This window comes from Granulicella sibirica, assembly GCF_004115155.1.
Lineage (GTDB): Bacteria > Acidobacteriota > Terriglobia > Terriglobales > Acidobacteriaceae > Edaphobacter > Edaphobacter sibiricus.
Map to the genome: position 1 here is coordinate 346,030 of NZ_RDSM01000001.1, position 55,894 is coordinate 401,923.

General features: G+C 59.6%; 56 protein-coding genes (1 of these 56 cut by a window edge). 22 read left to right on the top strand and 34 right to left on the bottom strand.

Annotated features, from left to right (window positions below; translation table 11 throughout):
- The 6 genes from GRAN_RS01445 to GRAN_RS01470 form a co-directional block, all read right to left on the bottom strand.
- Positions 1–558 carry the 5' portion of a VWA domain-containing protein gene (locus tag GRAN_RS01445; protein WP_128911246.1) on the bottom strand. The gene continues 453 nt to the left of window position 1, outside the view, so 558 of the gene's 1,011 nt are visible here — the first part of the coding sequence; its start codon is at positions 556–558; its stop codon lies beyond the left edge, outside the window.
- A gap of 2 nt (positions 559–560) precedes the next feature.
- Positions 561–1,034 (bottom strand): molybdenum cofactor biosynthesis protein MoaE, encoded by a 474-nt coding sequence (locus GRAN_RS01450; protein ID WP_128911247.1) that lies wholly within the window; start codon positions 1,032–1,034, stop codon positions 561–563.
- Positions 1,031–1,291, bottom strand: a complete 261-nt coding sequence (locus GRAN_RS01455; RefSeq protein ID WP_161570790.1) for a MoaD/ThiS family protein — start codon at positions 1,289–1,291, stop codon at positions 1,031–1,033. The genes GRAN_RS01450 and GRAN_RS01455 overlap by 4 nt, the downstream gene beginning before the upstream one ends.
- Before the next feature lie 42 nt (positions 1,292–1,333).
- On the bottom strand, positions 1,334–1,750 hold the full coding sequence (locus GRAN_RS01460; RefSeq protein ID WP_192897964.1) for a DUF6321 domain-containing protein: 417 nt from the start codon (positions 1,748–1,750) through the stop codon (positions 1,334–1,336).
- A gap of 135 nt (positions 1,751–1,885) precedes the next feature.
- Positions 1,886–4,321 carry an endopeptidase La gene (lon, locus tag GRAN_RS01465; protein WP_128911249.1) on the bottom strand — a complete coding sequence of 812 codons (2,436 nt, stop codon included), beginning with the start codon at positions 4,319–4,321 and terminating at the stop codon, positions 1,886–1,888.
- A 213-nt stretch (positions 4,322–4,534) separates the two neighbouring features.
- Entirely contained in the window at positions 4,535–5,368 is an 834-nt protein-coding gene (locus tag GRAN_RS01470) for a prephenate dehydratase (protein WP_241654271.1), read from the bottom strand.
- Between the two features lie 144 nt (positions 5,369–5,512).
- On the opposite strand from GRAN_RS01470, the gene GRAN_RS01475 reads away from it, so the two are divergent.
- A complete protein-coding gene (locus tag GRAN_RS01475; RefSeq protein ID WP_128911250.1) occupies positions 5,513–5,662 on the top strand; it encodes a lmo0937 family membrane protein in 150 nt (49 codons plus the stop codon).
- Positions 5,663–5,740: 78 nt separating this feature from the next.
- On the top strand, positions 5,741–6,094 hold the full coding sequence (locus GRAN_RS01480; protein ID WP_128911251.1) for a CsbD family protein: 354 nt from the start codon (positions 5,741–5,743) through the stop codon (positions 6,092–6,094).
- A gap of 66 nt (positions 6,095–6,160) precedes the next feature.
- On the opposite strand, the gene GRAN_RS01485 is transcribed toward GRAN_RS01480, so the two are convergent.
- From GRAN_RS01485 to GRAN_RS01505, 5 genes are all read right to left on the bottom strand, one after another.
- The gene (locus GRAN_RS01485; protein WP_128911252.1) at positions 6,161–7,036 is read right to left on the bottom strand and encodes a UbiA-like polyprenyltransferase; all 876 of its coding nucleotides are present in this window, start codon (positions 7,034–7,036) and stop codon (positions 6,161–6,163) included.
- A 76-nt stretch (positions 7,037–7,112) separates the two neighbouring features.
- Positions 7,113–7,886 (bottom strand): BON domain-containing protein, encoded by a 774-nt coding sequence (locus tag GRAN_RS01490; protein WP_128911253.1) that lies wholly within the window; start codon positions 7,884–7,886, stop codon positions 7,113–7,115.
- Between the two features lie 96 nt (positions 7,887–7,982).
- Entirely contained in the window at positions 7,983–12,344 is a 4,362-nt protein-coding gene (locus tag GRAN_RS01495) for a translocation/assembly module TamB domain-containing protein (RefSeq protein WP_241654272.1), read from the bottom strand.
- Positions 12,341–13,177, bottom strand: coding sequence for a SurA N-terminal domain-containing protein (locus GRAN_RS01500; RefSeq protein ID WP_128911254.1), 837 nt, complete (start codon positions 13,175–13,177; stop codon positions 12,341–12,343). Before GRAN_RS01500 ends, GRAN_RS01495 begins: the two co-directional genes overlap by 4 nt.
- 4 nt (positions 13,178–13,181) lie before the next feature.
- The gene (locus GRAN_RS01505; RefSeq protein ID WP_241654273.1) at positions 13,182–16,451 is read right to left on the bottom strand and encodes a POTRA domain-containing protein; all 3,270 of its coding nucleotides are present in this window, start codon (positions 16,449–16,451) and stop codon (positions 13,182–13,184) included.
- A gap of 348 nt (positions 16,452–16,799) precedes the next feature.
- Between GRAN_RS01505 and GRAN_RS01510 the strand changes: the two genes are divergently transcribed.
- The 7 genes from GRAN_RS01510 to GRAN_RS01540 all read left to right on the top strand — a co-directional run bounded on the left by GRAN_RS01510 (position 16,800) and on the right by GRAN_RS01540 (position 22,699).
- A complete protein-coding gene (locus GRAN_RS01510) occupies positions 16,800–17,912 on the top strand; it encodes a ThiF family adenylyltransferase (protein WP_128911255.1) in 1,113 nt (370 codons plus the stop codon).
- 213 nt (positions 17,913–18,125) lie between these two features.
- A complete protein-coding gene (locus GRAN_RS01515) occupies positions 18,126–18,818 on the top strand; it encodes an RNA polymerase sigma factor (RefSeq protein ID WP_128912909.1) in 693 nt (230 codons plus the stop codon).
- Complete coding sequence (locus tag GRAN_RS01520) at positions 18,815–19,210, top strand: hypothetical protein (RefSeq protein WP_128911256.1); 396 nt, start codon at positions 18,815–18,817, stop codon at positions 19,208–19,210. Before GRAN_RS01515 ends, GRAN_RS01520 begins: the two co-directional genes overlap by 4 nt.
- A 245-nt stretch (positions 19,211–19,455) precedes the next feature.
- The gene (locus tag GRAN_RS01525; protein ID WP_128911257.1) at positions 19,456–20,064 is read left to right on the top strand and encodes a shikimate kinase; all 609 of its coding nucleotides are present in this window, start codon (positions 19,456–19,458) and stop codon (positions 20,062–20,064) included.
- A gap of 243 nt (positions 20,065–20,307) precedes the next feature.
- Entirely contained in the window at positions 20,308–21,342 is a 1,035-nt protein-coding gene (locus tag GRAN_RS01530; protein WP_277751205.1) for an AI-2E family transporter, read from the top strand.
- Between the two features lie 28 nt (positions 21,343–21,370).
- Positions 21,371–21,925 carry a DUF4352 domain-containing protein gene (locus GRAN_RS01535; RefSeq protein WP_128911259.1) on the top strand — a complete coding sequence of 185 codons (555 nt, stop codon included), beginning with the start codon at positions 21,371–21,373 and terminating at the stop codon, positions 21,923–21,925.
- Between the two features lie 45 nt (positions 21,926–21,970).
- The gene (locus tag GRAN_RS01540; protein ID WP_128911260.1) at positions 21,971–22,699 is read left to right on the top strand and encodes an RsmE family RNA methyltransferase; all 729 of its coding nucleotides are present in this window, start codon (positions 21,971–21,973) and stop codon (positions 22,697–22,699) included.
- 3 nt (positions 22,700–22,702) lie between these two features.
- Here the strand turns inward: GRAN_RS01540 and GRAN_RS01545 are convergent, their stop codons facing one another.
- The 6 genes from GRAN_RS01545 to GRAN_RS01570 all read right to left on the bottom strand — a co-directional run bounded on the left by GRAN_RS01545 (position 22,703) and on the right by GRAN_RS01570 (position 28,513).
- On the bottom strand, positions 22,703–23,725 hold the full coding sequence (locus GRAN_RS01545) for a VWA domain-containing protein (RefSeq protein WP_128911261.1): 1,023 nt from the start codon (positions 23,723–23,725) through the stop codon (positions 22,703–22,705).
- A gap of 91 nt (positions 23,726–23,816) precedes the next feature.
- Complete coding sequence (dnaJ, locus tag GRAN_RS01550; protein WP_128911262.1) at positions 23,817–24,956, bottom strand: molecular chaperone DnaJ; 1,140 nt, start codon at positions 24,954–24,956, stop codon at positions 23,817–23,819.
- A gap of 136 nt (positions 24,957–25,092) precedes the next feature.
- Entirely contained in the window at positions 25,093–25,758 is a 666-nt protein-coding gene (locus GRAN_RS01555) for a nucleotide exchange factor GrpE (protein WP_241654274.1), read from the bottom strand.
- A gap of 18 nt (positions 25,759–25,776) precedes the next feature.
- Positions 25,777–26,871 (bottom strand): heat-inducible transcriptional repressor HrcA, encoded by a 1,095-nt coding sequence (hrcA, locus tag GRAN_RS01560; protein ID WP_128911263.1) that lies wholly within the window; start codon positions 26,869–26,871, stop codon positions 25,777–25,779.
- Between the two features lie 254 nt (positions 26,872–27,125).
- On the bottom strand, positions 27,126–27,959 hold the full coding sequence (locus GRAN_RS01565) for an Mrp/NBP35 family ATP-binding protein (protein WP_128911264.1): 834 nt from the start codon (positions 27,957–27,959) through the stop codon (positions 27,126–27,128).
- Between the two features lie 32 nt (positions 27,960–27,991).
- Positions 27,992–28,513 (bottom strand): acyl-CoA thioesterase, encoded by a 522-nt coding sequence (locus GRAN_RS01570; RefSeq protein ID WP_128911265.1) that lies wholly within the window; start codon positions 28,511–28,513, stop codon positions 27,992–27,994.
- A gap of 79 nt (positions 28,514–28,592) precedes the next feature.
- On the opposite strand from GRAN_RS01570, the gene GRAN_RS01575 reads away from it, so the two are divergent.
- The 4 genes from GRAN_RS01575 (at position 28,593) to GRAN_RS01590 (ending at position 32,456) form a co-directional block, all read left to right on the top strand.
- The gene (locus tag GRAN_RS01575; RefSeq protein ID WP_241654275.1) at positions 28,593–28,889 is read left to right on the top strand and encodes a tetratricopeptide repeat protein; all 297 of its coding nucleotides are present in this window, start codon (positions 28,593–28,595) and stop codon (positions 28,887–28,889) included.
- Positions 28,890–28,963: 74 nt separating this feature from the next.
- Positions 28,964–30,520 carry a sigma 54-interacting transcriptional regulator gene (locus GRAN_RS01580; protein WP_128911267.1) on the top strand — a complete coding sequence of 519 codons (1,557 nt, stop codon included), beginning with the start codon at positions 28,964–28,966 and terminating at the stop codon, positions 30,518–30,520.
- Between the two features lie 61 nt (positions 30,521–30,581).
- Positions 30,582–31,160 carry a hypothetical protein gene (locus GRAN_RS01585; RefSeq protein WP_128911268.1) on the top strand — a complete coding sequence of 193 codons (579 nt, stop codon included), beginning with the start codon at positions 30,582–30,584 and terminating at the stop codon, positions 31,158–31,160.
- A gap of 51 nt (positions 31,161–31,211) precedes the next feature.
- Positions 31,212–32,456, top strand: coding sequence for a vWA domain-containing protein (locus tag GRAN_RS01590; protein WP_128911269.1), 1,245 nt, complete (start codon positions 31,212–31,214; stop codon positions 32,454–32,456).
- Between the two features lie 169 nt (positions 32,457–32,625).
- Here GRAN_RS01590 and GRAN_RS01595 read toward each other — a convergent pair whose 3' ends face one another.
- The 7 genes from GRAN_RS01595 to GRAN_RS01625 form a co-directional block, all read right to left on the bottom strand.
- Positions 32,626–34,173, bottom strand: coding sequence for an AsmA family protein (locus tag GRAN_RS01595; protein ID WP_241654276.1), 1,548 nt, complete (start codon positions 34,171–34,173; stop codon positions 32,626–32,628).
- A 188-nt stretch (positions 34,174–34,361) separates the two neighbouring features.
- A complete protein-coding gene (locus tag GRAN_RS01600; RefSeq protein WP_128911270.1) occupies positions 34,362–34,910 on the bottom strand; it encodes an NUDIX domain-containing protein in 549 nt (182 codons plus the stop codon).
- A gap of 32 nt (positions 34,911–34,942) precedes the next feature.
- Positions 34,943–37,105, bottom strand: a complete 2,163-nt coding sequence (locus tag GRAN_RS01605; protein ID WP_128911271.1) for a CocE/NonD family hydrolase — start codon at positions 37,103–37,105, stop codon at positions 34,943–34,945.
- Between the two features lie 44 nt (positions 37,106–37,149).
- Positions 37,150–37,440 (bottom strand): CDGSH iron-sulfur domain-containing protein, encoded by a 291-nt coding sequence (locus tag GRAN_RS01610; RefSeq protein ID WP_128911272.1) that lies wholly within the window; start codon positions 37,438–37,440, stop codon positions 37,150–37,152.
- A gap of 75 nt (positions 37,441–37,515) precedes the next feature.
- Complete coding sequence (locus GRAN_RS01615; RefSeq protein WP_128911273.1) at positions 37,516–38,013, bottom strand: hypothetical protein; 498 nt, start codon at positions 38,011–38,013, stop codon at positions 37,516–37,518.
- 61 nt (positions 38,014–38,074) lie between these two features.
- On the bottom strand, positions 38,075–39,652 hold the full coding sequence (locus tag GRAN_RS01620; RefSeq protein WP_128911274.1) for a sigma-54-dependent transcriptional regulator: 1,578 nt from the start codon (positions 39,650–39,652) through the stop codon (positions 38,075–38,077).
- A 34-nt stretch (positions 39,653–39,686) separates the two neighbouring features.
- Complete coding sequence (locus GRAN_RS01625; RefSeq protein ID WP_150133247.1) at positions 39,687–40,067, bottom strand: hypothetical protein; 381 nt, start codon at positions 40,065–40,067, stop codon at positions 39,687–39,689.
- A 532-nt stretch (positions 40,068–40,599) separates the two neighbouring features.
- Here GRAN_RS01625 and rph point away from each other — a divergent pair.
- The gene (gene rph, locus GRAN_RS01630) at positions 40,600–41,343 is read left to right on the top strand and encodes a ribonuclease PH (protein WP_128911276.1); all 744 of its coding nucleotides are present in this window, start codon (positions 40,600–40,602) and stop codon (positions 41,341–41,343) included.
- Between the two features lie 269 nt (positions 41,344–41,612).
- Here rph and trmFO read toward each other — a convergent pair whose 3' ends face one another.
- From trmFO to GRAN_RS01660, 6 genes are all read right to left on the bottom strand, one after another.
- A complete protein-coding gene (gene trmFO / locus GRAN_RS01635) occupies positions 41,613–43,016 on the bottom strand; it encodes a methylenetetrahydrofolate--tRNA-(uracil(54)-C(5))-methyltransferase (FADH(2)-oxidizing) TrmFO (protein ID WP_128911277.1) in 1,404 nt (467 codons plus the stop codon).
- A 95-nt stretch (positions 43,017–43,111) separates the two neighbouring features.
- Positions 43,112–45,193, bottom strand: a complete 2,082-nt coding sequence (locus GRAN_RS01640) for a PP2C family protein-serine/threonine phosphatase (RefSeq protein ID WP_128911278.1) — start codon at positions 45,191–45,193, stop codon at positions 43,112–43,114.
- Positions 45,194–46,136: 943 nt separating this feature from the next.
- Complete coding sequence (locus GRAN_RS01645) at positions 46,137–46,361, bottom strand: FAD-dependent oxidoreductase (protein ID WP_128911279.1); 225 nt, start codon at positions 46,359–46,361, stop codon at positions 46,137–46,139.
- A gap of 249 nt (positions 46,362–46,610) precedes the next feature.
- Complete coding sequence (budC, locus tag GRAN_RS01650; protein ID WP_128911280.1) at positions 46,611–47,384, bottom strand: meso-2,3-butanediol dehydrogenase; 774 nt, start codon at positions 47,382–47,384, stop codon at positions 46,611–46,613.
- Between the two features lie 21 nt (positions 47,385–47,405).
- Positions 47,406–48,137, bottom strand: coding sequence for an SDR family NAD(P)-dependent oxidoreductase (locus tag GRAN_RS01655; protein ID WP_128911281.1), 732 nt, complete (start codon positions 48,135–48,137; stop codon positions 47,406–47,408).
- 1 nt (position 48,138) lies between these two features.
- Entirely contained in the window at positions 48,139–48,552 is a 414-nt protein-coding gene (locus GRAN_RS01660; RefSeq protein WP_128911282.1) for a carboxymuconolactone decarboxylase family protein, read from the bottom strand.
- A gap of 67 nt (positions 48,553–48,619) precedes the next feature.
- Between GRAN_RS01660 and GRAN_RS01665 the strand changes: the two genes are divergently transcribed.
- From GRAN_RS01665 to GRAN_RS01685, 5 genes are all read left to right on the top strand, one after another.
- Entirely contained in the window at positions 48,620–49,297 is a 678-nt protein-coding gene (locus GRAN_RS01665; RefSeq protein WP_128911283.1) for a TetR/AcrR family transcriptional regulator, read from the top strand.
- 158 nt (positions 49,298–49,455) lie between these two features.
- Positions 49,456–50,010: an RNA polymerase sigma factor gene (locus GRAN_RS01670; RefSeq protein ID WP_241654277.1), complete on the top strand. Its 555-nt coding sequence runs from the start codon at positions 49,456–49,458 to the stop codon at positions 50,008–50,010.
- Positions 50,007–50,495, top strand: coding sequence for a zf-HC2 domain-containing protein (locus GRAN_RS01675; protein WP_128911285.1), 489 nt, complete (start codon positions 50,007–50,009; stop codon positions 50,493–50,495). Before GRAN_RS01670 ends, GRAN_RS01675 begins: the two co-directional genes overlap by 4 nt.
- Positions 50,492–51,004: a zinc-ribbon domain-containing protein gene (locus GRAN_RS01680; protein WP_128911286.1), complete on the top strand. Its 513-nt coding sequence runs from the start codon at positions 50,492–50,494 to the stop codon at positions 51,002–51,004. Before GRAN_RS01675 ends, GRAN_RS01680 begins: the two co-directional genes overlap by 4 nt.
- Complete coding sequence (locus tag GRAN_RS01685; protein WP_128911287.1) at positions 50,994–51,413, top strand: DUF6632 domain-containing protein; 420 nt, start codon at positions 50,994–50,996, stop codon at positions 51,411–51,413. The genes GRAN_RS01680 and GRAN_RS01685 overlap by 11 nt, the downstream gene beginning before the upstream one ends.
- A gap of 198 nt (positions 51,414–51,611) precedes the next feature.
- On the opposite strand, the gene GRAN_RS01690 is transcribed toward GRAN_RS01685, so the two are convergent.
- From GRAN_RS01690 to GRAN_RS01700, 3 genes are all read right to left on the bottom strand, one after another.
- On the bottom strand, positions 51,612–51,974 hold the full coding sequence (locus tag GRAN_RS01690) for an energy transducer TonB (protein WP_241654278.1): 363 nt from the start codon (positions 51,972–51,974) through the stop codon (positions 51,612–51,614).
- Between the two features lie 80 nt (positions 51,975–52,054).
- The gene (locus GRAN_RS01695; protein WP_128911289.1) at positions 52,055–52,555 is read right to left on the bottom strand and encodes a GNAT family N-acetyltransferase; all 501 of its coding nucleotides are present in this window, start codon (positions 52,553–52,555) and stop codon (positions 52,055–52,057) included.
- Positions 52,556–52,560: 5 nt separating this feature from the next.
- Positions 52,561–53,202 (bottom strand): TetR/AcrR family transcriptional regulator, encoded by a 642-nt coding sequence (locus GRAN_RS01700; protein WP_128911290.1) that lies wholly within the window; start codon positions 53,200–53,202, stop codon positions 52,561–52,563.
- Positions 53,203–53,364: 162 nt separating this feature from the next.
- On the opposite strand from GRAN_RS01700, the gene GRAN_RS01705 reads away from it, so the two are divergent.
- From GRAN_RS01705 to GRAN_RS01715, 3 genes are all read left to right on the top strand, one after another.
- The gene (locus GRAN_RS01705; protein WP_128911291.1) at positions 53,365–53,796 is read left to right on the top strand and encodes an anthrone oxygenase family protein; all 432 of its coding nucleotides are present in this window, start codon (positions 53,365–53,367) and stop codon (positions 53,794–53,796) included.
- Positions 53,797–53,919: 123 nt separating this feature from the next.
- Positions 53,920–54,330 (top strand): cupin domain-containing protein, encoded by a 411-nt coding sequence (locus GRAN_RS01710; RefSeq protein WP_128911292.1) that lies wholly within the window; start codon positions 53,920–53,922, stop codon positions 54,328–54,330.
- Between the two features lie 12 nt (positions 54,331–54,342).
- Positions 54,343–55,032 (top strand): DUF4386 domain-containing protein, encoded by a 690-nt coding sequence (locus GRAN_RS01715; RefSeq protein ID WP_128911293.1) that lies wholly within the window; start codon positions 54,343–54,345, stop codon positions 55,030–55,032.
- Between the two features lie 162 nt (positions 55,033–55,194).
- Here GRAN_RS01715 and GRAN_RS01720 read toward each other — a convergent pair whose 3' ends face one another.
- On the bottom strand, positions 55,195–55,878 hold the full coding sequence (locus GRAN_RS01720) for a hypothetical protein (RefSeq protein ID WP_128911294.1): 684 nt from the start codon (positions 55,876–55,878) through the stop codon (positions 55,195–55,197).
- Positions 55,879–55,894 lie beyond the last annotated feature (16 nt).

The following is a 55,894-nucleotide window of genomic DNA, read 5'->3' on the forward strand; positions in this document are numbered from 1 at the left end:
GATGGCTTCATAGAGAGCTGTGTCGTCCCCGTTCTGCAAGTCGCCTAAACCGGAATCGATACGTCTCGCATCGTTGGTAAACGGCACGATCTCCCTGACCGAGTCGGCGAACTCCATCAGATCGAGCTCATCCTGCTGCCGGACCAGCGCCTTGACGAACTTCTTGCCCGCCTCGCGCTCCAGCTTGTGAAATCCCGTCAGGCTCTCGCTCGAATCGATCGCAAGCACGATCGAGAGCGGCGTCGTCGACTCGCGCTCGAAGATCGCCAACTTCTGCAGCTTTCCATCCTCGTGGATATCAAACTGGTCCTTCTCCAGCCCGCCGACCGGCGCGCCGGTAGCGTCCACGACATTCAGAGCGACGTTCACCAGTCGCGTCTGTACCCGGAGCGTCTCGACATCACGCCCGGTCGACACCGGTGCCTGAGAAGCCGGCTCATTGAGCGGAGTCTCATTTCCCTGCGGAGCCTGTGGCGGCTTCCGCACCACGGGAGCCTGCGCCATCAGCGGCACCTGCACGGCCAACCAGGCGGCCAGCGCCCTCGTCCCCCATCCCATCACTAGACCTTCTTTTCGTCCGGCGATACCGTCTCTTCTAACCGCAAACCCAGTTCTTCCGGAAAAGCCTCTCCGTCGGCCCAAACCGCGCCGTCGATAAAGTACTCTTTTTTCCAGATCGGCACCGTCTTCTTCAGCGTATCGATCAGCCATCGGCACGCCTCGAAGGTCACCCCTCGATGAGCCGAGGCCACCGCGATCAGCACGCTCGTATCACCCACCTCGAGCTTTCCCAGCCGATGGACAAGAGCGATGTCTCGCACGCCAAACTTCGCGGCAGCTTGCTCGGCAAGAGCGCGCATCTGCTCCAGCGCCATCTCGCGATAGGCCTCGTACACCAGGTACAAAGTCTGTCGCCCACGCGTATTGTTCCGCACAATACCATCGAAGACGCACACCGCCCCATCGGGGCCGGCCTTGATCCCGTCCAGAACCTCAACGGTCGCGATCCTCTCGTCCGTGATCTCGATCCTCAAACTACAACCTCGCAACCGCCACTCACAGGCGGCAGGAGCGCCACCTCATCGCCATCTTTCAGCACAGTATCAACCCCTGCATACTCGCGATTGACGGCGACGGCCAGCGCCATCCATACATCACTCTGCTTAGACGCGTGCTCCTGCGAAAGGCGAAGAAGACCCGCCACGGTCTCGCCATCCGCCAACTCTATCGGCTGCCGCTCATCCGGAAAAAGATCTTTCAACATCCCGAAGTACAAAACCGTCACCTGCATGGCGCAAGCATATCCTGCCATCTCGCCCAAAGCCGAATCCGGCTATTCGGCCTTACTACTCGTCTTCTTCACCGCCTTCTTCGACGCCGCTTTCGTCCCGGTAGTTTCATGAAACTTCTCTAGGAGACCCCGCCCTTTCGCGGCGAGCTTTTTCGCCTCACCTTCCGTCTTGGGCATCGGCTCACCCCAGGCCTGCGCGCTCAGCGCCAGCCGCGTCGGCTCGCCGTCCTTCTCCATCGGCCCACGTGGATGGGTGAAGTGACGCGTCAGGAACGATCCCTTCCGCTTCATCTTCTCCGGAGTATCCGCCGCTCCCTTCACCCCGGGCTTCAAATGCGACCCCTCCCGCTCGTTGAAGAACTTTCTTCCCTCAGCCGTAAGCCCACCCTTCGGGTCCTTTCCAGCCTTCGGCATAGACTTCGCCGCCGTCTTCTTTGCTGCCACCTTCTTCGTAGCCATCGCTCCTCCTGAACCTTCCCCGATAGAGCGCAGCAGTCGTCCTCAGGTTTGCCACCACTTCGGCGAGAAAAAAGAAAAGCGGCCCACCCCAACAAGGGGCAGGCCGCCAATTCGATACCATGCACAAAGGGAGACTTACACGGTCGCGCTAAGAACTTCTTCACGCACTTCCTCGTCCTTCACCGTCTCCTTGCGGGTGTGAGGCAGAGCAACCGCCAGCACATCCTCAATCCGCTTTGCATAGTGGATTGTGATCCCCTCCGTCTGGTCTGGAGTCAGATCCTCATCCACCTGCTGCTTGCAGTCCGCTGGCATCACGACATCGCGAACACCAGCCCGCTTCGCCGCGAGGAACTTCTCCTTGATTCCGCCCACCGGCAGCACATCGCCCGAAAGCGTAATCTCGCCCGTCATCGCAAGCAGAGGATGAACCGGGGTATCCGTCAGCAGGCTCACGAGGGCCGTAGCCATCGTCACGCCAGCCGAAGGGCCGTCTTTGGGAACCGCACCCGCCGGAACATGGATGTGAACGTCGATATCCTTCATCACGTCCTCATCCAGCCCAAGCTTCAACGCGTTCGAACGAACCCACGTCAGCGCGGCCTGCATGCTCTCCTTCATCACGTCGCCGATCTGGCCGGTCATCGAGAAGCCGCCCTTGCCCTTCATCTTGTTTGCCTCGATGAACAGCACGTCGCCTCCCGCCGGAGTCCACGCCAGGCCGACCACAACGCCCGAACGCTTCGTCCGCTCCGCGATCTCCGTATCGACACGCACCTTGATCCCGCCAAGGAACTCGTGCACGATCTCCGGAGTAATCGTCAGCAGCTCAGTCCGGCCCTCGGCGATCTTGCGTGCCAGCTTCCGGCATACGGTACCGATCTGCTGCTCCAGTTTGCGGACGCCCGCCTCCCTTGTATAGTGCCGCGCAATCATCGCGACGCTATCCTTCGGGAAATCGATCGCCTCGGGAGTCAGGCCATTCTCCTTGATCTGCCGCGGAATGAGGTACTTGATGGCAATGTTCACCTTCTCCTCTTCCGTGTAGCCGGTCAGTTCGATGATCTCCATGCGATCAAGCAGAGGCCCGGGAATGGTATCGAGCTGGTTCGCCGTGCAGATAAACAGCACCTTGCTCAGATCGAACGGCTGATCGAGGTAGTTGTCGCGGAACGTGTTGTTCTGCTCCGGATCGAGCGTCTCAAGCAGCGCGCTCGCCGGATCTCCCCGGAAGTCGCGTCCAAGCTTGTCGATCTCGTCCAGCATGAACACTGGATCTTTGACCTCGACTCTCTTCAGGTGCTGAATGATCTGCCCCGGAAGCGCGCCGATGTACGTCCTACGATGCCCGCGAATCTCCGCCTCGTCATGCATGCCGCCGAGCGAGATGCGCGAGAACTTGCGATCCAGGGCACGTGCGATCGACCGCCCAAGCGAGGTCTTGCCTACGCCCGGAGGTCCAACGAAGCAGAGAATCGGCCCCTTCATATCTGGCTTCAGACGACGCACGGAGAGGTAGTCGAGGATGCGATCCTTTACCTTCTTCAACCCGTAGTGATCCTCGTCGAGGAACTCCTTGGCCTTCAGAATGTCGACCTCGCCCGAGCTTGTCTTCGACCACGGCAGAACCGCGAGCCACTCGACATAGTTACGCGTCAGGCTGTAGTCCGCCGCCGCCGGGTTCATCCGGCTCAGCCGTCCAAGCTCCTTCAGCGCATCCTTCTTCACGTCATCGGGCATGCCCGCGGCCTCGATCTTCTCTTTCAACTCCGCCATGTCCTTCTGCGTGTCGTCGAGATCGCCGATCTCCTTCTGGATCGCCTTCAGCTGCTCGCGCAGGTAGTAGTCCCGCTGCGACTGCTGCACCGAATCCTGTACCTCGGTCTGGATCTTATTGCGAAGCTGCTGGACCTCAAGCTCCTTCGCAAGATGCTTGTTAATCCGCTCCAGACGCGCCGTAACATCCGCCGTCTCCAGCAGTTCCTGCTTATCCGCCGTCGTCAGAAACGGCAACGAAGACGCAATGAAATCAGCCAGGCGGCCCGGTTCATCGATGTTGATCGCAATCGTCTGCAGATCGTCCGAGAGCGTCGGCGACGAGGTCACGATCTGCTGAAACTCGCTGACCACGTTGCGCTGGAGAGCTTCCAACTCGGGAGTCTTCTCCGGCTCCGCCTCGGCCAGCACCTCGTACTCCGCCGTGAGGAAGGGCGTGGTCTGCCCGAACTCCCCAAGCTTCACCCTCTCATTGCCTTCCGTGAAGACGAAAAGGCTCTGATTTGGCATCTTGACGACTTTATGCACCGTGGCGCGCGTACCGATCGAATGGAGATCCGTTCCCGCCGGCATATCCTGCCGCGCGTCGCGCTGCGCAACCACCAGGATCGTTTTTTCTTCCCCAAGCGATTGGATGAGCTGAATCGAGCTATCACGCCCGACCGTCAGCGGAAGCACCGCATGGGGGAACAACACCGTATCGCGCACCGGGAGGACAGGAATGGGACGCGACGATCCGGACTTTTCTCCCTTGGCTGCGGTCGGCTTGATGACGCTTACAAAATCATTTGCCATGTGAGTGTTCCTCTATCAGATTTCCTGCTTCCTTTTGATGCAGCGGCACTCAGATAGTTTCAGGCTCCCACCGCAGCCGTCAAATCGAGTCGCAATCCGCGCGGGACAAACCCAAGTTTGATGTCCATTAGACCCCCAAATGTCATCGGCAGCACATCCGGATCCATCATTCTTTCCCGCCGAGTCCCAACGTGCGCCTCTTTGTCCCCAGCTTTAGGCTCCCCGGTAGCGCCCCAGAACCTTCAACCGCCCGCAATGCCGCCGCATGGCTTCGACGGCCGCATCCGCCAGCCCGGCGTTCTCGAACCTCACGTCCACGTGGAAGATGTATTCCCACGGATGAGAGATTACTGGACGCGACTCGATCTTGGTCAGATTCACTCCCGCCGCAGCGAGCAGTTCCAAGGCCGCTACCAGCGTTCCCGGCCGGTGTTCGAGCGAGAACGCCAGGCTCATCTTGTCAGGCACCCCTTCACCCGGAGCTTTTACCCCCAAACCGCCCTCCCGGCCGAGCAGGTAGAAGCGCGTGAAGTTCTCCACGTGGTCCTCGATCCCCCCGACAAGAATCTCAGCACCATACTGACGAGCGGCCAGCTCCGGCGCGATACCAGCCGCGTCTCTGAGTCCGTCAGACATCAGCCGCTTCACACTGCCCGCGGTGTCGTAAAACGGAACCACTTCGATTTCGGGATGAGCATGCAGCCAGCGCCTGCACTGTGACAACGCCACGGGGTGCGACATCACTCGACGAACCTCTTCCAGGCGAACTCCCGGAGTAGCGATCACACAGTGGCGTATCCGCAGCATGCTCTCGGCTCTTACTTCGACCGGTCTCTCGAGCAGAAGATCGTAGTGTTCGGCGACCGAACCATGCAGGCTATTTTCGATCGGCAACACCGCGCCATCGACGTCGCCCGAGACCACACGGTTGAAGACCTCCGCCGAGAGTGCGCACGGCACTATTTCCATCTCACCGAGCATTGCAAGCGCAGCCATATGGCTGTTTGAACCAAGCTCGCCCTGTATTGCAATTCTGTCGTTCTTCAAACAATCCACTCCATTTCAAACTTCGTATGTGTTGGCAACCAGTTAGACGCGAAGGGCAACATAACACATGAAGGCTACGCGGCCAGAAGAAATGCAAGCTCATGGAAGAAAGTATTTCCGGGCGCATCAACAGGAGAACGCAACATGCTTTGGACGATCACCATCATCCTTTTTATCCTCTGGATCCTCGGGTTGGTCAGCAGCTACACCCTGGGCGGCTGGATTCACCTCCTTCTCGTCCTCGCAATTATCGTTCTTATTTTCAACCTTCTTTCCGGCCGCCGAGCTTTATAAGGAACGATCCACTAACAAAGACTGTAGTTGGGAGCCCCTCCTCCGAGGGGCTGCATCATTCAGAAACGGAGATGTGCCATGAACGAAGATACGGTTGCGGGTAAGTTGAAGTCGGCAGGCGGAAAGATCAAACAGGCCACAGGCGAGGCCATTGGCAACCAGGAACTTGCAAACTCCGGGGCGGCCGATCGCGTGAAGGGCGCTGCACAGGAGACCTGGGGTAAGACGAAGGATGCCGCGCACGATGTAAGCACCTCGGCGCGCGTTGATGGCGCAGTTGCCCGCGAAGATGCTCACGAATCGGCCCACAATACTCGTGAAGGAATCGCCGGTGCGGCAGAACATTTGAAGGACTCCATTAGCCGCGGCATCGATAACTTCCGTGCCGACCTGCATCATCACGACGAAGAGAAGCTCAGCCAGGTTCAGTAAGTCTTGAGTACCCTGGACGAATAGAAAGGCCCGCATTAGGCGGGCCTTTTCTCTTGCCGCAAGAACCTAGCGCCGAAGCAGAACATCTCCTGCAAAGGCCAAGAAAAAGACGACAGCAATGACACCATTCAACGTAAAGAAGGCAGTGTTCATCCGTCGCAGATCCTTGGGAGAGACGATGGAGTGTTCATACACGAGAAGCGCCGCGACCGCCGCAAGCCCGCTCCACGCGACCGCGCCAAGCCCGAAGAGCCGGATCAGCGAACCGAGGAGGAGCACGGAAGCAAAGTGCATCGTCCGAGCCAGCAGGAACGCCTTTTCCATCCCGAACGCCTGCGGAATGCTGAACAGGCCAGCCTTGCGGTCATGTTCGAAATCCTGACAGGCGTACAGCACATCGAAGCCCGCCACCCAAAGGAGCACAGCCCCGGTAAGCACGACGATCCGCGCATCCAACCCGCCGCGCACCGCGATCCAGGCAGCCGAGGGAGCAATGCCCAGCGCAAGGCCAAGCACGAGATGCGACCATCGCGTCACCCGCTTCATATAGCTATAGGCGAGCACAACCCCGAGTGCGACGGGCGCCAGTTCAAGCGTCAGCCGGTTCAGCATCGCTGCAGCCACGAGAAAGACCGCCGCCGATACAGCGACAAAGGCCGCGACAAATCCACTTCCAAGCGCCCCGGCGGGAATGGCGCGCATCTTCGTCCGCGGATTCGCGGCATCGAGCTTCGCGTCGACGAGGCGGTTGAACGCCATCGCCGCCGAACGTGCCGATACCATGCACACCACGATCAGCAGAAGAACGCGCGCCGGAGGCCACCCGCCCGCAGCCAGCACTGCTCCCGTCAAAGCAAACGGCAGCGCAAAGATGGAGTGCTCCCACTTGATCATCTCCAGCGTCACCGCCGTACTCTTCCACACACTCGTCAAAGCAGCCATACTTCTATCCTAAAAGAGAATGGGCCGCCAGGTGTACCGGCGGCCCAGCGTCGTTCTCGGTTACGGTCTGCGCGAGTCAGTTCTTTGGGTTCGATCCGGCGACCTGAAGGTTGTTCGTAACCTTGAAGACCCCCGGAACGCCATTCGCCCGAATATTGGCGACATCCTTGTCGCCCTGGCTGTCGACCACACCCGAGAGCGTCACGTTACCGTTGACGACCGTTATGCGAATCGGCTTGGCCGGATCCATCGAGTAGCGGTTCAACTGTGGAGCCCCGTAGATCGCGCGCGCTTCCATGATGCGGATGCGATCATCATTCGGCGAGAGCGGAGCCACCTCGATGTTGTCGACCACGTCTTTCACCCCGGGATAGTTCTCCACAAGGCTCACGGCCGAATCCTTATCCACCGGCCCATACGCAACGCCGCCAAGCGTCACGACGCCATTCTCCACGCCGATGGTGAGGGCATTGAATGCCGTCGTGCCATACCCGACGCGGTCATATGCAAGCTTCTCCGCGAGTTTATTCCGCAGCGTCACGTCCTCCACCGGCGGACCTGCGACGGTGATCTCGTTCTGGACGCCTTTTACATTCTTGCGATGGTGCGCCTTCTTATCCGCATCTTCCTTCGCGCTATAAACGTCGACGGTTCCGGTCAGCACTACGACGCCATTCTGCACGGCAACCTTCACATCGTTGAAACGCTTGTTGTCGAGTGCCTTCTGCACATCACCCTGGATCTGGGCGTCGTTCGATCCACCCTGCGCATGGATCGGAATGCCACCAAGCAAGAGCGCACCACCAAGCAGCAAGGTCCCGGCAAATCGCGTGCTCTTCTCGTAGTCCATTAATTCTCCTTGACGGAAGCAATGACGCGCGGACTGAGAGTATCTGGTCCGGCTTCCAGCAAATTAGACGCGAATCTTCAAAAGAAGATGCTGTGCCTAACGATAGAGATGGCGAATCTTGTAGACGATGCTAAAGACACCGGTTTCGTCTCTCGTCGCAACAATCGACACCTTCGGCGTCACCTGGTATTGCACCTGGATCAACTCCTGCGCGGAGGAGTTGACGTTCGTCGCAAAGGTCAACTGTATCTGCCGCGAAATCTGCTGCTGCACAGTAATGCGTGCGGACGACGTGCCCAGCGTTCCAACGAACGCCGGGTCGATCTTCACGCTGCCCACCCCGAACAGCTTACTCACGCGACTGCTCACCGTCGCGTTGAGCGCCCCGCCAAGCAGCGCGCTCGTCGTCGGATCCGTGCCAGCTTGGACCTGCTGCTCCTGGTAGAGCTGCGCTTCTTCCTGCGTCCGTCCAAGTGCCAGCAGGTTGAAGACGTCAGCCTCGCTCAGCGGTGGCTCCGACCGATACGTCGGCTTGAGGCTCGTGGTCGTCCCGTGCAAACCGATCGTGACGTCGTAATTCTCTACACGCGCCGTCGCGTCAAGATCGATCACCGGATCGATTCGCACCGGATTTGTAAAGTAGATATCTCCGCGCTGTAACTGGTAAGTCGTTCCCGCAAACGTGGCACTTCCGTCCGTGATCTGAATGCGCCCCAGCACTGTGGGAACCGCGACCGTCCCGCGCACCGTCAGATCGACTGTGCCCGCGAGCTTCGCGTACGAGTTCTGGAAATCAAGCTGCGGCGAACTCGTGATGTGAACATCCATTCGAATCTTGTTCGTCGCCGCATCCGGATCAGGTGGAGCGCTGACTCCGCCCGTTCCCGCGAACGCCGCAAAGTCCACATCCGCGCCAATACCAAACCTTGTCAGAAGCACGTTCCCGCTTAGCAGCGCGCTCTGCAGATTCCCTTGCAACCTGAGCTTCGCGTTCGCCGTCGCGCTCAATCCATAGAGCCTGACACGCACCACATCGCCAGTGGCCGTCAGGTCCGCATATACCCCGTTCCGATACGTCAGGAATCCGCCGATCTTGAGCAACCCTCCACCTGTTGTCGCCGAAAGATCCTGCACCTCGAGCCGATCCTCGTTGAAGGCGAGCGTCCCGTTCATGTTCGTCAGGCCGTTGGGAATCCCATCGACTGCAAGGTTGACCTTCTCGAACTTCACCTGTCCTGTAAGCGCAGGGTTTTTCACTTGGCCGCCCGCGCCGATCTCGAAGGTCACCTTTCCACTCGCGATAATGTCGGGATCGAACGTATGCGCCAGCGCGGGACTTACCGACCCGCTCGCCTTAATATTCAACGCGCCGCCCTGCGGGTTTGTAGAGCCGAACACCTGTGCCGTTCCGCTCGCCCGGAGATCGGTATCCTGCCCGGTGATATGCACCTGATCGAGCGTCGCTATACCATTTTTCAAGCTGATCTTGAGCGTCTCCGCCGCCTTGATCTCGTACCCATTGAGCTTCAGGTCGAAGTTCGTGAAATCGGCCGTTCCCGCCATCAACACCGGCGTCTTCGCGGGCCCGCTTACATCGATCGATCCATTGATGTCCGACGTACCCCTCAAGCTCGAGTCACCAAACAGCGCCAGCGGCTTACCTACGTCAAAGCCCGCAATTGTGACATGTGCCTTCGTCTGGTAATCGCCGACCAGCGAGGTTTGCCCTGCAGCCTGCACCTGCGCTCCCACGAGGTTCGACTTCGCCGTATAGAAGACGGTGCTCGCCTCGCTATGGATATCCGCGGTCAAGTCCCCCACAGGCTTGCCCTGCGCTGTCACATTCGTCAGCCCAACATGCGCCTTCAGGTTCGGCTCCGTTACCGTGCCGTTGGCGTCGGCCACAAGACTTAACGTTCCGTCTGCGTTCACCTTGGCATTCTGCACTGTAGTGAACTTCGACAGCACAAGGTTGTCGCCCTCGATATGCGCGTGGAAATGCTTCGAAGCCAGGTTATAACCGCCGCTGCCGCCAATCTTCATTCCATGCAACTGCAACGCGATCTGGCTTGCCTCGATATCCTGTCCCTTGACATCGAGCGTCACAAGCGCGGACTCGTACGGCTCGCCATAGGCCACGCCGTTTCGCAGCGAAATCTGTCCACTGCCATTCAGGCTCTTGAACGTCCCAACGACATGGCCATTCACGCCGATGATGCCGCTGAGATCCACCTTGTCCTGCTGCCCGGCGATCGTCAGGACGTCCTTCACCTGCGCGTCGGCAAGCTGCACCTTCGCATCAACGGATGCGTCGTCCCACGCATACGTCACCACGCCACGACGTGAAACGACCCGGCGCGGCTTGAACGCTCCACCAACATTCAGCACCGCCGACCCCTGCTTGATGGTCGAACTCGCGACCGTAAGCCCCACCGGAGAGTAGTCGGCATCGGCGACGATCGAGTCGATCTGCACGTTGGTCTCGGTGCCTAGCTTCACCTTCAACTGATCGCCCTGCAGATGGCCCTTTACGTTCAGATTCTTGATCGGTCCCGAAGCCGTCCCGCGGAAGGCAAGCTGCCCATGAAGATCGACCGGAATCGCTGCGCTTCCCTTCTTTCCATTCGCCTCGAATCCGAGGGTTTGGAGTAACTGGTCATACTCCCCTATATCTCGAACCGTCGCATCGAGCTGCAGCGCTGTCAGCCTGTCACCGAGGTTCACTCCAAGAACACCGCTCGCTGTCACCGTCGTTCCCGGCGTACGAGCGTTCAACTGCTTGATGTTCACCACTTCGGTCTTTCCGTCGTAATGCGCCAGCACCTGGCCACTTACCGGAATATTGCTCGGCGCGCCGCGACGCTTTACCCCTGTAGGCGCCAGCCGTACATCCGCGTCCACAAGCACGCTTGCCGCAATATCCGTCGCAGGCCCACCCCACTCAACTTCCACAGGCCCGCTGGCAGCGGTATCGAATCCAAGGTCTCCGTAACCTTTGGGCGCCGCGATGTCCATGATCGTTCGCAGGGGAATTTTATCGATCGTCACCTTCAGAAACGCATGAGCTGGCTCAACCGGCGTGATCACCGTGGACCCAGTCACCGGGGCCTGAGCGCCGACAGCGACAGCGGTCTTATTCGCAGTCGAAACCACCGCTGTGGTCGTCGGCGAAGTGGCCGGTGCCGTCGCCGGAACCTCGCCCAGCCAGTTCACGATGCGCAGCTGGCCGACCGCGCTTCCGCCACCAGGAAGATATCCCGTAAGCGCGGTAAACAAGAGCTCCGTCGGGGTAATGTGGAGATCCGCGCCTCCGTTTACGTCGTGCAGCCGGACATACTCATCCTGATACGCAGCGTTGTGCAGCTTCGCGGACCCGACCAGCAGATATCCGGACTTGCAGTCGGGATCCGGAGGAAGCACCTTTGTCGGCTGCTTTATCTGATCGTTCTTTCTCCGGCGGAAGATGCTTGGCTTCTTCTGCGCCACGGCCGGCGCGACCTCGCAGTTCCTCCCCTTGATATCCAGATCGACGGCACCCGCATTCAGCCCAGGGAATCCTGACAACACCGAGATCTGCTTCAGCTCAAGCTGCCCATTCACCGCAGCTTGCCACTCCGGATTCGCGAAATGTGTAACCGAGGCCGATGCGTGCAGATCGGACGCAGCGCTTGTATGCAGATCGAACTTTGAAAGCTCGGCCATATCCCTGCCGAACTGCGCCTCGACATGCACCTTCGACTGAGCCTCGGGAGACTTCTGCATCTTCGTCCGCAGGTCCTTCAGGTCGATCGTCATTCCGTAACGATCGCTCGAAGGAAGATAGTTCACCTGCGCCTGAAGATCACGCGCCGCGAGATCGAAGGGAATAGCCTTGTCGTTCAGGATGGCGAGCCCATTTACCAGTTCCGCGTCAGCAGCCTTCAAATCGAGCAGAGTGTCCTGAAGCGGAGTCGTACTCGTCGAGGGATGCTTTGGAACGGGCTGGTTTGTCTTTCCATCCTTGTCGATAATCAGGTGGACGTGCGGCTGCTCCACCCGGAGCAGGCTCAGCCCAATATGTGAAGCCACGCCGGCGCCCGTCGTGTGAGAGAGAAAACTGGTGATCTTGATGCGAACGAGGATCCTGTCCGCCGAAAGATATGGTGCTTCGCCCGGACCCTCAAGACCATGGATCACGAGCCCATCTGCCTCGATCGCCAGATGCCACAGATTGAAATTGATCTTGGTGAGATCGACCTTACCACCGGTCGAGTCTTCAAGGATGCTGACGACTTGTTTGCCGACACGTCGTTGAAAGCTGTCGGTCGTCGTGTACCAGGCTGCTCCCGCAAGCACAATCAGAATGAGCGTCAGTAATCCGCCTATGGTCCACATGGCGGCATGACCAAGGTGGAATCTCTTCCGCTTCGTCTCCGGCAACTCCATCTCCTCGGCACGCTTCTCGTTGTCAGCACTCAAGGCGCCACCTCGCCCGGCTTCATAATCTGTACCGTCCCTTGTGCGCGCAGGCTCTTCAACCAGTCCTGAAGAAGCTGACCCACCCGTTGCTGCAGCAGAATCTCCTGGATACGCGCGGAGATATCCTCAAGCTTCGGCGCGGTCGACTTATGCCTCTTGTACTCTGGCAGCATTACCGTGTCGTAATACTGCTTGATCTCTTCCGGCTTAATCCGTATGCCCATGCGGAAACGGTTCTCGATATACGCGAGGACCTGCATGCGTTCCTTCCAACGCTGCTGCAACTCTGCCGCAGTGAATCCCTGCTTCGCGAGAAACTTGTTCCATCCTTCTTCGGTATCGCATTTATCGACCTTGCACTCCGGAATCTCCTGACGCAAGGTGTCGATCTGCTTCGTCACATCGACCGCCTTGACTTCATCGGTCACCTGCAACTTGGCCTGTTGCAGAATCAAGGTACGGTTGATCAACCTTTGAATTGCCTGATCCCGCGAGAAGTCTCTGTCCGGCGTGCTGAAAGGTTGAAAAGCAGCGAACCGATGCTCTTCGTCCACATCGCTTTCAAGAATCAGATCCCCGTTGACGATCGCGATCACCCGGTCGATCGTATCCGGCGGATCAGACGCCAGGGCAGGCGCTTGCTCCTTGGACATCGACTCAACAGCCCCAGTGGACGTCACCGGCGCCGCGGGCCCGGTTGCCGAGGGGTTCGCAAGCGGAGTGGACGTCTTAGGCGGTATCGCCTGCGCTCCGCACACCTGCACAAGCATGGCAAGCGCGAGGCACCTCGCTCCGTTCACGAGTCCAATCCGGGTTGAGCTGTGCGTTGTCATAGCGTTAGAAGCTCTGCCCGATGCTGAAGAAGAAGTTGAAATGACTCGCCTGCGCGGCGTAAGGATTGCTCCCGTTGAAGTCGTAAATGATGGGGTAGACCGGAGGATTCAGGTTGTAACTGAAGTCAGCGCGAATCGGTCCAACCGGCGTCTTATATCTGGCGCCAAGACCGACGGCATGCGAAAAATAGTTGAAGTCGCATGTACCGATCGAGCCGGAGACGTTGTTGCAGGTCTGCTTGTTCGGTTGTGAAAAACGGCCGAAGCTCGGGAAGACCTGCGAGAGCTGTTGGAACACGTTACCCATGTCGTGAAAGACCACGAAGCTCACATTGTCACCGACATAAGGAAGTGTGGGAGCGGGCATCCTGAGTTCAAAGGTGTTGACGAAGACCGCCGAGCCCCCAACCGGAAAACCCGTCTGCAGATCGCGTGGACCCGCCCCGTTGATCGGGAAGCCGCGATGCGACGACGCGCCGCCCGCATAAAGCCGCTCTGGCAGCGGAACCGCATTGCAACTGGCGTTCGTCGTGAGAAGCACACCAGCACAGACCGTGGTGCTGACAACCGGGTTGGTTGTATTCGGATTTACCCCGAAGGCATTCTCGAAACCGAAGCGGGTGTTTCTCGCAAAGGTGTACTTATGCTGTGGGTTCTTGCCGAAGGTGTAGTAGGTCGAGTTCGTCATATCGAGGCGGTTGAACGAAGTCTGCGAACCGAACTTCGACGTCGCAAGGAACTCCTGCACCGAGCTATACGAGCCCTTCGTAGCATCCAGCGGCGTAGGCTGTCGGCGATCATGGATCCACGTAATCCCTGGTCCGCCCACGCGCACCGGTTGCGAGAGCAGGGGAATCAGGTTCGCGGAAACCTCGAGACTGTTCGGGTCGACCGCGACACGACGGTACTGAAAGTCATAAATAAAGGTATCCGTCTTATTGGCTCTCTGCGAGACTCGAAAATCACCCTGCAAGGTAGAAGCCGAGAATGTAGAGATGTTCTGCACGTTCGAGTAACCACCCGACACCGTCGCCGAGAACTTGTTACTTCCACGCAAATGTGGGTTCAGGAAACTGACCGTGGCCACCTTCTCGAGCAAGCCATAGGTCGTGTGCAGCGTTACTGACTCGTCTTTGCCACGCAGGTTGATTCTCGATACATCCAGAGAGACCCTGGGGCTCACCCCGGTCTTACCTTCCTGCGTATAAGTCTGATTTGGATCGAGCCCAAGCTGAATCTTCGAAGCCGTCGATATCTGACCCTGGTTTGGCCGGCCGGTCTGCGCCTCAAAACCGAAGCCGTATGTGATGTCCCAACGCTTGGCTTCCGTAACCTGCACGAGCACGTTCTTTGTCGGAGCTTCGCCAAGCGGGTTCTGCACCGCAGCCACGACCTCGTTGAAGAGCGCAAGGTTATAGAGATTCCGCTGCGTCGTCAGCAATGCACTCTGATCCAAAGGATCCGCCGCGTGTACCCGAATCTGATCCTTCACCACCTGCGGCTTGGTCCGTTCAATCCCAGATAAAAGAACGTGGTTGATGAAGACCTGCTGCCCTTCGGTCACACTCAACGTGACGTTGGTGTCGGTCGGATCGTCTTTATCGGGGGTTTGCCTAATCTCTACCTTCGCCTGGTCGAACCCATGGCTCACATAATACCCAAGCACGGCATCGCGGTCCCCCGAGAGCGTGATCAGCGAAAACGGCTGGCCGGACTGCGCATTGAGCAGGCTTCGAATATCGTTTGTGCGCGACGTATCCACACCCGCGAGTTGTACGGCACCGAACTTCTGCTGCGCCCCTTCGTCCACGGTGAACGCCACGCTGATCAACGCCTTTACAGCCTTCTTCGAGTTTTCCGGAGGGTCGGTGTCCTTGACGCTCGACGACACCTTGACGTTCTTGAATCCGTTCGCTCGATACACCGCTTCGATCGAGTTTTCGTCCTGCTTCACCAGCGCGCTGCTATACCGGCCGCTGCGCAGGTAAGCGTCCGCCTTCTGCACCCGAAGCGACTCCTTCAGAAGCTCCGTGCTGAAATATTTATTCCCTGTGATCGTAACGTCGAGCACCTTATGAGATCGTCCCTTGTCCACGCTGTAGACGATGGATTCATTCGCCGTGCCCGCCCCGATGACCTTTACCTCGACGGTGGCGTCAAAGTACCCCTGTTGCTGCATGAACTCCTTGATGTTGTGCGTACCCTCGTTCAACAGGTCGTTGTCGACCGTGCTCTCCTCGAACACCGGAACCAGCAGATGGAGCCTGCTCTTCGAGACCTTCGCTCCCTCAATCGTCACCTTCACAACCGGGCCCTGGCTCGCACGAAAGTCATAGTCCAGTTCCTTTCGTCCCGTATCGTAGGTCGACTTCTGCAGCGAAACCGCCGCCTCTAGCCTGTCCTTCTTCTGGTACTGCTTCCTCAGCCGATCGAGGGCATTGCTTGTCGTGTCGCGCGACACCTTGGAGCGGTGTTTCAGCTTCGCCTTTTTCTGAAACTCCTTCAGCGACAGCCCGATATCATCGCCTTCCACCGACACGTTTCCAACCCTCGCCTGCGGCCCCAAGTTGACCAGATAGGTGACATTGACCTGCTGCCCCGCAGGGTCCGTGGTCGTGTTGACAGAGACCTGTGCCTGGTAATATCCGTTCGAGGCCAGGGACTGTTTGATACCCTCCGCCCCTGCGGGAACCGAGGCCGCCGTAAACGCCGTTCCCGGGTCCAGCTTCGTGCCATACTCGGCGAGCGACGCCAGTCGTTCTTCCTTGATGCCAAGAATCTGCACTCGTCCAACATAGAAGCGAGCCGGACCCGCGAAGATGAGCGTCACCGAGTCTCCACTTCTTACCCCCCGGACAGAGATATCCCGGTATCGTCCGCTCGCGTATAGCCTGCGCAGACTTGACCTCACCTTCTGCGGATCGAGTGGCTCGCCAGCATGCTGCTCCAGCTCGGACGGCAGGGTATCTGTCGCGTCGAACGTCACGCCTTCAAACTGAATCTTGTCGACTCGAACCCCTTTTAGCTGCCAGACCGTCTCCGCGAGCGCTGGCTTCACCGGGCCAAGGCCCTCATCGTTTGGAGTTGCCGGTTGATTCGGAACTACGGTCTGAGACGCCTGCGGGACTGCCCCCGGGGCGGTAGCCGGCGCCTGCTGCACTGCCCCTGATGCCGGCGATCCTGCCGGAGACGTCCCAGTGGCCTGACCAAGCCCAGGAACGCAAGGCAGCAACCCCATACTCAGCAGCAGGCCCGCACCACGAACTTCTTTCATCCACCGCCGCAGCGGCGTCTTCTTCCCAAAAAGCACTAGACTCTGCCCTCGCACAACGACCCAGCCTTTTCCATCTCCCGGGGATCACAACGAGCCCTTGGGGGCGCGCTTCCGGCCAAACCCGGAAGAATCGGCGAACGATCCTCTGGCTGCCTCCGGACGTCTACCGCGCACGGATCCGGTGCGTACACTCGACTTCATAACACGATCAATATCGGTGAGATGCGGAACGGCGAGCACAAGTCAACTGCCGTCACGAAACACGATCATCCTCTCTATACTACGAAGGGAGAACCACGCCGCGAGTGAAATTCCAGCAGAGTCGCCGCCAAGTCCGCCCAGCCTAAAATGCCCGAAACCGCCATCAGCGCCCTCCTATCTCCGCTCGCCGACCGTTACTCTCGCCAGATCCTCTTCCCAGGGATCGGGGCAGATGGTCAGGCCCATCTCGCCACCGCTCATGCGGCCATCATCGGTTGCGGAGCGACCGGGGCAGCGGCCGCCGCGCTCCTCGCGCGCGCCGGTGTTGGAACCCTGACCCTCATCGATCGCGACTTCGTCGAACCCTCCAACCTGCAGCGCCAGATCCTTTTCGACGAGGCGGACGCCCTCGAAGGCCTGCCAAAAGCCGAAGCCGCCCGGCGTCACATCGCTCTCTTCAACGCCGGCGTCACCGTCCGCGCTCACATCGCTGACCTCGTCCCCGCCAACATTGAAGACGTTCTAAGCCCGGCCAACGGTATCGACGTTTACCTCGACTGCACCGACAACTTTGAAACCCGCTACCTCCTTAACGATTACGCGGTTCAACAGGGAAAGCCCTGGATCTATGCCGCCGCCGTTGGTGCCTATGCCGCGACGATGAACATCCTGCCGAGAACCGTTGAAGGCATCGAAACTAAGTTGCCTTCCACTCCGGCCTACGAGCCCACCGCTTGCCTGGCCTGCCTCTTCCCAAAGCCTCCTACCGGCCCCGTCGAAACCTGCGATACCTCCGGCATCCTTTCGACCGCCGTCAATCTCGCAGCGTCGCTCCAGGTTACCGAAGCCCTCAAGCTTCTCACGCGCCAGCCCAATCTGCTTCGCCGTTCGCTGATCTCCTTCGACCTTTGGACCGGCGACCGGTCCGAGATCAACACGTCACGTCCCGACCCAGACTGCCCGGTCTGCGGCCGACGTGAATTTACTCATCTTGCCGGTACGGGGCGACCCCACATTACGCTCTGCGGCCGCAACTCGGTGCAGATCCACGAGCACCAAAGACCTGTCGACTTCATAGCCATGCGGGCGCGCCTCGCGCGCCATCCCGACATCGAGGATCTCCGCTCGAACGACCTCCTCCTCCGTTTCCGCCGGGGTCCACACACCCTCACCCTTTTTCCCGACGGCCGGGCCGTCATCCAGGGCACCACGGATATCATCCAGGCCCGCACGCTTTACGCGCGCTTTATCGGATCCTGAGGACTTACGCTTTTCCCACAGGAAAGAAGAAAAGACCAAAAGAAGTTCGTTCCCGGCCCGCTACGGGAAAACAACCTTTCTTCCCGCTGTCGCCTCCTATCGTCCTATGGAGGCGGAATGTCCACAGTTGCGATAGGCTTGGAGTTGGCGAGTACCGGCACGAACTTCAGCACGAGACCGGATCATCAACTCACGCAGGTCGAAGGTTTACCCATGACACTTGTTCCACCCGTCGATGCGCCGCCGGCGACTCCCGAGCCGGCGAAACCGAACTCTGGTTTGTTCAAACGCAATCCCCCCATTGCAGGCGAAGCGGAGGCCATCGAGGCCGCCAAGAATGGCGACGCCGAAGCCTTTTCAAAACTCTACGCACTCCATAAGCGCCGCGTCTACACTCTCTGCCTTCGCATGCTCGGCAACGTCTCCGAAGCCGAGGACATGACGCAAGAAGCGTTCCTTCATCTCTTTCGCAAGCTCGGCAGCTTCCGCGGCGAGTCCGCATTCTCGACCTGGCTCCATCGCCTCACCGTGAACCTCGTGCTCATGCATCTTCGCAAGAAGGGCTTGAACCTCGTTTCGCTCGAGGAGACCATCAACCCGTCGGAAGATGACGCACCGAAGCGCGATTTTGGCAGCCGCGATCCGATGCTTTCAGGCTCCGTCGACCGCGTGGCTTTGGAGCGCGCGGTCGCTTCGCTTCCTCCCGGCTACCGCATGGTCTTCGTTCTCCATGATGTCGAAGGCTTCGAGCACAATGAAATCGCCACCATGCTTGCCTGCTCCACTGGAAACAGCAAGTCTCAGCTCCACAAAGCACGCCTGAAGCTGCGAGAACTTCTCCGTCAGAACGGACAGTCCACCCAGCTCCCCAGCCCGACGCAGGGAACCAAGGAGATTGCTCTATGACGGACCCGAACTTCGATTTCGATAACATGAGCCAGGCGGACTTCGAGGAGCATCTCCCGGAATTCTTCGCCAACCAGACAGGAAGTTTGTTCGAGGATCCAAGGCTCAAGACGTTCCTCGCGGCCCATCCGGACTGTGCGGCTCTAGTCCGCGATCTGGAGAGCATCGCTGACGCTGCGAAAGCGTTGATCGATGTGGAAGCGGAAGAGATCGACCCGGACGATGATCTTTGGATCAAGATCAAGAGTCGCATGGCGGAAGATCCTTCGGATCCTGAAACAGGTGTTCCTCCGGGCGTGATCGCAGGAACCCAGACGGAGTCCGGTCCTCTCTCTTTGAAGGGTGAGCCGGATCAACTCGTCACCGGCGGTTCTCTCCACGACCTTGAGTAAACCTGGAGTAACGAGCCGGCTGAGACAAATAACTTGCACCGCTTCGGCACCACGTGTACTCTGACCTTCAGATGAGTAAGCACTCCCAGATCGAGTCGTTTAGCTACTATCGGTGGCATCCTGCGGCTGGGGCGGGCTTGCATCTCTGGGTTTCCTGATAAACAGAGACTTCGAACCTCCTCAAGCCGCGACCCTCAAGGGTCGCGGTTTTGTTTTGCACCGGACACTCAACTCAAGGAAGCCCCATGACCGCCCAGACCGCCACCCAGACCGCCGCTCAGACCGTTCCGCAGATTGCAGCCGCGGAGGTGACCGTGCCCCCCGTTGCCCTTCCTGCAAATACTCGCCGCATCCTGCTCACCGGCTTCATGGGAGCCGGCAAATCCACCGTCGGCCGCGCCCTTGCAACTCGTCTGGGATGGGCATTCCTCGATCTCGACCACCACATCGAACAGCGCACCCAGGCGACGATTCCAAGCCTCTTCGCCGATCTCGGCGAACCGAAGTTTCGCCGCATCGAATCGACGGCGCTCGCCTCGGCGCTCTGCATGTCGAACATCGTCATCGCTCTCGGTGGCGGTGTGCCTGAAATTCACACGAACCGCCTTCTCATTGAACAGGCTCCGGGAACCCTCACCGTCTTCCTCGACGCACCGTTCCCCGTCCTCTTCGATCGCTGCGTCCTCCAGGCTCTTGACCGTCCAGTCCTCCAGGACCCATCTGCCGCGCAGGCCCGCTTTCAATCGCGACTTCCCCACTACAGACGCCTCGCTCGCGTTATCCAGCAGACTGAAGACCTGACTCCGCCCGAGACAGTGGATGCCGTACTGCGCACCCTCGCCACCTGCCCATAACGGTCGCCGAGAAGATAGTCGAAAAGGAAAACAAAACCACCTACAGGAACTGCAAAATCCACTCCAGCTGCATCTCACTTCAAAACTGCTCTTACTTCTCAAAGAGATGCACGACAGGAGCACCCTCTGTCCCCTCAGGCCGCCAACACGATTGATCCATCCCGGTCCAAGCCGTCAACCACGACGCTAGCCGAGACCGAAGTCGAGACGCCCGCGCAACGACGCGCAGCCGTCCGTGCCAACATCCTCTTCTTCCTCGGCGCCATCATTCTCATGGGCCTCGCGTGGATGCTGGTCAAAGAACTCCGCATCATCTACGTCGCTGCTCTCTTCGCCGTCGTACTCATGCCCGTCATCGAGAGCATCTCGAAGCTCCGCATCCGCGGCTGGCAGCCGTCCCGAGCCATCTCGATCGTCCTGCTCATCGTCGGTATCATCGTCGCGCTGACCGTTTTCTTCATCATCGGCCTCCCGCCCGTCCTCCGCGACCTCCGAGAGTTCCTCACCGACCTCCCCGCCCGCATCCCTGAGGTCGTCGCCAAGGTCAAGCACCTCCCGATGGCTGACAAACTCGGCGTTGACGGCATTGCCGCGCGCGCTGAATCCGCCGCAACTGCTGTCGGCGGCTACATCTTCTCGTCGCTCCCTCACTGGCTTTCGCACCTCTTCGACATCCTCACCTGCGCCTTCCTCTGCATCTACTTCATGCTTGAAGGTGAGACCGCCTACAACTTCTTCCTCTCGCTCTTCAGACCGAAATCCCGCAAGCGCCTCGACATCACTCTGAAGAAGGCCGAACTCAAGATGAGCAAGTGGCTTCTCGGCCAGGGGCTCCTGATGCTCACGCTCGGAGTCGCGAGTACCGTCACCTTTGGCTTCCTCGGCGTCCGCTACTTCTTCCTGCTTGGCGTCCTCATGGGCCTGCTTAACATCATTCCGATCGCCGGAGGCGTCGTGACGATCACCCTGGTCGCTGGTGTCGCCGCGCTCGACTCCTGGCCCAAGATGTTCGGTGTCCTGATCTTCTACCTCATCTACGTCAACTTCGAGAATGCCTTCCTCACTCCGCGCATCATGAAGTCCAGCGTCGACCTCATGGGCCTCACCGTCCTTGTCGCCCTTCTCATCGGCACGGCTCTCGCCGGAATCGTGGGAGCACTCGTCGCCGTCCCTACCGCCGCCCTCATCACCGTTTTGCTCGACGAGTACGCCGTCAATCGCGACTCTGATTCCACCGTGCCCGACGAGCCTTTGTTATCCTCGGATAACGTCGAGTGAGCAAGCGCTGCCCGGCCGTCTAACCAGCATGCCCGACCCGACCTTCGCTCAGCCCGCACGCAGCCCCATCCTCCCCCTCCTGATCGCCGCAGGCGTCCTCGCCCTCATTGCCGCCGGTGTCTTCTACTTCAATCCCCACGACACCGCCTCCCTGTCCCTCTCGAACACCTCGGTCGTCCCCACCCAAACCACCTTCAAGAGCCAGTCCATCGTCGTCGGCGAAGGCGCCAGCACCCAGGACGACCTCTACGTCTTCACCACCCTCAAGGTCGACGACCACCTCCGCCTCCCCATCACCATCAACACCATCACCGCCTCCCTCATCACCGGCGACAACCAGGAATCCGCCACCAGCGCCATCTCGAAATCCGACCTGCCCGCGATCTTCATAGCCTTCCCCAAGCTGAAGCCCCTCGCCGCACCGCCGCTTCTACGTGAGACCACCATAGCCCCGGGCCAGAGCGCCGAAGGCCAGCTCGTCTTCCACTTCCCCGTCCCCAAGTCCACCTGGGACACCCGCAAATCCGCGACGATCACCCTGGACCTCTACCACCAAACCCCACAGACAATCGTGATCCCCTGACATGCCCTCTACTCCCTACTCCCTCTTCCCTACTCCCTGCCCCAAATGACCCGCCGCCGCTGGATCGCCGACACCTGGACGCTTCGTGAAGATCGTCCTGCCACCGCTGCCCTTACCGGCGAGCAGGCAAACCACCTCGCCCGCGTCCTCCGCGCCCAGCCTGGCCAGATCTTCGACGTCGTCGCCGGAGGTTTCCTCCACCGGGCCGAAGTCACCACCGTCTCTCCCGAGTCCGTCGAGTTCCTCATGCATGAGGAACTCGAAGCCGACGCTGCTCTCCCCCTCCGCCTCTACCTCGCCATCTTCAAGTTCGACCACTTCGAGTGGGCCGTCGAAAAAGCCACCGAGCTCGGCATAGCGAGCATCACGCCCGTCCTGGCTCGCCGCACCGAAAAACACTTGGCTCAGGCCGCGATGAAGCGCGTCGAACGCTGGCGCCGCATCGCCCACGAGGCCTCGCAGCAGTCCCGCCGCACCGACATCCCCGAGGTCACTGACCCAATCGCGTTGAAACTGGCATTGGAGCAAGAGCAAAGCCCCACCCGCATCCTTCTCTCCGAAACCGAACAGGCCACGACCCTATCGAGCGCTCTGGAAGCCCACCCGCGTGTGCAAACTGCCATCGCCATCGGCCCCGAAGGCGGCTGGACCCCTGAAGAGATGACCCTCTTCGCCCAGCACACCTGGCAACCGGTCACCCTCGGCCCCCGCATCCTCCGCGCCGAAACGGCTGCCATCGCGGCAATCGCCATCGCCAGTACCCACCTCGGCTAGCGTCTACTTCTTCTCGTCTTTCTTCTCTTCCTTCACTTCTTCCTTCGTCTCCGGCACCACCGGGACATCCAACGGTCCCGCCCAATAGCTCTCCCGTGTCCGAATCTTCGCATCCGGATAATCCGGGATCTTCACCGACAGCCGGTGCAGCCCCGTGGCAGCGTCGCTGGCCGACTGAAAACTCAGCAGGTAGTAGTTGTGAATGTGATTCGAAAGCTGGTGCAGCCCCGCGTCGAACTCCTTCTGCGACGTGAAGTTCACGTACTCACCGCCCGAAAGTCCTGCCAGCTCTTTCGAGACGTTCTTCCGTATTGCCTGCACCGCAGCCACGAGCAAGCCGATAGGACCAGGCCCCATCTGCCCATGAAATAGGCTTCCCGCCATCTCGTTCCGGGCCGGACTGAACGCCACCGAATCCACCACCGTATTCGTCCGCCCAAGCGAGGCGATCACCTTCTCCGGCCGCTCCTTGCTTCCATGGTCCCGCGTCTCCGAGATCAACAGGATCGCGTGCCGATAGTGGTTATTCCTCTTCTCCAGAAGCTTCGTGGCGTACGAGACTGCATCCATTGTCGCCGCACCGGAATCGTCATCGCACGGTTCGAGATCGTTCAGTGCCCGTTGCAGCGAATCCGGATTCCGCGAAAACTTGCCCAGCAGTTCCGGCTCAGACCCATACGAGATCAGCGCGACCTCCCGCGGAGCCTCGCCCGTAATCTCGTCGATCATCGTTCCCAGGCCCTGCAGCTTGGCAAACTCCATCACCGCCGAACGGCTGCATTGCACCACCACCACGAGCGATAGCCCGAGTGCATCTGTATCTTCGTCCAGGTGAATCGCCTGCTTCACCCCGCTGTCTTCGACAACGAACTGCTCCGGCTTCAACTCGTACAGCATATCGCCGTGCTTCGTTTGCACCTGCGTCGGCAGCAATACGACGTTCGATTCGGTCCGCAGCGTATACCCCGCCTGCCCTGACGTATCCGCAGTAATCGCGGCCCCAGACGGAGCAGGCGCCTGAGCCATAAGCCCAGGCGCCTCCAAAAGAACAAGACCGACTAGAGCAAAGACGAAGCGCATACCCATCACTCGCAAAGCATCTCCGCCCAAGCTGCTCCTAGCTGAAAATATCCTTCATCTTGTTGAAGAGCCCGCGTGAATGCGGCGTATTTTCTACGCCCATCGTCTCCTCAAGCTGTTTCAGCAAGTCCTTCTGCTGTTTCGAGAGCTTGGCAGGAGTCTGCACCCGCACCTCGACGACCAAGTCTCCACGTCCGCGTTCGTTCAGGTGCGGAACGCCCTTGTCGCGAAGCTTGAAAGCCTTCCCGCTCTGCGTACCCTCGGGAATCTTGATCGACTCGCGCCCATACAGCGTCTCGATCGCGAGCTCCGTTCCAAGCGCTGCCTGCGGGAATGAGATCGGCATCACGCAATGAAGGTCATCGCCATCGCGCTCGAAGAACTTGTGCTGCTTTACATTAAGCACCACATACAGATCGCCAGGAGGTCCGCCGAATTTGCCTGCTTCTCCCTCGCCCTGATACCGGATGCGCGTATCCTGCTCCACGCCCGCCGGAACCTTCACCGAGATCGTATGTTCGCGCTGCACGACAGTCTGTCCCGCGCACACCTTGCACGGATCCTTGACGATGGTTCCCGTTCCCTGGCACTGCGCACACGTCCGCGCCACCGAGAAGAATCCCTGTTGCGTCCTGAGCTGCCCGCGCCCACCGCACTGCGGACACGTCACCGGGGCCTTCTCCTTCGTAGCGCCGCTTCCCTTGCACTCCACGCACATCTCGGATCGGCGAATCGTGATGTCCTTTTCCTTACCGAACACCGCGTCTTCGAACTCGAGCGTCATGTCGTAGCGCAGATCGCGTCCACGCTGGACGCGAGACGCCTTCCGTTGCCCGCCCATGTTGAACATCTCGCCGAAGAGGTCGCCGAAGATATCCCCAAGATCCTGCGCATTCCCACCGCCCGCGAACGGATTGCCGCCACCGGGGCCACCCGCCTGGAACGCAGCATGCCCGTAACGGTCATACGCCGCGCGCTTCTCGGGATCGCTCAGTACCCCGTAGGCCTCGCTACACTCCTTGAACTTGTCCTCGGCCTCCGGATTATTCGGATTCCGATCCGGGTGATATTGCATGGCAAGCTTGCGGTAGCTCGCCTTGAGCTCCTGATCACTCGCCGTCCGGGATACGCTCAATACCTCGTAGAAGTCTATCTTTGTCACGTTTGCCGTAGCCATCTCCCAACTCTTCCTATCCGACTCAACCGCCCCACGCCTGTTGCTGCCTAGCCTTGCTGCCGTTGCTTATCTGTAGCCGTTGCTTATCTGGTTGTCGTTCCCGCAGAGATCTGCGTTTGTACTCGTCGAAGAACTCTTACTCCGAAACCTGAGCCGGATTCGAAGCAATCCGGACGAGTGCCGGTCGGAGCAGCTTCTCCCGAATCTTGTACCCGCGCCGAATCTCTTCCATGACCTGGTGGTCCGGAAACTCGGCAGTTTCGATGCTTCCCAGAGCCTCGTGGACTCGCGGATCGAACATCGCTCCGACAGACTCTACTGGTTGAACGTTCAAACCCTTCAGCGCGTCTTCCATCTGCTTCAAAATCAACTCGACGCCGCCACGAAGTTGCTCCGCAGTGCCATTCGCCTTCAGAGCCAGCTGAAAGTTATCCATGACACCCAGAAACGGCTCCACCGTCGAGACGACGGTATAGTCCCGCGTATCCTGCCGCTCCTTCGCCTCACGCTTGCGGAAGTTATCGAACTCCGCCTGCAGCCGGGCCAGGCGATCCATCAGCATGTCCCGCTCGCCCTTCAACTGCGCCACTTCTGCGTAGGATCCGCCGTCCGGCTGAACATCCGAACCTTCCTGCCCGGCCTCTGTCACGCCTCGCGTACCAGCGTTGGACTCCGGATCCAGCACTTCCCCATTCAACTCTTCCACCATCTGATCGTTGCTCTCCATCTCTTGCTCCATCTCTCTATTGTTGCCGATTCCGGCCCAACGCGCGACCTTGTCCCAACCGCTCTTTTCCGCCATCCGCCACAACTCCTGACTCTACGGCGTTCCGCCCGGAGCCTGAAGCACCCGGTCGAACACCTTTGCCATGTACAACACTGCGTTCATCGTATCCTCGTACCGCATCCGCTTCGGACCAATCACACCCACGGTCCCACGGTTCTCGCCCTGCATCCGCGCAGGCGCCGCGATCAGCACAAGCCCCGCCATCTCCGGCGCCTGTTCTTCGAGGTCGAACACGACGCGCACGCTCTCCTGCCGAGCATCAATATACGCGTTCAACAATTCCACAAGACGCTGTTTTGCCTCCAGCGCTGCAAGCAATTCCCGAAGCCGGACCGCGTCCTCGCCAGCCATCTGAACGCCAATCAGGTTCGCTACGCCTTCCACGTACACGGTCTGCGGCTGCCCCATACCCTCCGGCACAGCCTTCGCCCAAAGTTGCCTAGCCTCGCGCATGTACTCGCTGCGCGAATCATCGACCATCCGGGTTAGCTCGGTCCGCACGGCCTCGAGACTCCAGCCGCGAAATTGATCATTCAGAAACCGCGCCGCTGTCTCGAGTGTCACCGGCGTCAAATCCTTCTCCAGCCCAAGTACCCGGTCCCGCACCTGCCCGCTCTGCGTGACCACCACAGCCAGAACGCGAGCTGCGGCAAGCCGAGAAAAATGGATGTGTTCCAGGGTATCGACACGTTCGGCTGCAGCCGTCACCGCGAGCCCGACTCCGCTTGAAAGCGTCGCCAGCACATGCGACGTCCGCTCCAGAACCTCCTGCGTTCCAGCCACCCCGGCAAACTTCCGGTCAATCTGTGTCCGCGAGCTCTTCGAAAGCCCCGTCAGTCCCCGGCCGCCACCACGCAACTGCTCCACGTACATGCGGAACGCCCTAGCCGTTGGAATCCGGCCGGCTGACGTGTGCGGTTGCTCCAGCAATCCGAGATCGGCCAGTTCCGCCATTTCGTTCCGTATCGTGGCCGCGCTGACACCCTGGCCAACAGCAGCCCCTGAACCCGCATACATCATCGCCGCGATGGTTCCCGACCCCACCGGCTCCCCCGTCTCGATATAGTTCTCGACGATGGCCGTAAGAATCAGGCGCTGCCGCACCGTGCATCGTTCCGCGCTCGTCATGGCCCCACCTCCTCACCCAACGATCAACCTTAACTCTACGCTAGACGTCAACCCCGGCCTCGAAGCAACTCGCTCAATAACCGTCCAAGAGTGCATGCAACGCTCTGACTATCTCTTTTTTTTTGAATACTTTACGAGAGACTTTCCAAACATGCCGCACATTCTAAAGACTTTAGGCGTGGACCTAAGCCGAAGTCCACACCTAAGTCCAATGATTCGAAGACTTTAGGACTTTCACCCAGGGTGGGGTACTTCTAGGTGATCTCCAGGACGTCGGAATCCTGGCGCGCAATCTCCATCGCCCGGCTTATAACCCGATGCGCGATCTCGAAGAACGGCTTCCCCAGCGGAGACTCTGGCCCGGCCAGCGCCGCCGGCATCCCGCGATCTCCACCCTCCCGCACCTTCGGATCCAGATCCACCCCGCCCAGGTACTCCAACCCAAACTGGGCCGCGGTCCGCTCCGTGCCTCCCGCACCAAAAACATCGAGAACGGTTCCATCCGGGAGAGTCATCTGCGACATGTTCTCTACCATGCCGATCACCTCGACCTTGACCTGGTGGAACATCTCGAGGGCCTTTCGCGCATCCTGCAGCGCGACGCTCGATCCCGTCGAGACCACGACAGCGCCCGTCAGCGGAACCGTCTGCACCAGCGAGATCACCACATCGCCGGTTCCTGGAGGCAGATCCACGATCAGGAAGTCCAGTTCCTCCCACAGCACCTGGGTCAGGAACTGCCGGATGATCTGGTGGAGCATCGGTCCGCGCATCACCATCGGCTTGTCGCCGGGCGAGATCAGCCCTACCGAGATGAACTTCACCCCATGCGACAGGATCGGCTCCATCATCGAGTTCCCCGTTACGTTCGGCTGGCGCGTCACCCCAAGCATCGTCGGCACATTCGGCCCGTAGATGTCAGCGTCGATCAGCCCGACCCGATACCCAAGCTTGCCAAGCGCAACCGCCAGGTTCACCGCCACCGTCGTCTTGCCGACTCCGCCCTTGCCGCTTCCCACCGCGATCACATGGCTCACACCCGGCAATGGCTGTGGTCCCTGCTGCATCTGCGCTCCCATATTTCCCATTACACGCTCCTGAACCCCATTCTATGCCGCGTCTACAGATGCCATTCCCCACCCAATGCCGCCCGCATCTCCCGTTTCCGCAACGTCTCCCCGGCTCGCATCTCCCGCCGCCGCCCCGCATCCTCATACCGTCGCTTCTGGTGCTCAGTCTCCGGCGTGATCTGCGGGACCACCAGCTTGCTTCCATCCCGGTCCACCGCCACGAAGGTGAGGTATGCCGAAGAGACATGCCGGAGCCTCTGCTCCCGCACATCTTCCACCATGACCCGCACTCCCACCTCCATGGAGCTACGAAACGCTCGATTCACGCTGGCCTTCAGGATCAGTAACTCCCCCACCCGGACGGGCGACACAAAGTCCAGATGATCCATCGATGCCGTCACGACGATAGCGCGGGCGTGCCGGCTGGCGGCCATGGCCCCAGTGAGATCGATGTACTGCATCAGCCGTCCGCCAAATAGATTGCCAAGCGCATTCGAGTCCGCGGGGAAAACGATCTCACTTCGCTCCGATTGCGACTCCTGAACAGTTCGGTATATCGTTTCGTCGCCCATCCCCTAAGTGTCAGCAATCCACGGCCGGAACGCAACCACAGTCGTCGTTCGCTAAACTAGGGCCATGGACAGAATCGCCATGCTCACCGAGATCCTGAAACAGCAGCCGAATGACGCCTTTGCCCGCTATGGTCTGGCCATGGCCTACTCCGAAGCTGGCCAGTCCGAAGAGGCTCTGGTGGAATTCGCGCATCTCCACGAGAACAACCCGGACTACGTCCCCGGCTACCAGATGGCCGGCCAACTTCTGGTTAAACTCGGACGCACAGGCGAAGCGCAGACGGTTCTGGCTACAGGAATAGAGGCCGCGAACCGTACCGGCAACACGCACGCCTTCTCGGAGATGCAGGCGCTTCTCGATGACATCGGGGAATGACAATCCTCCACCGGATCAAACGCTGTCGTGGTGCGGCGAATCGTTGATCCCCGCCGGGCGTCTATAGTTAGACCATGGCGAATAAGCTCCCAGCAAACCTCCCCACGACTCTCGGTCAGCTTCGCGCAAGCGAGTACACCCCGGCCCTCCTTGGCCGCAGCGTCAAGGAGGAGCTTCGCGAGAATCTCATTGCACGCCTGCGGGCGAACGCCGCTTCCGATGTTAAGACGCCTCTCTTCCCCGGTGTGATCGGGTATGAAGACACAGTCGTTCCCCAAATCGTGAACGCCGTGCTCTCGAAACACAACTTCATTCTTCTGGGTCTACGTGGACAGGCGAAGTCGCGCATTCTCCGGGCGCTCACGACGCTTCTCGATGCTGCGACCCCGTATGTTGCCGGCTCCGAACTCCGCGACAACCCATACGCTCCCCTCTCGAAATTCTCTCGCGACCTCATCGCGGCCAAAGGTGACGACACGCCGATCTCCTGGCTGACTCCGGATGAACGCTATGTTGAAAAGCTGGCGACTCCGGACGTCACAGTCGCTGATCTGGTGGGCGATATCGACCCCATCAAGGCCGCCCGTTCCGGCCAGGATCTTGGGTCTGAGCTGACGATGCACTATGGGCTTCTGCCCCGCGCCAACCGCGGTATTTTCGCGATCAACGAAGTTCCTGACCTCGCGGGCAAGATCCAGGTGGCGCTCTTCAACATCATGCAGGAAGGTGATATTCAGATTAAGGGCTTTCCTGTGCGCCTGCCGCTCGATGTGGCGATCGTCTTCTCCGCCAATCCTGAGGACTACACGGCTCGCGGCAAGATCGTGACGCCGTTGAAGGATCGCATCGGATCGGAGATTCGTACCCACTACCCCGAGTCAATCGACGAGGCCATTGCGATCACGCAGCAGGAAGCGTGGTCCAACCGTGGTGCCGCGAGTGAGATCCACGTTCCTCATTACATCTCGCAGATCGTTGAGACGATCGCATTCGCCGCCCGCGAAGACAAAAAAGTCGATAAGCGGTCCGGTGTCTCCCAGCGACTTCCTATCTCGACGATGGAGCTGGTGATCTCGAATGCCGAACGCCGTGCGTTTCTTCATAACGAGACGCTTGCCGTGCCTCGTGTGGCTGACATCATCGCCGCGCTGCCGGGCATCACCGGCAAAATCGAACTTGAATATGAAGGCGAGATGCGCGGGGCGGATACAGTCATCCGCGAGATCATCCGGCAATCAGTTGCCAGCGTTTTCGATCAATACTTCGCCGATACGAATACTCAGCAGATCGAGCAGTGGTTCAACCTCGGCGGAACGGTCGCCCTCACCGACGATCACTCGGCAGCGGATTCGCTCAAGGAGCTAAAGCAGATTCAGGGTCTCTTCGAAAAACTGACTCCCTTGAAGCTCGAGAAGAATGCTCCGGCGGAGATCGCGGTATCCGCCGCCGAGTTCCTGCTGGAGGGCATGACATCCCATAAACGTCTTTCCCGTACCGAGGAGCGCGCCTTCTCGGCGGCAGAGAAAAAGTCACGTAACGATCAGGCGGCTCAATATGCGGAGCGTATGCGCGACAAAGAGGTCGAGCGCGACGAAGCCGCCAGAAACCGCACGCGCAGAGGCTTCAACTAAACTCATTTGCATGATCGACTCCTGCCGCGCTTTCTGCGTTCGATGCTTCAGCATCGTTCTCGTGAGCGCGGCTTTTCATTCGACTAAGGCGCAACAGCCTATTGCGCTCACCCCCACTCTGGCCCGCAGCGAGGGCATTGAGCCGACAAGCCACATCGTTTTTGCGCGCATCTACCTCACCGCGACGGGCTCCCCTGCGCCCACAGAATTCGATATTTCGCTACCTACTCTCACGGTCCAGTGCACTCGACGTCCGAATGACAAGTTTGTTTTCGAACTATTCGTGAACTTCGGGAATGTGACGGATACTGCCTTCTACCCGCCATGGCGCCGGGCGGACGATGAGCTCTTTCCGCCAGTGACTCAGAAGCAGCCGCTCATGATGGAGTTCCTGGGCTATACGCATGTCAAGCCGGTCCGGAGGCAGTTCGAGTATGTGGTCGCTCCGTTTGGCCAGCTTCGTTACAACGCGCCTTCAGGAGGTTCTCCAAATCTCGAGGAGATTGCGTTCTACTTTCAATATCTTCGCGCGCTCCCTACGTTTCGCCTGAGCTATCCGGGGCACACCGTTACCTTCGAGACGGCGCCTCTGCTGGCGCAGATCCATAAAGAACCTTTGTGCCACGCAAGCAGCCTCTGAGATAGAACCCTCCACTTGTCCATGCGCGTCTAAACTGATACGAGGCTCCCTATGAAGCGTATTCGCTATACCAAGTTCACCGGCGATCTCTCTGATGCCTTCGGCCTCGAAGACCTGATGCAGGCGCTGTCCGACTTCCTGCTCGACTCGGGCTTTCAGGATCCCATGTCTCGTTTCCAGCAGTTCGACGGTGACCAAACGATGGAGAACCTGCGGGATGCCATCCGGCAGGCGCTTGACTCGGGCGAACTCTTCGACGAGGAGGCGCAGGAGAAGTATGAGACGCTCTCCGAAGATCAGGTCGAGGAGCTCATCGATCAGATCATTCAGAAGATGCAGGAGCAAAACTTCATCAATGCGCAGCAGCCTGAGGAGGTCCAAGGCGATCAGGGGGATGGCCCCGAGACGCAGGCTCGGTTCGAGGTGACTGATAAGGGAATGGATTTCCTGGGCTACAAGGCCTTAAGGGAGTTGCTGGGGCCTTTGGGTAAGTCGAACCTGGGACGGCACGATACGAGACATGAGGCTTCGGGGGTCGAGACGAATGGGTCTTCCAAGATGTATGAGTTTGGGGATAACCTGAACCTGGACATTACGGCGACCCTAAGCAGCGTCTTTGCGCGTGAGGGGTTTCATGTCCAGCCTGGCGAGGCGCCCGGGACGCTGAACCTCGAATATCAGGATCTGCATGTTCACCAGTCGGACTACCAGAGTTCATGCGCGACGGTTGTCCTGCTCGACTGCTCGCACTCGATGATCCTGTACGGCGAAGACAGGTTTACCCCGGCAAAGCGCGTGGCGATGGCGTTGGCCCACCTCATCCGGACACAGTTTCCCGGCGACACGATCAACCTCGTGCTCTTCCATGACTCGGCCGAGGAGATACCGATCTCGCAGCTATCGCGGGTGAAGGTTGGGCCGCACTACACGAATACGCGGGAAGGGCTTCGGATGGCGCAGCGAATCCTCTCGCGGCAGACGAAGGATATGAAGCAGATCGTCATGATTACCGACGGCAAGCCCTCGGCGCTTACGCTTCCGGATGGGCGAATTTACAAGAATGCGTTTGGTCTGGACCCGCTTGTGATCGCCGAGACGCTCGAAGAAGTGGCGCGGTGCAAACGCTCCAACATCATGATCAACACGTTCATGTTGGCGAGCGACTTTGCGCTCATGCAGTTCGTGCAGAAGGTGAGTGCGATGTGTCGGGGGAAGGCGTACTTTACGACCCCAGAAAACCTCGGGAGCTATTTGCTGATGGACTTCATGTCCCGACGGATGAAGACCGTTCACTAGGTCTCCCCTCCCTCCCTCCCTCCCTTTCCCCTAAAGTCTTCTATCGAAAGACTTTAGGGATGGACTTCGCGAGTCGGCTCCCGCTAAAGTCTTGAAAAGAAAGGGAATTTCTTTCAAAGTATTCATTCCAGAAGAGATAGCCCCATCACGACACGCACTTTTGGAAGACCTAGCGATGCCGTTCCTCGAGGCTTTTCTCCGTCTTTCCCCCAAAGTCCAGGCCGAACTTCGGGGCAGATTTGGTTCCAGAGATTTTGACCGGTACGACCGCACCGGCGCCATCCTTGGTAAAGAATGGGTCGGCAAGCTTCAGAAGCGCCGACTTCCATCCCTTCTTGACCATCTGCGAGACCTTTGCCTGCGTCGTCACTTTGCCGGCAAACTCGAACTGCTGTCCGTCGAGCGAATACACTCCGACCAAGTTCACGGTAGCGCCGGGTAGCTGATAGTTGAGATCGTCTACCCTCAGGCGTCCATCGTCCATCACGAATCGTCCTGTCATGTGGGACCGTACATCGTCAGCACCCGCCTTTGCCAAGTCGGGATGGCCTTGAGCGCGTTCGCTCATCTCATCGACCTTGTCCTGGGTTTCGGGATTGGTGAAATGAATCGCCGCCATGGTGAAGTGGCCCTGCATCGAGATCTTCTGCGCGACGCTCTCTTTTCCGGGACGGATGTGCAGCTTGGTTTTCATGCCGAGCTGTGCGGTCATGACGACTGGTGTGGTCTTCACGGCAAGAGAGAGAAAGTCTTCAAGCCGGCCCTGGGGAACGTCCACGTCGAGGTCGATGATGTGTCCTTGTCCCCGTACGTTCACCACGGAGCCCGAACAGGTGAAGCTCGAGCGGCCGAGCTTCGCCTCGACAGGCTGGAGGTACGTGTCGCCACTCGTCCCGTCGACAGTCGCCTTGAACTTCGTGCTCAGAGGCATAGGATGATTTGCCGAATCGAGCGAGAAATTGGGTGTCTGCGTGGTTCCGCTGACCTCGATGCGGTTGAGTTGCCCGCCGAACTGGCCCGCGGAGGAGAGGGTGCCGCCGATGCCCTTGATGGTGTTGAGGTCTGCGTGATCGAAGCGGTAGGTACCGGTGATCGAGGAGTCACCGGGACTCTCCGGGTTCCAGGGGCCGAAGGTTCCTTTCGCCTGGATATCGCCCTTCGGGATCGCATTCACGAGTGTGGCGTCATAGTTAAGAGGGGTTCCGCGACCCACGTTGCGCAGGACGATTTGCTTCAGTTCGAAGTCTTTCGGATCCTTGCCTGGTTTGGAGCTCTCGATGAGAACGCGCGAATCGGTGCAGATGATCTCGTCCGCATCCATCTCGATCTTTCGCTTCGGCTTCTGCTCAACGCCTGCCTTGCGCATTTGCCGGGGAGGAATGCGGATCTCGAGACCCGAGACGTGAACCGTGTGGACGTGCGTTGGATGTTTGAAGAGGCCGAGGACATCTGCCCGGAAGGAGAATTGGCCTACGGTGAAGATGGGGGCCGTCGCACCGGCCTCGACGACATCTTCCGGAGCAAAGATTCGCAAACCGCGTCCCGAGACTTCGAGCCCGCGCATGACGGAAACATTAAAGTCATCGAGTTCGATCCTGCTGTTGAAGTGGGTCTGAAGCGTCTGGACCACTCTTCCCTTGAGAATCGGCTGCGCCCGTTTGAGCATGATCGTCGCCGTGGTCGCCAATCCGGCCACCACTGCGAGAACTACGATCACAACGATTCCGATCCAGCGCCAAACCCTGCTGCGATGACGTCCGCCTTCCGAACCTTCCACTTCCCGCTACCTCGAAGTCTCACCGATCCATTGTTAGTGAGACGGTAAGAGTTGGATGTGGGGTGTGATGAAAAGGTTCCTGCCGGGAAGAACTTGTGGCGGAATGGTTTCACACAGACAGCGGCAGCTTAGCTCCGGCGAGCCTGCCAAATGCGATACAGGCCCCATGCGGCGATGGTGCAGTTGTCCACGATTCTTCCATCGAGGAACATCTCTTCAAACTCGTCGACCGAGACCCGCTTGAGGATGAGATCGGACTCTTCGGGATCGGGATCGGCCTCGCCCATCGACAGACCTTCCGCGAGGAAGACATGATGCTTCTGGTTCATGACTCCGTACGCGATGGCGAGCGTGGCAAGATGCGTCATCTTCCCCGCCGTGAAGCCGGTCTCTTCCCTGAGCTCGCCGCGTGCCAGTACTTCGGGTTCGACGTCCGCCTGCTCCCACCCGCCCTGCGGGAATTCCATGAAGCGCTGCCCGACGGTGTAGCGAAACTGCTCGATCAGCCAGACGAAGTTGCCTTCGGGCGTGACTTCAAGCGGAATGACGATGCAAGCGGGATCTTTATCGATGACCCCATAGACGCCGCGTTCCCCATTGGAGCGCTCGATTATGTCCTCGCGCACACTGGTCCACGGATTTCGGTAGACTTCCCGGCTGCTGATGGTTTTGATCATCGACGCGTCCCCACGGGCACTCTATCGGCATTTTACTGCTGGATGTTCAATTCCAGATGAGAAGGGTACTTCGGCGACCCGTAGATGGTCTCCGTCTCGGCTTTGTAGGCGGATGGCGGGGCCGTCATGATGTTTTCAACGTAGGTCTGCGGGTTGCGGTCGTAGAGGGGAAACCAGCTCGACTGCACCTCGACCATGACCTTGTGGCCCTTGAGAAACGTGTGGTCCGCTCCGTTGAGGCTGTACTTGAACTCGGTGGGCTCGCCGGGTTTCAACGGCTCGGGGTGCTCGAAGCTCTTGAGGTAGCGGCCGCGGAAGATCTCCTCGGCGATCATCAACTGGTAGTCAGCCATGCCGCCTGGGGCGTCGTCGGGATAGACGTCGATAAGCTTGACGATCCAGTCGGCGTCGGTTCCAGTCGTCGCGGCGAAGAGGTCGGCGACTACGTTTCCGGTGACCGTCACGTCGGCATCGAGCGCGGGAGTCGAAAAGGACGCTAGATCCTTGCGGATGGTAACAAAACGCTGGTCTTCTGCGAGCCATGGACGCCATTTCGACCCAGGCTCGTAGGTAGCCTGAATCGGTCGGGCGCGGTAGGGTACGGGATCGGCTGGATCGGCCACATAAGCCGCCGCGACCTGATCGTAAGCTCCCTCCGGAGCAGTGAAGCTCAGGCCCTTGTCAGCCTTGAGGTAAAGCTTGGCGGGCTTGAAGCCTGACTTTGGTGGCCAGGCGTCGTACCGCTCCCACTGGTTGCTTCCCGAACGGAAGCTGGCGACGTCCTTGAGGTCGAAGCCGGGCTTCCCTTTTAGATACTTCTCGAAGAAGGGCGCTTCGATCGTGGCGCGGTAGGTATCGCCGGCTGCCGAGCCGAAGTCGATGGCACCGAGATGGCGGGTCGTCTGGTTCCATTGACCGTGGTTCCATGGGCCGAGGACGAGGAAGACTTCTCCCCTGGTGTCGTGCGGCTTAAGGGCGGCGTACTCGGCCTGCGTTCCCCACATGTCTTCCTGATCCCAGTAGCCGCCTACCTCGAGCGTTGGGACCTCGACCTTCGTCAGATGGCGTTCGACAGCCATATCCTGCCAGAACTTCGTGTAGCTCGGCTGCGAGAGGAAGGCCTTCGCTGTCGGCAGGTTGCTCATGCCCGCTGACTGGGCTGCTCCGGCGAAGTTGACGTGCTGGAGAAAGAAGTCGTAGGTGTCTCCCTTGGAGACAACGGGGACGTCTGTCTTCTGGGCTTCGAGCTGCTGCACATAGTCGAAGCCGTAGGTCTCGCGGAAGGCACCGTTATGGAAGAAGTCGTCGCCCATCCAGATGTTTGTCATCGGGGCCTGTGGACTGATGGCCTTGACTGCCGGGTGGGCATCGATACCGGCCATCATCGCCAGGAATCCGGGGTAGGAGACGCCGAGTACGCCGACCTTGCCGCTGTTGTGCGGGACGTTTTTGAGCAGCCAGTCGATCGTGTCGCGGGTGTCGGTGGTCTCGTCGACGTCGTTCTTTGTCCCATGGGCCACGATGGGGCGGTTCATGACGAACTGGCCTTCGCTTGTATAACGGCCGCGAATGTCTCCGAAGACGAAGATGTACCCGCTCGCGGCTAGCTCGGGCTTGGTTGCATTGACGCTCCACGACGAGTTTCCGGCGACCCCGTAGGGAGTGCGAGTCATAAGGAAAGGCAGAGCCTCGCCGCTGGTCTCAGAGCCGGACGGACGAAGGATGACCATGTGCAGTTTGGCGCCGTCGCGCATTGGGACCATGGCTTCGGTGCGGACGTAGTCGCGGAAGTGATTCAGGTGAGCGCCTTCGTCCGAGAAGCGCGTCATCACCTCGGTCCCGGCGGATCGTCCGGTGGTCGAAGTCATGGTGAGGCTGGAGACCTTGCCGGCCGCGTCGCGCGAGAAGACGACCTTAGTGCTGTCTGGAGAGAAGAAGTGATCGGGCGACTCGGCCTTGAGCTCAGTCCGGGCGAGGCGTGCACCTTCGATGAAGAGCTGTGCGCCTTCGACGGTGATCGAGCGTATCGCGTCCGGCTCCTCTGTCGGCCGATATTGTCCGACATATGCGGCGAGGGTTGCGGCAGGAACGCGAATTGAGGTTGGTGCAGTCTGCGATGATTCCTGCGACCAGCCTGCCGAACAGCAGGCCAGCGCGAGGACCGGAACAAGCTTCCAGGAAGAACGAATTCCCAAGGTCACCCCTTGTTTGACAATTGCGAGACGTACGGGCTGCGGAGTTATCCCTGAGCGACGGGCTCAACGGGGATCGGGCTTGCGTCGCATTTCCATCCCTCGCGTCCGTGGGTGCCATCGCAGAAGGGCCGCTTGGACGAAAGGCCGCAGCGGCAGAGCGAGATGGCGGGCTTTCCGGTGAGGTCCCACTCCTGCCCATTGACGTCGACGAGCTGAATGGGGCCCTCGACGCGGAAGGGACCGTTGGGGCGAACCGTTATCTTTACTGCTGGGACATTTTCCGAAGCCGACTCTTCGCCTGCGCCCACCACTACCTTCAAACCTTCGTCCGACATCGCATAGCCCACCACCCGGTGTCCCGGGAGCTTCCCTGGAGATTTAGACCAAGGATAGCAAACCCGGCTGGATGCTTAGGCGTTGCCGCGAAGCCTCTCGCGGATCTCGGTGGCGAGTTCGACGAGGTGCTGGAGCTTCGGGGCCAACATGGGTGGGACGCCGGGTTCGCGGAGGGTTAGCTGGGTTTGGAGGAGAAGGCCGGTGACTGAGCCCTTCAACTCACTTCCAATCGCCGCTGCCGCCTCCCGCCGCGCCATATCCGACTCGTGCTGTCGGCGGGCGAGAGCGCCACGTACCTCTCGAATCAGACGCGTGCGGGCCGAGATGGCGAAGTTGACCTCCATGGGGACTGCCGTGCCGGCCTGTTGCCAGGCGAGGTCGGCCCAGTCCGGATCGGCCTCGGCAAGGCTCTCTTCGATTACCACGACGCTGTAATCTTCACGTCGAAGGGCGCTGAGGCCCTCACGGCGACCGGCTGCGAACTCGACCGGGACATCGAGTTCCTCCGCCATGGCCGCCGAACACGCTTTCCCATCCCGCATCGTCGAAATCAACAAGACTTTTCTGCTCATGACGCACTCTCCATTTGCTCTGTTGGTATGGCGTTCGTGTCGTTCTTGCGCTTGCGCGACGCTAGTCTCCGAGCTCACCGCCTTCGGCAATCCCGTATTCCTTTAGCTTTCGATAGAGGGTGGTCTTGCCGATGCCGAGAAGTTTGGCCGCCATCAGTTTGTCTCCCTTTAGCTGGCGAATGGTCCGCAGAATCGCCTGCTTTTCCATCTCGGCAATCGAGAGGATGGCTGCCGGAGCCGACCCGGATCCGGGGCTTCGCCGCACCATTTCTTCCTCCTGCGGCCGCTCGCCTCTCCCGATCGTGATCGTTGCCTGCATCCTGCGCTGCCGATGCGAGTCCTGCAATTGGCTTGGGAGGTCGTTGAAGTGCAGAATCGGGCCGGAGGACAGGGCGGAGGCACGTTCGATCGCGTTCTCGAGCTCGCGCACGTTGCCGGGCCAATCGTATTCCGTCATGGTCCGGAGAGCGTCGTCGGAGAGCTCGTAGGCTATCCCTGTCTCCCTCTCCAGACGCTCGAGAAAGTGCATCGCGAGGACCGGGATGTCCTCTCTGCGTGAGCGCAGCGGGGGAATTTTGAGATTGACGACGTTTAGACGGAAATAGAGATCCTTGCGAAACTTTCCCTGCTCGACCATGCTGACAAGATCACGGTTGGTAGCGGCGAGGACGCGCGCCGAAATGGGCACCGTAAACGTCGCACCGACCGGCCGCACCTCCTTCTCCTGCAGGGCCCTCAGGAGCTTGGCCTGCAGGTCGAGCGGAAGCTCGCCGATCTCGTCGAGGAAAACCGTGCCTCCTTCGGCAGAGGCCAGCAGGCCCGTCTTCGCCTTATTGGCTCCCGTGAATGCTCCACGGACGTATCCAAAGAGCTCGCTCTCGATCAGGGTTGGAACGAGAGAGCCGCAGTCGACCGGGACGAAGGGCTTCGGTCCGAGCGGGCCACCGAAGTGAATGGACCGAGCGACGAGTTCTTTACCCGTGCCGCTCTCGCCGAGAATCAGTACGGGGTGAGTCGAATGGGCGACCTTCGTGAGGATTCGGTAGAGCTTTTCCATCTCGGGCGATCGCCCGATCATGTTGCCGAGCCCTTTTTGCGTCCGCATGCTCTCGCGCAGACGCCGCGTCTCAAGCTCGAGATGCCAGGTTTGCTCAACCCGGGAAAAAATCGAGGTCAGCTCCTCCAGGGCGAAGGGCTTGGTAAGGTAATCGCCTGCGCCGATTCTCATCGCCTCGACCGCAGAGCTGACCGTGGCGAAGGCAGTCATGACGACCACGGAGGTGTGGGGGTAGAGCGATTTGACCTCTCCCAGAAGAGACAGGCCGCTCAGTCCGCCGGGAAGTTTGAGATCGAGAAGCAGGAGATCGATTGGCTGCCGCCTCATCATCGCCTGCGCCTCCGCCCCGGTACCCGCGCTGATGACGGCAAAGCCCATGCTTTCCGCAATGTCGCAACATGCCCTGCGGACTGGCTCATCGTCATCGACCACAAGCACACGAAACAGTTCCACCTGATCGGCTGTCTCGGCGCGTGGCGAGGGAGCCAGGCCGGGGTCCAGGCTCGAGACGCCGATCAACACCCCTGACGGACTGGCTACGGCGTCATTGCCGTACTCGGGACGATAGGCCCCAGGGGACATGCCCCTCACTGCTGCGCCGAATGCACCTCTATCTCTAAATGACATAGGCACCTCCCCTTCCGCCGCGTCCGCGACCGTTGTCCAGCATTCCTGCAGCCACGTCCCACAACTCCGCCGTGATCCGCTTCTGGTTTCCCGATGCGGGAGCGCTATGCCGATAGTGAATCGCTCTGCCTGCGAGTAGATCCGGAGGCCCAGGGTCGAACGAGTCAAGGTGGGATGGGTTCATTGGGCCGGAAGCGGGAGGAACGCCCGCAATGGGAAGGAGTAGCTCGACACAGGTCGCGAGAGCCTCGCTGCTGGCGTCGCGTATCGCGTTCCGTGAACCGGCGACCAGCGTCACGCGGATCCACACAGCAGCCGTCCCTCGGCACCCTTGGTGGGGGCCGGGAATCACACACTCCGTCGGGTTCATTCCGGCGAAGGCTGCGTCTAGCGTGTTCCGATCTGGAGGTCGATCCGCAGAAGGGGAAGCGGCTAGCTCCAGCGACACTTTGGGTGCAGAGGTTGATGTTTCGCCTGATGATCCTGTGAAGCTGTTCTTCCCGTAGGCTGATGTGCTGCTCTGAGTAGCCCGCATGTTGTACCTCAAGTAAAACTCCGGAATGGCCTTTTTGGCACATCCGGCACTCCTCCTCTAATCACGTTACGTGCCAAAGTGGAACGAACCCTAAGGTACTGAGGACAAAGGGCGAAGGCGAAGCTGGTTTGGTCATGAATCCACCTCCCTCTTTCCCACTTTGGAATGGGCACAATACCTGTGGTGGCGAGAGCGCAGCAAAGACGCAGTGTTTCGGATCATCTCATGCGAATTCCCGAATCGGGATTGAATCCCGTTATAGTTCTGGACCGGAACCAACCTTGATCGCGGCGAAGTTAGCCTGGGGAGTGTTGTCTGGCCTGGCGAAGACTTACGGCTTGACTCTGCACCACACTATAATCGACCGATGCCTGATGCTACCCAGTTGTTCCGGCCTGGTGGCCGCGATGCCAATGCTCTTCGTACGATTCGTCTTACGCCTGGATATGTCGGGACCGCGGAAGGATCGGTGTTGATTGAGGCTGGGAATACTCGTGTGTTGTGCAATGCGACGATCGAGGCTGGCGTTCCAGGATGGATGCGGAACTCTGGGCGAGGGTGGGTTACGGCGGAATATGGGATGCTTCCGCGAGCTACACTGACGCGCTCGGCGAGAGAGTCGGAGCGTGGGAAGGTTGGCGGACGGACGCATGAGATCCAGAGGCTGATTGGGCGGAGTCTGCGCGCTGTCGTCGATATGAAGGCTTTGGGCGAGAGGACGATCATTCTTGACTGCGATGTGATTCAGGCGGATGGCGGGACGCGAACGGCGGCTATTACGGGTGCTTCGGTTGCGCTCGCGATTGCGCTCGAGAAACTGGTTGCGGCTGGAACTTTGAAGAGTTCGCCTTTGAAACAGATGATCGCGGCGACATCCGTTGGGATCGTCGACGGGCATGTTTTATTAGATTTGGCTTATGAAGAGGATTCGCGAGCGACTGTCGATATGAATGTCGTGATGCTTGCGGATGGCGGGTTGGTGGAAACGCAGGCTACGGCGGAGAAGGATTCTTACAGTCGCGCTGCGTTGAACCAGATGCTCGATCTTGCGGAAGCCGGAATTCGCGAGCTTCTGGTGCTGCAGCGCGAGGCTCTGAAGCAGGGTTCGTAAGGGGGTACTCCCCCTCCCATAGCCCGCGTCGAAGTCCTTTGGTTTGAGCAGGATGCGAGACATCACGCCCCGCAAACCATTCATAACAAATGACTTACTGCTAAATATTAGCAAAAAATGGACTTAAGGCTGAAGTTGAAAAGGCCGCAGCGGGCGGGCTGCTGCCTTCTTTGACTCTGGATTAATTGTAGATCATCGACCATAACTAAAAGGACATTTGTAAGTTCAATCAAATGTTCAAGTTGTACGATTTGCCTCTTGACAAGATTTCAGCGATTGCCTGTGAGCCAGGAATCCCAGGCTACGAGGGCTCGGTCGCACTGGAGCTTGTGGCGTTCCTTCTTATCGCGCATCTTTTTACGGAGCTCTTCTTCGAGCGGAGGGAGGAGATCGAAGGTGATGTTGGCTGGTTGGAAGCGCTTGGACTCAGCGTGGGTGATGTAGTGGGCGAGGCTTCCGTTCGCGCTTTGGCGGGGGGCCGGGGTGGGCTGTTCGTCGCGGGCTAAAGCGGCGGCGTAGCGTCCGGCGAGCATGCCGGAGGCGATGGATTCGGTGTAGCCTTCCACGCCGGAGAGCTGGCCGGCGATCATGATCGATGGGTGGGCCTTGAGCTGGAGAGTCTCGGTGAGGAGGCTTGGGGCGTGGATGTAGGTGTTGCGGTGGATCTGGCCGTAGCGGAGAAATTTGGCGTTTTCGAGGCCGGGGATGAGGCGGAGGACGCGGTTCTGCTCGCCGAACTTGAGGTGGTTCTGGAAGCCGACGAGGTTGTAGGAGTCGGCGCGGAGGTTCTCCTGGCGGAGTTGGACGACGGCGTAGGGCCAGCGGCCGGTTTTGGGATCGGTGAGGCCGACCGGCTTCATGGGCCCGAAACGGAGCGTGTCGCGCCCACGGCGGGCGGTCTCCTCAATCGGGAGACAGCCTTCGAAGTAGTGCATCTTCTCGGGAGTCGAAACGGGAGGGGTTCCCGACGCGGCGTTGGCGAGGTGTTCGGGATTGCCATCTTCGGGAAGTTTTTCCCAGGATTTCTGTTCGATGTTTTCTGCTGAGATGAGGGCGTCGAGGAAAACTTCGTACTCTTCTTTGGTGAAAGGGCAGTTGATGTAGTCGGCGGTGCCCTTGTCGTAGCGGGCGGCGAAGTAGACCTTGTCCATGTCGATGGTGGAGGCGTCGACGATGGGGGAGATGGAGTCGTAGAAGGCGAGGTGGTCGGCACCGGTGAGGCGCTGGAGTTCAGCGGCCAGAGCGGCCGAGGTGAGGGGGCCGGAGGCGAGGATGGTGATGGTGTTGGGCTCGTGTTCGTCGAGGGAGGTGATCTCTTCGCGGCGGATGGTGATGCGGGGATTGTCTTCGAGGAGCGAGGCGACGCGGCGGGAGAACTCGACGCGGTCGACGGCGAGGGCGTGGCCGGCGGGGACGGAGGAGGCGTCGGCTTCGCGGAGGAGGAAGGAGTGGGCGCGGCGCATCTCCTGCTTGAGGAGCCAGGGCGCGGTGTTTTCGGACTCGGACTTGAGGGAGTTGGAGCAGACGAGTTCGGCGAAGTCGGCGGTCTGGTGGGCCTCGGTGGAGCGGTGCGGGCGCATCTCGTAGAGGGTGACGGTGCAGCCTTGGGCGGCGGCCTGGAGTGCGGCTTCGGGGCCTGCGAGGCCTCCGCCGATGATGCGGATGTTTTTCATTTTGACGTTTGCTTTCAGAGGGACTGGGAGGGTCGAGTCGGATTGGCGCTGGGGGGGACGAGCATAGGGATTATTTTACTTTGGTGAGACTGCAGCTAAGCGGTACGCGTGACGGCAACCACGCTGATGTCGTCGTTCTGGCCGAATAGCTGGGCTGCGTCGGCGAGGGCTTTGACTGGAGTGGAGTTTCGCAGGAGTTCAGCAACGCGCTCGAAGCCGAACAACTCTCCTTTCTCGTTCGTCGCTTCGAGGATTCCGTCGGAGACCATCACCAGCTTGTCGTCGTCGGCGAGGGTGAAGTGCATGACGGAGAACTCCGCTCCGTCGATCATGCCGAGCGGGAGAGCGCCTTCCATGTCGAGCGGCATGCCGTTGCGATAAGGCGGGAGATGGCCGGCGTTGGCGAGCGTGCAGCTTCCGTTTGCGGCGATGCTGAGAGCAAGGCAGGTCGCTTGTGAGGATTCGCGGCCGAGGAGGCGGCGGTTCAGGGCCTGGATCATGGCGAGCGGGTCGGAGTTGAGTTCGGCGGTGCTGCGGATTGCGCCGACCAGCAGGGCGACGGTCATGCCGGCCTGGAGGCCCTTGCCGGTCACATCCCCGGCAACGATGAGTGTGCTTCCGTCGCCTGAGTGGGGAATGATCTGGAAGAAGTCGCCGCCGACCTGGCGGGCTGCACGGTATTCGGTCTCGATGAGAAGACCGGGATATACGGTCCGAGACTGGGGAAGGATGACCTGCTGGACCTCGGCGGCCTGCTTGATGTCGAGAGCCTGCTCGCGCTGCAGACGGAGCGAGAAGAACAGGCGCCGCAGCAGAAGGAAGAAAAGGGCGAGTACCAGCAGAAGGCTCGCCGCCGTGTCAAGGGTGACCGTCGTCCCGAAAGGAAACCAGATGACCCGAATATGAAGGACCATCAGTTCATTCTGGAAATTTGACACGCCGAGCATAAGGACGGCGGGCAGGGCGACCCACCCTTCGCGCCCCTGCTGGCGAACACCGAGGACGACGACCAGCACCAGAAGCGCGAGGAAGGCGAGCCGCACCGCGACCGAGACCACGTGAAGCTTCACGGCCGCAGTGTGCGGGACGAGGCCGGAGAATATCTCGCCACCCAGCAACTGGCCGACCATGTAGAGCAGCGTCAGCAGCAAGGCTACCTTCGGCAACCAAACAGGCCTCTTCAACTGAAACCATACACGCCAGACCATCATCCATAGGCCGAGGCAGAGCGGGACGAAGAGAACGTCTACCAACAGGTCAGAGGTCACTTCGCTGATCGACTGGCTAAGGTAACTGACGATTTGGACGACCAGGGTACAGGCTGAGATAGCGTAGACCGCCGTGATCCAGTAGTAGATCTTGTCGGAGCGGTCGAAGATGGAGAGGCTGATGGCCAGCACCACAAGCAGGAAGAAGAAAAGAGTCTCGACGATGCCTACCGCCTGAGAGCGAACCTGTTCCAGCCAGCGGACCCGATAGATGGTGCCGACCCCGCCTTCCTCTCCCAGCGCAGGGGCAGTATGGAAGCCTCCCGCATCCGGTACATACTTGAGCGTGGCGGCTTCCATCCAGAAGCGGAAGGCGATTACCTCGGTGCCATCGGCTGTAGCAGCCAGGCCTGAGTGTGGAATAGGGAAGAACGTCGGCTGGGCGACGTAAACCGTGGGATGGCTGGTGGAGAAATCACCGAAGCTGCCCAGCAGGGCGCCGTTGGCGAAGACCTGAAAGCCATCGTCCACGTCGCCATCGGGACCAGCAATTGCAAGCTTACTTCCGGAGGGATTCGCTACTTTCACGCGGATGCGATACCACGCGTAACCGGAGTACCCGGGATGGCCCTGGGCCGTCCATCCCGGGACGTAGCCGGTGACGCCGCTGAAGGCATCGAAGGAGCCTTCGGGCGGGGTGAGGTCGACGGTCTCCCAGTGGGAGTCGTCGAAGCCGGACTCAGCCCAGAGTGGCTGGTGCGTCGCGGGGTCGAGCGGCGAGTCGCCGATGTTGAACTTGTACGGGCCGTTGAGCGAGAAGACCGACTGGCCCAGGGTGATGTGGTCTATACCGTCGGATGACTGGACACGCTGGAGGGGCGCGGGCGATTGCGCGAGGGAGGTGAGGCAGAGGAAGGACAGAAACAAGGCAGAGAGATGCTTCAGGGTAGGCCGGGCGAGTGCGTACAAGGGCTTTGTTCCTCATCCGTACTATAACCAGTCCGGAACGTCGGCAGTTGTTCGAACCTGAGAGGAGATGAAAATGCTTTGGAGCACTTCCAGGCGTTGATGGTGGCGAGGCGTGGGTCGTGGATGCCGGGCGGTCATGGCTCCTACCTTCGCGACGGTGAGGCTGTCGCGAAGTGGGGCACCCGGCTTTGAATGGGACCCCTTGAAGCGTCTCTCAAGGAGCATGCAAGCGCGGGAGAATGCGGTAAGCTTTGAATGTGAATCGGGGTCGCCACCTTCGTCGAATGTTTGCGCTGCTGCTGGCATGCCTGTGGATTACGAGCGCCTCCTTCGCCGAACATCTCTCGGCAGAGTTTCCGCTATGTCAGCCGGACCACTCTCCCTGTTGCCCGCTGCCCGTAAATAATGCGCCTGAGTCGTGTCCGGCGTGCCATGCGCCCATAACGGTCGCGGAGAAGGACGAGAGCAACTCGGAGGGAGTGCGAATCACACTACGCTCCGAGTGTGTTCCCCACCCTAGACCACTCCTTCTCATCCACATGGGTCGGCGCGAGTTTGAATCAGGTCTGCGCTATCGTCCGGCCGTTTTTCAGCTTAAGGACGATCTGCGAATCTAGGGAGATCTTTTAACCTGGCTCGCAGTTCACGGCTCGTTCTTATCGAGGGTCGTGTCCTTGATTTGCAGAAAAACTAAAGGAGATTTTATGAAGACCAGCTTTCTATCGTTAACATTTGCCGCAGTTATGGTCTTATCCCTACCAGCGTTCGCCTCAACCGTTAACGCCTGCTGCGGGGACCCAGTCTGTTGTGATGGTGGCAGTTGCTGTCAATAGCATTTGCCAGAACAGAGAGGCCGCCTGCGGGCGGCCTTTCTCAGATGCGTATGGGTCTTATGGTCTTGAATACTATGCACATGAGTCTGGGTAAACGCGCATCAGGGCGGTTATGCGGCCGAGGTGAGGGGGCCGGAGGCGAGGATGGTGATGGTGTCGGGCTCGTTTTCGTCGAGGGAGGTGATCTCTTCGCGCCGGATGGTGATGCGGGGGTTGTCCTCGAGGAGGGTGGCGACGCGTTTGGAGAACTCGACTCGGTCGACGGCGAGGGCGTGGCCTGCGGGGACGGCGGAGGCGTCGGCTTCGCGGAGGAGGACGGAGTTGGCGCGGCGCATCTCGTAGAGGGTGACGGTGCAGCCTTGGGCGGCGGCCTGGAGTGCGGCTTCGGGGCCTCCTGCGAGGCCTCCGCCGATCAGAGAGACTGGGAGGGTCGCGGGGAGGTCACGCCGGGAGAAGAGAGGAACATAGAGATTCTTTTACTTTGGTTCGATGTTGGTTCGGACTTACTGACGAGAAGCCCACGTAGCAGAACTTATGGCAGGTACGGGAAAAATCCCGCACCTGCCATGGTGAGAGCGACCGATCTAGACCAGGCCGGTCATGTTCGGCTGGCCGTTGGAAGCTGTAATGCCGCCATCGACCGGAAGATTGACGCCGTTCACGAACGCTGCATCTTCGCTGGCGAGAAAGGCGATCACACCAGCCACTTCCTCCGGCTTGGCACCACGTCCGATCGGGAGACGATCTTTGAACTTCGCGATGAGCGGTTCGTTGTTTTCGAAATCGGCGGTCATCTCGGTCGAGGTAAGGCTGGGATTGACAGCGTTCACACGCACTCCTTCGGAACCGAGCTCCAAGGCGAGCGCACGCGTCAGGTTTGTGACGGCTCCCTTCGCAGCGTTATAAATGCTGCCGCCCCAGTCTCCACCAAGCCCTGAGACCGAAGAGACGTTCACGATCGAGCCCTTCGTCTTGAGCAGATGCGGCAGGGCTGAGCGGATCGCGAAGTACACTCCGTCCACATCGATGCTCATCACCTTGTGCCACTGCTCGGTCGTGCTCTTCAAGATAGGCCCAAACGCGGCAACTCCTGCGTTGTTCACAAGAACGTCGATGCATCCGAACTTCTCGACGGTGTCCTCGACTAACTTCGTGACGTATGCCTCGTCAGAGATATCTCCATCGTGAAGCAGTACACGCCTGGCATCGATGCCGTTGGCTGTCTCCGCGAGCTTGTCCTTGCGGCGTCCATTGAGAACGACCGCTGCTCCCTCGGCGAGAAAGCGCTTTGCTGTTGCAGCTCCGATGCCGGAGCCGGCGCCTGTCACGATCACTACTTTTCCCTCAAAACGATTCATGGTGTCTCCTGTTGTTTGCCGTTAGCTCATGTACCAGCCGCCATTGGCGTTGATGGTTTGTCCTGTGATGTAGCCGTTCCCCGCAAGCATCAGCGCGATGGAGGCGACCTCTTCGACCTTGCCGAAGCGGCCGATGGGGATTAGATCGGGCCTGATTCGATTGTTGCTCTTCAACATCTCCGTTTCAATCAAGGCGGGAGCAATCGCGTTGACGGTAATGCCTTCCTTCGCAAGAAGGGCTGCATACCCGTGCATCATGCCGATCAGCCCTGCCTTGCTCGCCGCATAGTGCGGTCCGATGACGCCGCCAAGCTGCGCCGCGACCGAGGAGAGCATGATGATGCGTCCCCACTGTTGTGCGCGCATCGCGGGCAGTACCGCCTGAGTCACGTAGAACGCGGAACTGAGGTTGATTCCGATGGCTTCATTCCAGTCCACCGGAGAGATTTGATCCAAAGGCTTACTCGGATTGATCCCGGCGTTGTTGACGAGAAGGGATATCGGGCCGAGGGCTGCACTTGCCTTGGCCACGGCAGATGCAGCATCCGTTGCGTTCGACAAGTCCGCGAAGCACGCGTGAGCCTTGCGTCCAAGAGCATGTACCTCTGCCAGCACCGCGTCAGCATCTTCGCTGTGCTTCCGCCCGACAATAGCCACATCCGCACCAGCGCGAGCAAACTCCAGGGCAATCTCGCGCCCGATGCCACGCGTGCCGCCAGTGACCAAAGCTACTTTTCCGTGCAGTTCCGCCATCTTAGCTGCCTTTTTCGTCAAGCTTCGCAAACGCTTCCCGCGCGGCCTGGAGAGCTCCAATGGAAGTCGGAAGCCCAGCCGCGAACGTGATTTGTACAAGTGCTTCGACGATCTCGGCGCGTGTCGCTCCTGCCCGCAGTGCTGCGCCGATATGCATCTTGGCCGCGTCGTATCCGGTTGCACCCAAGGTTGCACAGGTGGCAACAATGATGAGTTCGCGCGTCTTCAGATCGAGGCCGGGGCGATGATAGGCATTCCCGAACTCGGCTTCGAGGATCAGACGCCCGAATCCCGGCGCTATATCTTCAAAGCTCTTTTCAAAGTCGATCGACGATGTTCCGAGGGAAGAGGTGAAGGTCTTAGAGCCTTGTTCGTAAAGTGCATCCGGTGCGAGTGTTTGCGATTGATCGGCCATATTCCGTTGGATGCACAGTACTGTGCAGAAGTAGCATCAAAAGTGCACATCGCTTATGCTGGCCTAGATGGCCCAGTCCCCGGAACGCTCAATCTTCGACTCCCTGGCCGCTCTTGATGTGATGTCGAAACGCGACACCATCCTTGCCGCGGCTACCCGTGTGTTTATTCAGCACGGCTATGAAGGGACGAGCATGGAGCTTGTGGCTAAGACGGCCTGCGCGGCGAGACGCACCCTTTATAACCAGTTCCCGGAAGGAAAAGCGCAGCTCTTCTCGGCCGTGGTGGAGCGCATGTGGAAGGCGTTTCCGGTTATGTCGATCGCGACGGACGAAGCGATGCTGGCTGATCCGGAGAAGGGTCTTCGTACGATCGGTTATGCCATTGGAAACTTCTGGAAGACACCGCTTTCGGTCTCCTTCTTACGAATGATCATCGGAGAAGCGTCACGGTTTCCCGAACTGATGCGCAGCTTTTTCGACGCCGGTAAGACACCGGCAGTCGGAGCGATTCGCAACTACATCGCAGAGTTGGGAAAGCGCGGGACACTCGATATTGACGACGCGGGCCTGGCGTCGGAGCAATTCATTGGAATGATCGACGAATCGGTGCTCTGGGTTCGCGTGATGGGTTCGGATTCGGAACTTGCATCCGAGCGCATTGCCGCTGTTGTCGAACAGGCCGTAGCCATCTTTCTTGGGCATTATCGGAAGCCCGCGCAACGCGTGGCTCGGCGCACGAAGTAAAGGTGTCTTTCAGCGGAAAAGCATGCTCCCACCTTAGCGACGGCGAGGCTGTCGCGAAGGTGGGGCACCCGGACAGTGGTTCTACTTTTTCGTAATTTCCGGTTCCTGGTTCGTATACCCAGCGTATGTTCGACGGTGATCAGACTTCGAGGGCGTGCATGGAAAGCGATACGGAAAGAATCGCGCTTGGGTTGCGCCAGAAAGATGTCGCTGTCCTCGAGAAGCTGGTCGAGCAATACCAATACCGACTTGTTCGTTATCTCGTCTCCCTGTTGGGCAGACGCGATGGAGTTGACGACCTGGTGCAGGATATATGGCTTCGGGTTCTGGAGCGGGGTGAATCCTACAACGGGCTCTCCCGCTTTGAACCATGGCTTTTCAGAGTGGCGCGCAATCTCGCTCTCGATGCCATGCGTAAGCGGCCGATGTTCAGCCTGGACTCAAATGAGGAGGATGTCGTTCGCTCATCGCCTGCGTCCAGTGAGCCTTCGCCATACACGCTTGCGGCGCGGACACAAGATGCCGAGCGGCTAGCCCACACGCTCGAGACTCTGGAACCCCTGTTTCGCGAAGCCCTCATGCTGCGCTTTCAAGAAGATTTATCTCTACAGGAGATCTCTGTGATTGTGGGAGCGCCGGTCTCTACCGTCGCTTCCAGAATTTATCGAGGACTGGCAATGCTGCGTCCTCAGTTCGAGGGGGAACCAGCATGAATTTTAATTTCCACGAAACTTTCCAACAGATGGTCGACGAGAGCCTGGCGGGTACCATCTCAGCGGAGAAGAAGCAATCTCTCCGCGAGCATCTCTCTACTTGCGTTCCGTGCCAGGAGTATCTCAGCGCCACCAATCGGGTTATCGCGGGCCTGAGCGGTTTTTCCTTCGAAGTGAATCCGACCCTCAATGCGAAGGTTCTGGCAGCCCTCAGACTACAAGCGGAACAGGTCCGATCGGCAAGGCCACGCCGTCTGCAATTCATGCGTCGGCACATCGTGGAATTCAAGGTCTGGGCTGCATTTGCCGTAGCGCTCTTGCTATCCATTGTGGGATCGGCATTTGTCTACGAGGTAGCCACGCTGCTGTTGCACTTCGAGACGGTGCAAGTCCGTACTGATGTGCTTATCTTTTGGCTGCTGCCATCCTTTTGCGTGACTTTATGTCTGCTCGTTACGCCAAGCGATAAGAGAGGTATTGCATGACACAGCAATCGGCGGTGCTTTTGATAGCGTTCCTGGCCGGGCTCTTCGTTGCGGCTGCCTTGTTAGGAACCGCGAAACGACATCTTCTACCAAGGTTTGCGATGGTCATCGCAGCATTGGCTGTCCCGGTTTGGGTAGCCTGTTTTGCTTCCGGCTTTGGCCGTTCCTTCCTTGCTTTCAAAGGATTTCTCAATTCCATGCCCGAAGCGCTGTGGTTTGGCGTGACGTTTGGTGTCTTCACCGCGTCGTTTTTTCTTGCTCTTGGGTATGTCTATGGGGACGCCAAAAGGCGTGGGAAGCCTGCATGGGCATGGACGATTGCCGCCTTCCTCATACCCAATCTAATCGGGTTTGTCCTCTATTTCGTCTTCCGAGGACCACTGCTTCGGCCTTGCACTTCCTGTGGCAAACCTATTCGAGGGGGAGAAGCATTCTGCTCACACTGTGGATACTCGCAGGGTTCCAGTAGCGGACACATCGCACACGATGGAGGACCGTATGAAGCGTGAGCGTGCTTTGCAGGTCGTTTTGATGGTGGTCGGCTTGCTTTATTCTTTCTGGGGGTACTTGCTATTCGACAATCTTTGGCACGATAAGTGGTTTGACAAGCATTGCGATGTCATGCCGATGTTCCTGAGCCTTAACACGGTGCTTGGGGTTTGTCTGTTGCTGGCTATCAAGCAGCCAGCGAAGCATCGATTGATGATCGGCTATGGTGCGTGGTCAAGCCTTGCCCACGCGTCCACGATGACCATCATGTCGGCACAGGCTATCGTTCACGGGACACACAGGCAGGATAGTCCCCAGGACATTGTGATGTTTGTCGTGATTGGAGGCACGCTGCTTGCACTCCTCCCGGCAAGACAAGCATCGCCGGCCGGCGCGCTTATCAGTGACCCGCGCTTTGCTGAGCGCTAGGGGACCTTCGACCGCGGCCCGAGGCTGCACCCTCGGCGGCTGAAGCCGGTCTTCTTCCGGCGTTGATGGCGGCACGGCTGAAGCCGTGCCCTCAAGCGAGGCATGAGGCGTGGATGTCGGGCGGTCGCGGCTCCCATCTTAGCGACGGTGTGGCCATCCCGAAGGTGGGGCACCCGGCGGCTCTCCGCCAAAGAATGGCTAGAAGATGCCGAAGCGCTTGTGCTTGCGGCCGATCACTCCCGGTTCGTCCATGAAGATTGCCGCCGGTTTTTGAAGGACGGTGTAGTGCTGGACGTCGGTACGCCCTTCGACCTGGGTCGTGTGGTCGGTCTTGAGGACATAGGAGACCACCACGGGGCAGGTACGAGGGCCTGGGTATGCGTTGGCTTTCCAGCCTTTGACGAAGTCTATCGTGCCGCCCTTCAACATGGCATGTCCGCTGAGGACTTGCAGGTCGGCGACCGATCCATCCTTTGCGAAGGATGCCATGAGGATGACGTTTCCTTCAACGTGGGCGGCCTTTGCGATGGGGGGATAGATCGGGGCGGAGGTCTCGGTCATAGAACTTAGGCCGCATGGTTCGGCGGCTCTTAGCCATCGGGCGCACGAGAGCAGGAGAAGTGCGAGGAGACTCCCGCGAATCATGGCTGGAGTTGAGCGAGAGCGGGGAGGCTTTCGCCGGCTACGCGCATGATGCGCCACTCGGTGAGGGGGACGGCTCCGAGGGATTCGTAGAAGTCGATGGCGGGGGTGTTCCAGTCGAGGACGTTCCACTGGAGGCGGTGGAAGCCGGCGGCGTGGGCGGCGGAGGCGACGCTGGTGATGAGGGCTTTGCCGATTCCCTTGCCGCGCATGGCGGGGAGGACGAAGAGGTCCTCGAGGTGGATGCCGGCGCCGGTCCAGGTGGAGTAGGTGTGGAAGTAGAGGGCGAAGCCGGCGGGGTCGCCGTCGAGTTCGGCGAGGATGCAGTGGAAGCGCGGGGTGGGGCCGAAGCCGTCGCGGAGGAGGTCGGCCTCGGTGGTGAGGACGGCGTGGGGTTCGCGCTCGAAGTCGGCGAGGGCGCGGATGAAGGCGTGAATCTGGGGAACGTCGGAAGGGGTGGCTTCGCGGAGGATGAGGCCGGTGGGTGGGGCGGGAGGCATGGGGGTTATTTTACTTGGGGACGGTTCCCCTCGAGAGACGGTAGCCGCGAGGTCCGCTCTCCTGGGAGGCGGAAGAGCACTGCGAGGGCTTTCACGCGCTCTTTTTGGCGGCTGGGCGGAAATCGTCTGGTTCTTGCGAGCTCGGCTATGCCGTGGAGACTCGCCCAGAAAAGCTCAGAGAGAACCTCTGGTTTCGGTGTGTGCCCTTGAAACAACTCGAGGAGCTGGGAGAACGCGAATTGAAGTTCCGGTGGGGTTGCGGCGTCATCAAACGGAACGCTGAGGTTGAGCGAAAACATCGCTTCATATAGAGCCGGGGAGGCCGCGGCGAATGCCAGGTATCCGGCCGCGACCGATTCGACCGAGCTTCCACGATTCGCATATTTCCGTGCCTTCTCCAGGGCCACACCCAGTTCCTGGAAACCCTCAATCGCAACGGCGACCAGAATGCCGTCGCGGCTGCCAAAGTGAGCGTATAAGACGGGTTGGCTGTAGGAGATCTCGTCGGACAGGCGCCGAACGGTGACGCTGGACCACCCTTCAAGCTCCGCGATGCGTCGCGCAGCGCTGAGAATCTGGGCCCGGCGGACTTGCCTATCCCGCTGTTTTCGTTCCTCGATGCGCTTGTTTGTCTGCCTGGTTGCCATCCCCAAGAATTATAGCGCTGCTAGAAATATTGTGATGAGAGCGAATCCGTCATCAGCGCTCCGCATCTCATATAGCGTTGCTAGATTTTAGAACTAAGTTACGCGCGATAGAAACTCTATCTCGGTCACTCCCGCTGACTTCAGATCGAACAGGAGCTGTTTATGCAGCTCGTCAACGTAGTTACCCTCTTCATCGTCCTTACTCTGGTAGGCGTAGAGTTCTCCGTCTCCGCCTTCATGAACCCCGCCGCCTGGCGGCTCGAACCCGAATCGCAACTGAGGATGCTAAGCCGTCTTGCTTTCGTACTCGGAAGGGTGATGCCTGTCTGGTACCCGGTCTCCACGCTGCTTTTCTGTATCCAAGCATGGTTCGGCTGGTATACGCCCGGGCGTTCCCTGCTGCTTGAGGCGGCTGCGATCTGGGTTCTTACTTCGGTCGCATCGATCATTTTCCTGGTTCCCCTCAATAACCGGGTGGCGGCAGGTGCTGCCGACTGGCAGCGGGTTCACCGGATCTGGGACAGGAGACATCGCGTGCGTATCGCCGCTCTCGCCCTCGCGGCCACCCTGCTCACCTACGTGATCGCCGGCTAGGTGCACGCCGCTCATCCCGTTAAAGATTGCCTTGATCGTCCAGGAGCAGAAGAAGAACAGGTTGTGCTTGATCTACCTCCGGGGGTCCAGCATACTGTGGGGCAAACGAGAGCGAGGATCCTCATGAATCGAGCTGCCCTTCTTATGTGTGCCCTGGTCCCATTCGCTGCGGGAGCAGCGGCATTTTCGATATCCGCGCCGGTGGGCCTGACACGGACTGATCTTCAACGGCACGATCTTTCCATTGAGGGCCGCGAGGCTATCCAGACCCGTGTGGACTTCGCGCCGGGCGCCGTCGCGCCATGGCATAGCCATCCGGGCGAGGAGCTCGTCTATGTCCCCGAAGGGACGCTGGAGTTTCAATTAGAGGGGGAACAGCCGGTCACGCTCAAAGCAGGCGACGTCCTCTTCGTTCCGGCCGGGAAGGTGCATATGGCCCGGAACCCCGGAGCAACCCGGGGCGTCGAGCTCGCCACGTATGTCGTCGAAAAGGGCAAGCCGCTGCTGGTGCGTGCAAGCGGTCAGGACCATTGACGAGGGGACGATATGGGCTGGATGCGAAACCCGGGCCGGTGTGCCGGATTGCTTTATCTTGTGGGCTCGATTCCTGGTTTCTTTGCGCTGCTTTATGTTCCGAGCAGGGTGATCGTGCATGGAAATCCGGTGGCTACGGCGCATAACATCGCCGCCCATGAGACTTTGTTTCGGATGGGGATCGCCGCGGATCTTGCCGGGCAGGCGATCTTTCTCTTTGTCGCGCTGGCCCTGTATCACTTGCTGAAAGGGGTGAACCGGAGGCTCGCGCTGATGATGCTTCTTCTGCTTGTGGTTTCGATCCCGATTGCGTTTGTGAATGAGCTGAACTCGATGGCAGCGCTGACGTTTGCGAAAGGGGCGGAGTTCCTGGCGGGGTTCGATGAAGCGCAGCGGGTGGCGTGGATGCGGGTGTTTCTGAACCTGCGGGGGACGGGGTTCGATATTGCAGGGATCTTCTGGGGGCTCTGGCTGTTTCCGCTTGGGCTGCTGGTGTACCGGTCGGAGTTTATTCCGCGTCTGCTTGGCGTGGGATTGATGGTTGGGTGCTTTGCTTACCTCGCGAACAGCTTTACTTCGCTTGCCGTGCCGCAGTATGAGGATTTGGTTTCGCGGTGGGTTAGTCCGGTGCAGTTGGTGGAGATGGTGTTTATGCTCTGGCTGGTGGTGATGGGGGAGGTGCCTAAGACCTTGCCAGATTGAGGGTATGGGCCTCCCACCTTACCCGACCGCAGGGCTGTCGGCGAAGAGGGGGCACCATTGGCCGGGGCCGGTTTGAGGAGAGCGGACAACGACAAAGGCCACTGCAGACGCAGATTCCCTTCGGGAATGACAACCAGAAAAGCAAGGGCAACGGCGCTGGAATTACTTTGTGGGGGTAGTGGGCTTTGGGGCTGGCTTGGGTTGGGCGGCGAGCCACTTGTCGAAGGGGAGGTTGAAGTCGAAGAGCTGGGTGTTGGAGTCTTTGAACTTGATCTCTTTGAGATAAAGCTGGGCGTGGCGCATGGCGGGGTCGTCGAGTTCGCGGATGTCGTAGAAGAGATAACCGGACTGGGTGGTGTGAGGGGCGACGGTGGTGTCGGGGAAGCCGAAGTCGCGGTCGTCGTCGGTGATTTTCTTGTCGACTGCCTCGGGGTGGGTGTGGATGTTGGTGCCCGGGAATGGCATCGGGATGGAGTGGCCGGAGGAGGCCTTCTTGGAGTAGAGGCGGCGGTTGAGGTCCTCGGGGAGGGCGGCGGGGAGGATGTCCTTGTTTTCGGAGATGAACTGGATGCGGACGTCGTCGAGGGTGAGGGGCTTGTCGCTGTCGTTGGTGATGATGACGCGGACGGGGAGGAAGCCGTGCTGAACGTAGGCGTTGCGGAAGAAGCTGCAGTTGGCGGGCTCGTCGCAGGGCTCGGCGGCGACGGCGACGTGCTCCTTGGGGTGGTCTTCGAAGAGGGTGTACTGGTTGGCGGGCTTCGCCGGGGGGGCTTTCTTGTCGGCGGCGTATAGGGAGGCGCAAGCGGCGACGAGGGCGAGGATGGCGAGGGGTCGCAACGGGTGCATGCTGGGTTGATTATGA

Excerpts from the sequence above, each read along its gene's own strand:
- GRAN_RS01455 (WP_161570790.1), bottom strand. The coding sequence starts at position 1,291 with ATGCAGGTGACGGTTTTGTACTTCGGGATGTTGAAAGATCTTTTTCCG.
- GRAN_RS01460 (WP_192897964.1), bottom strand. The coding sequence starts at position 1,750 with ATGGCTACGAAGAAGGTGGCAGCAAAGAAGACGGCGGCGAAGTCTATG.
- lon (WP_128911249.1), bottom strand. The coding sequence starts at position 4,321 with ATGGCAAATGATTTTGTAAGCGTCATCAAGCCGACCGCAGCCAAGGGA.
- GRAN_RS01475 (WP_128911250.1), top strand. The coding sequence starts at position 5,513 with ATGCTTTGGACGATCACCATCATCCTTTTTATCCTCTGGATCCTCGGG.
- GRAN_RS01480 (WP_128911251.1), top strand. The coding sequence starts at position 5,741 with ATGAACGAAGATACGGTTGCGGGTAAGTTGAAGTCGGCAGGCGGAAAG.
- GRAN_RS01485 (WP_128911252.1), bottom strand. The coding sequence starts at position 7,036 with ATGGCTGCTTTGACGAGTGTGTGGAAGAGTACGGCGGTGACGCTGGAG.
- GRAN_RS01490 (WP_128911253.1), bottom strand. The coding sequence starts at position 7,886 with ATGGACTACGAGAAGAGCACGCGATTTGCCGGGACCTTGCTGCTTGGT.
- GRAN_RS01500 (WP_128911254.1), bottom strand. The coding sequence starts at position 13,177 with ATGACAACGCACAGCTCAACCCGGATTGGACTCGTGAACGGAGCGAGG.
- GRAN_RS01505 (WP_241654273.1), bottom strand. The coding sequence starts at position 16,451 with ATGAAAGAAGTTCGTGGTGCGGGCCTGCTGCTGAGTATGGGGTTGCTG.
- GRAN_RS01510 (WP_128911255.1), top strand. The coding sequence starts at position 16,800 with ATGCCCGAAACCGCCATCAGCGCCCTCCTATCTCCGCTCGCCGACCGT.
- GRAN_RS01515 (WP_128912909.1), top strand. The coding sequence starts at position 18,126 with ATGACACTTGTTCCACCCGTCGATGCGCCGCCGGCGACTCCCGAGCCG.
- GRAN_RS01520 (WP_128911256.1), top strand. The coding sequence starts at position 18,815 with ATGACGGACCCGAACTTCGATTTCGATAACATGAGCCAGGCGGACTTC.
- GRAN_RS01525 (WP_128911257.1), top strand. The coding sequence starts at position 19,456 with ATGACCGCCCAGACCGCCACCCAGACCGCCGCTCAGACCGTTCCGCAG.
- GRAN_RS01535 (WP_128911259.1), top strand. The coding sequence starts at position 21,371 with ATGCCCGACCCGACCTTCGCTCAGCCCGCACGCAGCCCCATCCTCCCC.
- GRAN_RS01540 (WP_128911260.1), top strand. The coding sequence starts at position 21,971 with ATGACCCGCCGCCGCTGGATCGCCGACACCTGGACGCTTCGTGAAGAT.
- GRAN_RS01545 (WP_128911261.1), bottom strand. The coding sequence starts at position 23,725 with ATGGCTCAGGCGCCTGCTCCGTCTGGGGCCGCGATTACTGCGGATACG.
- dnaJ (WP_128911262.1), bottom strand. The coding sequence starts at position 24,956 with ATGGCTACGGCAAACGTGACAAAGATAGACTTCTACGAGGTATTGAGC.
- GRAN_RS01555 (WP_241654274.1), bottom strand. The coding sequence starts at position 25,758 with ATGGCGGAAAAGAGCGGTTGGGACAAGGTCGCGCGTTGGGCCGGAATC.
- hrcA (WP_128911263.1), bottom strand. The coding sequence starts at position 26,871 with ATGACGAGCGCGGAACGATGCACGGTGCGGCAGCGCCTGATTCTTACG.
- GRAN_RS01565 (WP_128911264.1), bottom strand. The coding sequence starts at position 27,959 with ATGGGAAATATGGGAGCGCAGATGCAGCAGGGACCACAGCCATTGCCG.
- GRAN_RS01570 (WP_128911265.1), bottom strand. The coding sequence starts at position 28,513 with ATGGGCGACGAAACGATATACCGAACTGTTCAGGAGTCGCAATCGGAG.
- GRAN_RS01575 (WP_241654275.1), top strand. The coding sequence starts at position 28,593 with ATGCTCACCGAGATCCTGAAACAGCAGCCGAATGACGCCTTTGCCCGC.
- GRAN_RS01580 (WP_128911267.1), top strand. The coding sequence starts at position 28,964 with ATGGCGAATAAGCTCCCAGCAAACCTCCCCACGACTCTCGGTCAGCTT.
- GRAN_RS01590 (WP_128911269.1), top strand. The coding sequence starts at position 31,212 with ATGAAGCGTATTCGCTATACCAAGTTCACCGGCGATCTCTCTGATGCC.
- GRAN_RS01600 (WP_128911270.1), bottom strand. The coding sequence starts at position 34,910 with ATGATCAAAACCATCAGCAGCCGGGAAGTCTACCGAAATCCGTGGACC.
- GRAN_RS01610 (WP_128911272.1), bottom strand. The coding sequence starts at position 37,440 with ATGTCGGACGAAGGTTTGAAGGTAGTGGTGGGCGCAGGCGAAGAGTCG.
- GRAN_RS01615 (WP_128911273.1), bottom strand. The coding sequence starts at position 38,013 with ATGAGCAGAAAAGTCTTGTTGATTTCGACGATGCGGGATGGGAAAGCG.
- GRAN_RS01620 (WP_128911274.1), bottom strand. The coding sequence starts at position 39,652 with ATGTCCCCTGGGGCCTATCGTCCCGAGTACGGCAATGACGCCGTAGCC.
- GRAN_RS01625 (WP_150133247.1), bottom strand. The coding sequence starts at position 40,067 with ATGAACCCGACGGAGTGTGTGATTCCCGGCCCCCACCAAGGGTGCCGA.
- rph (WP_128911276.1), top strand. The coding sequence starts at position 40,600 with ATGCCTGATGCTACCCAGTTGTTCCGGCCTGGTGGCCGCGATGCCAAT.
- trmFO (WP_128911277.1), bottom strand. The coding sequence starts at position 43,016 with ATGAAAAACATCCGCATCATCGGCGGAGGCCTCGCAGGCCCCGAAGCC.
- GRAN_RS01645 (WP_128911279.1), bottom strand. The coding sequence starts at position 46,361 with ATGCGCCGCGCCAACTCCGTCCTCCTCCGCGAAGCCGACGCCTCCGCC.
- budC (WP_128911280.1), bottom strand. The coding sequence starts at position 47,384 with ATGAATCGTTTTGAGGGAAAAGTAGTGATCGTGACAGGCGCCGGCTCC.
- GRAN_RS01655 (WP_128911281.1), bottom strand. The coding sequence starts at position 48,137 with ATGGCGGAACTGCACGGAAAAGTAGCTTTGGTCACTGGCGGCACGCGT.
- GRAN_RS01660 (WP_128911282.1), bottom strand. The coding sequence starts at position 48,552 with ATGGCCGATCAATCGCAAACACTCGCACCGGATGCACTTTACGAACAA.
- GRAN_RS01665 (WP_128911283.1), top strand. The coding sequence starts at position 48,620 with ATGGCCCAGTCCCCGGAACGCTCAATCTTCGACTCCCTGGCCGCTCTT.
- GRAN_RS01670 (WP_241654277.1), top strand. The coding sequence starts at position 49,456 with ATGGAAAGCGATACGGAAAGAATCGCGCTTGGGTTGCGCCAGAAAGAT.
- GRAN_RS01675 (WP_128911285.1), top strand. The coding sequence starts at position 50,007 with ATGAATTTTAATTTCCACGAAACTTTCCAACAGATGGTCGACGAGAGC.
- GRAN_RS01680 (WP_128911286.1), top strand. The coding sequence starts at position 50,492 with ATGACACAGCAATCGGCGGTGCTTTTGATAGCGTTCCTGGCCGGGCTC.
- GRAN_RS01685 (WP_128911287.1), top strand. The coding sequence starts at position 50,994 with ATGAAGCGTGAGCGTGCTTTGCAGGTCGTTTTGATGGTGGTCGGCTTG.
- GRAN_RS01690 (WP_241654278.1), bottom strand. The coding sequence starts at position 51,974 with ATGACCGAGACCTCCGCCCCGATCTATCCCCCCATCGCAAAGGCCGCC.
- GRAN_RS01695 (WP_128911289.1), bottom strand. The coding sequence starts at position 52,555 with ATGCCTCCCGCCCCACCCACCGGCCTCATCCTCCGCGAAGCCACCCCT.
- GRAN_RS01700 (WP_128911290.1), bottom strand. The coding sequence starts at position 53,202 with ATGGCAACCAGGCAGACAAACAAGCGCATCGAGGAACGAAAACAGCGG.
- GRAN_RS01705 (WP_128911291.1), top strand. The coding sequence starts at position 53,365 with ATGCAGCTCGTCAACGTAGTTACCCTCTTCATCGTCCTTACTCTGGTA.
- GRAN_RS01710 (WP_128911292.1), top strand. The coding sequence starts at position 53,920 with ATGAATCGAGCTGCCCTTCTTATGTGTGCCCTGGTCCCATTCGCTGCG.
- GRAN_RS01715 (WP_128911293.1), top strand. The coding sequence starts at position 54,343 with ATGGGCTGGATGCGAAACCCGGGCCGGTGTGCCGGATTGCTTTATCTT.
- GRAN_RS01720 (WP_128911294.1), bottom strand. The coding sequence starts at position 55,878 with ATGCACCCGTTGCGACCCCTCGCCATCCTCGCCCTCGTCGCCGCTTGC.